Source organism: Streptomyces specialis (assembly GCF_001493375.1).
Lineage (GTDB): Bacteria > Actinomycetota > Actinomycetes > Streptomycetales > Streptomycetaceae > Streptomyces > Streptomyces specialis.
In genome coordinates this window covers 230,711-286,873 of sequence record NZ_LN929838.1, presented here as the reverse complement: position 1 = coordinate 286,873, position 56,163 = coordinate 230,711, and the positions used below count along the sequence as shown (strand labels likewise).

At 74.0% G+C, this 56,163-nt stretch carries 48 protein-coding genes, 1 pseudogene and 1 riboswitch (1 of these 50 running past the window's edge); of the genes and pseudogenes, 21 read left to right on the top strand and 28 right to left on the bottom strand.

Annotation, left to right across the window (positions count from 1 at the left end; translation table 11 throughout):
• Nucleotides 1-304: 304 nt before the first annotated feature.
• A complete protein-coding gene (locus BN2279_RS09150) occupies nucleotides 305-1,282 on the bottom strand; it encodes a GlxA family transcriptional regulator (protein ID WP_059008206.1) in 978 nt (325 codons plus the stop codon).
• Nucleotides 1,283-1,352: 70 nt separating this feature from the next.
• Between BN2279_RS09150 and BN2279_RS09145 the strand changes: the two genes are divergently transcribed.
• Nucleotides 1,353-1,685, top strand: a complete 333-nt coding sequence (locus tag BN2279_RS09145; protein WP_059008205.1) for a cupin domain-containing protein — start codon at nucleotides 1,353-1,355, stop codon at nucleotides 1,683-1,685.
• 33 nt (nucleotides 1,686-1,718) lie between these two features.
• Here the strand turns inward: BN2279_RS09145 and BN2279_RS09140 are convergent, their stop codons facing one another.
• The 3 genes from BN2279_RS09140 to BN2279_RS09130 form a co-directional block, all read right to left on the bottom strand.
• On the bottom strand, nucleotides 1,719-2,372 hold the full coding sequence (locus tag BN2279_RS09140; RefSeq protein ID WP_059008204.1) for a maleylpyruvate isomerase N-terminal domain-containing protein: 654 nt from the start codon (nucleotides 2,370-2,372) through the stop codon (nucleotides 1,719-1,721).
• Nucleotides 2,373-2,444: 72 nt separating this feature from the next.
• Nucleotides 2,445-3,047, bottom strand: coding sequence for a GNAT family N-acetyltransferase (locus BN2279_RS09135; protein WP_079032004.1), 603 nt, complete (start codon nucleotides 3,045-3,047; stop codon nucleotides 2,445-2,447).
• 86 nt (nucleotides 3,048-3,133) lie between these two features.
• On the bottom strand, nucleotides 3,134-3,544 hold the full coding sequence (locus BN2279_RS09130; protein WP_059008203.1) for a Fur family transcriptional regulator: 411 nt from the start codon (nucleotides 3,542-3,544) through the stop codon (nucleotides 3,134-3,136).
• A 472-nt stretch (nucleotides 3,545-4,016) separates the two neighbouring features.
• Between BN2279_RS09130 and katG the strand changes: the two genes are divergently transcribed.
• The gene (gene katG / locus BN2279_RS09125) at nucleotides 4,017-6,248 is read left to right on the top strand and encodes a catalase/peroxidase HPI (RefSeq protein WP_059008202.1); all 2,232 of its coding nucleotides are present in this window, start codon (nucleotides 4,017-4,019) and stop codon (nucleotides 6,246-6,248) included.
• Between the two features lie 58 nt (nucleotides 6,249-6,306).
• Here the strand turns inward: katG and BN2279_RS09120 are convergent, their stop codons facing one another.
• From BN2279_RS09120 to BN2279_RS27545, 4 genes are all read right to left on the bottom strand, one after another.
• A complete protein-coding gene (locus BN2279_RS09120) occupies nucleotides 6,307-6,663 on the bottom strand; it encodes a hypothetical protein (protein ID WP_059008201.1) in 357 nt (118 codons plus the stop codon).
• 173 nt (nucleotides 6,664-6,836) lie between these two features.
• Nucleotides 6,837-8,705: a WD40 repeat domain-containing serine/threonine protein kinase gene (locus tag BN2279_RS09115; protein ID WP_159037165.1), complete on the bottom strand. Its 1,869-nt coding sequence runs from the start codon at nucleotides 8,703-8,705 to the stop codon at nucleotides 6,837-6,839.
• 233 nt (nucleotides 8,706-8,938) lie between these two features.
• A complete protein-coding gene (locus BN2279_RS09110; protein WP_059008199.1) occupies nucleotides 8,939-11,236 on the bottom strand; it encodes an FdhF/YdeP family oxidoreductase in 2,298 nt (765 codons plus the stop codon).
• 188 nt (nucleotides 11,237-11,424) lie between these two features.
• Nucleotides 11,425-12,297, bottom strand: a complete 873-nt coding sequence (locus tag BN2279_RS27545) for a lamin tail domain-containing protein (protein ID WP_079032003.1) — start codon at nucleotides 12,295-12,297, stop codon at nucleotides 11,425-11,427.
• A gap of 250 nt (nucleotides 12,298-12,547) precedes the next feature.
• On the opposite strand from BN2279_RS27545, the gene BN2279_RS09100 reads away from it, so the two are divergent.
• From BN2279_RS09100 to BN2279_RS09085, 4 genes are all read left to right on the top strand, one after another.
• Entirely contained in the window at nucleotides 12,548-13,144 is a 597-nt protein-coding gene (locus BN2279_RS09100; protein WP_059008198.1) for a TOPRIM nucleotidyl transferase/hydrolase domain-containing protein, read from the top strand.
• Between the two features lie 132 nt (nucleotides 13,145-13,276).
• Nucleotides 13,277-13,699: an iron chaperone gene (locus BN2279_RS09095; protein ID WP_059008197.1), complete on the top strand. Its 423-nt coding sequence runs from the start codon at nucleotides 13,277-13,279 to the stop codon at nucleotides 13,697-13,699.
• Between the two features lie 15 nt (nucleotides 13,700-13,714).
• Entirely contained in the window at nucleotides 13,715-14,056 is a 342-nt protein-coding gene (locus BN2279_RS09090; RefSeq protein ID WP_059008196.1) for an STAS domain-containing protein, read from the top strand.
• 285 nt (nucleotides 14,057-14,341) lie between these two features.
• Nucleotides 14,342-15,736, top strand: a complete 1,395-nt coding sequence (locus BN2279_RS09085; protein ID WP_059008195.1) for a DUF7507 domain-containing protein — start codon at nucleotides 14,342-14,344, stop codon at nucleotides 15,734-15,736.
• Nucleotides 15,737-15,784: 48 nt separating this feature from the next.
• Here the strand turns inward: BN2279_RS09085 and BN2279_RS09080 are convergent, their stop codons facing one another.
• Complete coding sequence (locus BN2279_RS09080) at nucleotides 15,785-16,666, bottom strand: poly(ethylene terephthalate) hydrolase family protein (protein WP_159037164.1); 882 nt, start codon at nucleotides 16,664-16,666, stop codon at nucleotides 15,785-15,787.
• Between the two features lie 344 nt (nucleotides 16,667-17,010).
• The gene (locus BN2279_RS29260) at nucleotides 17,011-19,182 is read right to left on the bottom strand and encodes a protein kinase domain-containing protein (protein ID WP_159037163.1); all 2,172 of its coding nucleotides are present in this window, start codon (nucleotides 19,180-19,182) and stop codon (nucleotides 17,011-17,013) included.
• A gap of 286 nt (nucleotides 19,183-19,468) precedes the next feature.
• Between BN2279_RS29260 and BN2279_RS09070 the strand changes: the two genes are divergently transcribed.
• Complete coding sequence (locus tag BN2279_RS09070) at nucleotides 19,469-20,056, top strand: short chain dehydrogenase (protein ID WP_059008270.1); 588 nt, start codon at nucleotides 19,469-19,471, stop codon at nucleotides 20,054-20,056.
• A 27-nt stretch (nucleotides 20,057-20,083) separates the two neighbouring features.
• On the opposite strand, the gene BN2279_RS09065 is transcribed toward BN2279_RS09070, so the two are convergent.
• From BN2279_RS09065 to BN2279_RS09035, 7 genes are all read right to left on the bottom strand, one after another.
• Nucleotides 20,084-22,162, bottom strand: coding sequence for an acetoacetate--CoA ligase (locus BN2279_RS09065; RefSeq protein WP_079032002.1), 2,079 nt, complete (start codon nucleotides 22,160-22,162; stop codon nucleotides 20,084-20,086).
• Nucleotides 22,163-22,277: 115 nt separating this feature from the next.
• Nucleotides 22,278-23,429 (bottom strand): thiolase family protein, encoded by a 1,152-nt coding sequence (locus BN2279_RS09060; RefSeq protein WP_059008193.1) that lies wholly within the window; start codon nucleotides 23,427-23,429, stop codon nucleotides 22,278-22,280.
• A gap of 56 nt (nucleotides 23,430-23,485) precedes the next feature.
• Nucleotides 23,486-24,652 (bottom strand): alpha/beta hydrolase family protein, encoded by a 1,167-nt coding sequence (locus tag BN2279_RS09055; RefSeq protein WP_059008192.1) that lies wholly within the window; start codon nucleotides 24,650-24,652, stop codon nucleotides 23,486-23,488.
• Between the two features lie 42 nt (nucleotides 24,653-24,694).
• Entirely contained in the window at nucleotides 24,695-25,663 is a 969-nt protein-coding gene (locus BN2279_RS09050; RefSeq protein WP_059008191.1) for a cyclase family protein, read from the bottom strand.
• 35 nt (nucleotides 25,664-25,698) lie between these two features.
• Nucleotides 25,699-26,817, bottom strand: a complete 1,119-nt coding sequence (locus BN2279_RS09045; protein ID WP_059008190.1) for an FAD-dependent monooxygenase — start codon at nucleotides 26,815-26,817, stop codon at nucleotides 25,699-25,701.
• A 25-nt stretch (nucleotides 26,818-26,842) separates the two neighbouring features.
• Nucleotides 26,843-27,769, bottom strand: a complete 927-nt coding sequence (locus BN2279_RS09040; protein WP_059008189.1) for a VOC family protein — start codon at nucleotides 27,767-27,769, stop codon at nucleotides 26,843-26,845.
• 214 nt (nucleotides 27,770-27,983) lie between these two features.
• Nucleotides 27,984-28,898 carry a LysR family transcriptional regulator gene (locus BN2279_RS09035; protein WP_059008188.1) on the bottom strand — a complete coding sequence of 305 codons (915 nt, stop codon included), beginning with the start codon at nucleotides 28,896-28,898 and terminating at the stop codon, nucleotides 27,984-27,986.
• 341 nt (nucleotides 28,899-29,239) lie between these two features.
• On the opposite strand from BN2279_RS09035, the gene BN2279_RS09030 reads away from it, so the two are divergent.
• Nucleotides 29,240-31,255 carry a SpoIIE family protein phosphatase gene (locus BN2279_RS09030; RefSeq protein ID WP_059008187.1) on the top strand — a complete coding sequence of 672 codons (2,016 nt, stop codon included), beginning with the start codon at nucleotides 29,240-29,242 and terminating at the stop codon, nucleotides 31,253-31,255.
• 74 nt (nucleotides 31,256-31,329) lie between these two features.
• Here BN2279_RS09030 and BN2279_RS09025 read toward each other — a convergent pair whose 3' ends face one another.
• Nucleotides 31,330-32,064, bottom strand: coding sequence for a hypothetical protein (locus BN2279_RS09025; RefSeq protein WP_159037161.1), 735 nt, complete (start codon nucleotides 32,062-32,064; stop codon nucleotides 31,330-31,332).
• A 768-nt stretch (nucleotides 32,065-32,832) separates the two neighbouring features.
• Here BN2279_RS09025 and BN2279_RS09020 point away from each other — a divergent pair.
• The 3 genes from BN2279_RS09020 to BN2279_RS09010 are packed head-to-tail and all read left to right on the top strand — an operon-like array spanning nucleotide 32,833 to nucleotide 35,752.
• The gene (locus tag BN2279_RS09020; RefSeq protein WP_079032001.1) at nucleotides 32,833-33,915 is read left to right on the top strand and encodes a FecCD family ABC transporter permease; all 1,083 of its coding nucleotides are present in this window, start codon (nucleotides 32,833-32,835) and stop codon (nucleotides 33,913-33,915) included.
• Nucleotides 33,912-34,733: an ABC transporter ATP-binding protein gene (locus BN2279_RS09015; protein ID WP_059008185.1), complete on the top strand. Its 822-nt coding sequence runs from the start codon at nucleotides 33,912-33,914 to the stop codon at nucleotides 34,731-34,733. Before BN2279_RS09020 ends, BN2279_RS09015 begins: the two co-directional genes overlap by 4 nt.
• Nucleotides 34,730-35,752 (top strand): ABC transporter substrate-binding protein, encoded by a 1,023-nt coding sequence (locus tag BN2279_RS09010; protein ID WP_079032000.1) that lies wholly within the window; start codon nucleotides 34,730-34,732, stop codon nucleotides 35,750-35,752. The genes BN2279_RS09015 and BN2279_RS09010 overlap by 4 nt, the downstream gene beginning before the upstream one ends.
• Before the next feature lie 131 nt (nucleotides 35,753-35,883).
• Here BN2279_RS09010 and BN2279_RS09005 read toward each other — a convergent pair.
• The 8 genes and pseudogenes from BN2279_RS09005 to amiA form a co-directional block, all read right to left on the bottom strand.
• Nucleotides 35,884-37,576 (bottom strand): annotated as a pseudogene (locus BN2279_RS09005) (ABC transporter ATP-binding protein).
• Nucleotides 37,573-39,312 (bottom strand): ABC transporter ATP-binding protein/permease, encoded by a 1,740-nt coding sequence (locus tag BN2279_RS09000; protein WP_059008184.1) that lies wholly within the window; start codon nucleotides 39,310-39,312, stop codon nucleotides 37,573-37,575. The pseudogene BN2279_RS09005 and the gene BN2279_RS09000 overlap by 4 nt, the downstream one beginning before the upstream one ends.
• Nucleotides 39,309-39,461 carry a hypothetical protein gene (locus tag BN2279_RS31450; RefSeq protein WP_407702209.1) on the bottom strand — a complete coding sequence of 51 codons (153 nt, stop codon included), beginning with the start codon at nucleotides 39,459-39,461 and terminating at the stop codon, nucleotides 39,309-39,311. Before BN2279_RS31450 ends, BN2279_RS09000 begins: the two co-directional genes overlap by 4 nt.
• A 511-nt stretch (nucleotides 39,462-39,972) precedes the next feature.
• A complete protein-coding gene (locus BN2279_RS08990; protein ID WP_407702208.1) occupies nucleotides 39,973-40,491 on the bottom strand; it encodes a nitroreductase family protein in 519 nt (172 codons plus the stop codon).
• Between the two features lie 10 nt (nucleotides 40,492-40,501).
• Nucleotides 40,502-41,881 carry a YcaO-like family protein gene (locus tag BN2279_RS08985; protein WP_059008183.1) on the bottom strand — a complete coding sequence of 460 codons (1,380 nt, stop codon included), beginning with the start codon at nucleotides 41,879-41,881 and terminating at the stop codon, nucleotides 40,502-40,504.
• Nucleotides 41,878-43,359: a CocE/NonD family hydrolase gene (locus tag BN2279_RS08980; RefSeq protein ID WP_059008182.1), complete on the bottom strand. Its 1,482-nt coding sequence runs from the start codon at nucleotides 43,357-43,359 to the stop codon at nucleotides 41,878-41,880. Before BN2279_RS08980 ends, BN2279_RS08985 begins: the two co-directional genes overlap by 4 nt.
• A complete protein-coding gene (locus BN2279_RS08975) occupies nucleotides 43,356-44,177 on the bottom strand; it encodes a hypothetical protein (protein WP_059008181.1) in 822 nt (273 codons plus the stop codon). The genes BN2279_RS08980 and BN2279_RS08975 overlap by 4 nt, the downstream gene beginning before the upstream one ends.
• Before the next feature lie 90 nt (nucleotides 44,178-44,267).
• Nucleotides 44,268-44,384, bottom strand: a complete 117-nt coding sequence (gene amiA, locus BN2279_RS30985) for a streptamidine family RiPP (protein WP_267887119.1) — start codon at nucleotides 44,382-44,384, stop codon at nucleotides 44,268-44,270.
• A gap of 198 nt (nucleotides 44,385-44,582) precedes the next feature.
• On the opposite strand from amiA, the gene BN2279_RS08970 reads away from it, so the two are divergent.
• Together BN2279_RS08970 and BN2279_RS08965 are read left to right on the top strand one after the other, a co-directional pair.
• The gene (locus tag BN2279_RS08970) at nucleotides 44,583-45,782 is read left to right on the top strand and encodes a hypothetical protein (RefSeq protein ID WP_059008180.1); all 1,200 of its coding nucleotides are present in this window, start codon (nucleotides 44,583-44,585) and stop codon (nucleotides 45,780-45,782) included.
• Between the two features lie 117 nt (nucleotides 45,783-45,899).
• The gene (locus tag BN2279_RS08965) at nucleotides 45,900-47,288 is read left to right on the top strand and encodes a DUF2252 domain-containing protein (RefSeq protein ID WP_079031999.1); all 1,389 of its coding nucleotides are present in this window, start codon (nucleotides 45,900-45,902) and stop codon (nucleotides 47,286-47,288) included.
• Nucleotides 47,289-47,292: 4 nt separating this feature from the next.
• On the opposite strand, the gene BN2279_RS08960 is transcribed toward BN2279_RS08965, so the two are convergent.
• On the bottom strand, nucleotides 47,293-47,682 hold the full coding sequence (locus BN2279_RS08960) for an ArsR/SmtB family transcription factor (protein WP_059008267.1): 390 nt from the start codon (nucleotides 47,680-47,682) through the stop codon (nucleotides 47,293-47,295).
• A gap of 94 nt (nucleotides 47,683-47,776) precedes the next feature.
• Between BN2279_RS08960 and BN2279_RS08955 the strand changes: the two genes are divergently transcribed.
• The 7 genes from BN2279_RS08955 to BN2279_RS08925 all read left to right on the top strand — a co-directional run bounded on the left by BN2279_RS08955 (nucleotide 47,777) and on the right by BN2279_RS08925 (nucleotide 53,736).
• Nucleotides 47,777-49,801 carry a heavy metal translocating P-type ATPase gene (locus tag BN2279_RS08955; protein ID WP_059008178.1) on the top strand — a complete coding sequence of 675 codons (2,025 nt, stop codon included), beginning with the start codon at nucleotides 47,777-47,779 and terminating at the stop codon, nucleotides 49,799-49,801.
• 57 nt (nucleotides 49,802-49,858) lie between these two features.
• Nucleotides 49,859-50,176, top strand: a complete 318-nt coding sequence (locus tag BN2279_RS08950) for a hypothetical protein (RefSeq protein ID WP_059008177.1) — start codon at nucleotides 49,859-49,861, stop codon at nucleotides 50,174-50,176.
• A gap of 178 nt (nucleotides 50,177-50,354) precedes the next feature.
• Nucleotides 50,355-50,547, top strand: a riboswitch (cobalamin riboswitch).
• Between the two features lie 30 nt (nucleotides 50,548-50,577).
• Entirely contained in the window at nucleotides 50,578-51,264 is a 687-nt protein-coding gene (locus tag BN2279_RS08945) for an energy-coupling factor ABC transporter permease (RefSeq protein ID WP_059008176.1), read from the top strand.
• Nucleotides 51,261-51,593, top strand: coding sequence for an energy-coupling factor ABC transporter substrate-binding protein (locus tag BN2279_RS08940; RefSeq protein ID WP_059008175.1), 333 nt, complete (start codon nucleotides 51,261-51,263; stop codon nucleotides 51,591-51,593). The genes BN2279_RS08945 and BN2279_RS08940 overlap by 4 nt, the downstream gene beginning before the upstream one ends.
• Before the next feature lie 10 nt (nucleotides 51,594-51,603).
• A complete protein-coding gene (gene cbiQ, locus BN2279_RS08935) occupies nucleotides 51,604-52,353 on the top strand; it encodes a cobalt ECF transporter T component CbiQ (protein WP_059008174.1) in 750 nt (249 codons plus the stop codon).
• Nucleotides 52,350-53,195 (top strand): energy-coupling factor ABC transporter ATP-binding protein, encoded by an 846-nt coding sequence (locus BN2279_RS08930; protein ID WP_059008173.1) that lies wholly within the window; start codon nucleotides 52,350-52,352, stop codon nucleotides 53,193-53,195. Before cbiQ ends, BN2279_RS08930 begins: the two co-directional genes overlap by 4 nt.
• Before the next feature lie 106 nt (nucleotides 53,196-53,301).
• Complete coding sequence (locus BN2279_RS08925; RefSeq protein WP_324612830.1) at nucleotides 53,302-53,736, top strand: VOC family protein; 435 nt, start codon at nucleotides 53,302-53,304, stop codon at nucleotides 53,734-53,736.
• A gap of 28 nt (nucleotides 53,737-53,764) precedes the next feature.
• Here BN2279_RS08925 and BN2279_RS08920 read toward each other — a convergent pair whose 3' ends face one another.
• Nucleotides 53,765-55,426, bottom strand: a complete 1,662-nt coding sequence (locus tag BN2279_RS08920) for a serine/threonine-protein kinase (protein WP_059008172.1) — start codon at nucleotides 55,424-55,426, stop codon at nucleotides 53,765-53,767.
• Nucleotides 55,427-55,585: 159 nt separating this feature from the next.
• Between BN2279_RS08920 and BN2279_RS08915 the strand changes: the two genes are divergently transcribed.
• Nucleotides 55,586-56,163, top strand: the 5' portion of a protein-coding gene (locus BN2279_RS08915; protein WP_199827677.1) for a TIGR03086 family metal-binding protein. Its footprint extends 19 nt past the window's final position; the window shows 578 of its 597 coding nt (coding positions 1-578); the start codon lies at nucleotides 55,586-55,588; its stop codon lies beyond the right edge, outside the window.

Here is a 56,163-nt window from a genome sequence, read left to right as displayed (position 1 = left end):
CGTGTGTGGGTCGGTGGTGTCCCCGACCGGACAGGCCCGAGCAGTGGCAGACGTGCCACGCCCCCGAGCCGACGGGCTCGGTGCTCGCGCCCCGGTCCGCCCCTTTCGGGGTGCCGCGTCGCGCGGTGAGGACATCACCATGGCTCCGCCCGTCCGTCCTTCTTCGTTCTCCGGGCGGGCGGAGCTTCCCGGGCCTCGCTCGCCCGTGGCCCGGATCAGGCTGGCCCGCCGCCCGACGAGGAGGACCCGGAAGACCACCGGTGACCGCCGGGGCCGTCCGTCGTGCCGTCAGGCCGTCACGCGGTCAGCTCGCCGGCACGCCGGAGGGCGGCCGGCGCGGGTCGGCGCGGAAGGTCCGGCGGTAGGCGCCGGGGGTCGTGCCCAGGGCGCGATGGAAGCGCCTGCGGAGGTTGGTGGCGGAGGAGAGACCGACGCGGCGGGCGATCGCGTCCAGGGGAAGGTCGGAGGATTCCAGCAGCGCGCGGGCCGCGTCGATACGCCGGCTGAGCAGCCACTGCCCCGGGCTGACACCGAGTTGCTCGGCGAACCGGCGGGCGAGCGTGCGGACCGAGACACCGGCGTGCGCGGCCAGGTCCTCGACCGTGAGCGGTTCGAGCAGCCGCCCGGTCACCCACTCCAGCAGCGGCGCGAGCGAACCGTCGATCTGGGCGGGGCGCGGCGGCGCCGAGTACTGCAACTGCCCGCCCTCCCGGTGCGGCGGCATGACCATGCTGCGGGCGACGTGCGCGGCGTAGCCGGCGCCCTGGTCGGCACGCACCAGGTGCAGGCACAGGTCGATGCCGGCCCCGCAGCCGGCGCTGGTGGCCACGTCGCCGTGGTCCACGTACAGCACGTCGGGATCGACCCGCACGGCCGGGAACCGGGCGGCCAGCTCGGCCGCCCGCGCCCAGTGCGTGGTCGCCCGCCGTCCGTCCAGCAACCCGGCGTGCGCCAGCGCGAAGACGCCGGAGCAGATGCTGACCACCCGCGCTCCACGGTCGTGCGCGCGGCGCAGGGCCCGGACGACGGCGGGGGAGGGGGCCACCTCGGCGGGCAGCCACCCCGGGACGACCACGGTGTCCGCCCGGTCGAGCGCGTCCAGCCCGTCCGCGACGACCATGTCGTACCCCGCCCGCGTCGCCACCGGCCCGGGGTGTTCCGTGCACACGCCGAACTCGTACCGCTTCGGGAGTCCCCGTCGCTCGGTCCCGAACACCTCCGCCGCACAGCTCAGTTCGAACGTCGACTGCGGCGGGCGGACGAGTGCCACCACACGATGCATGGCAGAAAAGTACCGGAGAATGTCATTCCTGACACTCGGCGGGACGACGGCGACCGGACAGGCTGGAGCCATGACGACAGACCAGAACTCATCCGGCTACGCCTGGTCCGCCGTGCGGGACGCCCCGGTGCGCGAGTTGTTCCCCGGGATACGGCTGCGCTCGCTGTGGAAAGGGGAGAACGGCGCGACGGCCCACGTGCTGGAGATGGACCCGAACACGTGCTGGCAGGGCGTCGACGTCCACGAACCGGGCCCCGAGGAGGTCTTCGTGATCTCCGGCACTTTCAACGACGGCGACCGCGACTACCCGGCCGGCTCGTTCCTCCACGCCCCCGCGGGGTCGTCGCACGTCCCGCAGACGACCACGGGGTGCACCCTGTTCCTCTTCTACCCCGAGGGCTGAGCACTCCGGCCGGGGAGACCGGTCGTGGCGTGGTCAGCCGAGTACGAACGGGATTCTCGCCGCCAGCTCGCCCAGCGCGGCCTTCTCGGTGTCCGTCGGGGCGCGGCGGCCGGTTCCGATCAGCAGCGCGTCCTCGTCCGGGAACGACGCCGGGAACGGGGCCCCGGCGATCTTCTCCAGCGACGCGCGGGCGGCGGCGAGGGTCTCGGCGGGCGGCCCGGCGGCCGAGGGCAGGTGCGCGACGAGGTCGAGGTGGTGCAGCGTCCACTCCATGACATACGCGGACAGGTAGTCCCCGGCGGTCAGCACCATGTCCTGGGTGGCGACGCGGACCTTCCGGTCGGCGAGTCCGGCGGCGCGCCCGGCGGCGGAACCGACGTCGTCGAAGTGGAACTTCAGCCACCTCGGCTCGCCGTACGCGGCGGCCAGCCGGGGGATCAGGGCGTCCAGCGGGTCCTCGCCGGTCGGCGGCTCGACCAGCTTCCAGTAGGTGACCGAGTCCGCGGTCGGTTCCGCGTCGGTGGGCGTGACCAGCGTGATGAGGACGTCCTGGGCGTCGATGATCAGGTGGCACACCAGATCCCGCACGAGCCAGCCGGTACAGCCGGACGGCCGTTCCCAGTCCTGCTCGGTGAGTTCGCCGACCGCCGTGCGCAACGCCGTCCAGGAGCGCGAGAAAAGATCCACCGCGGCACCGTAATCCCGTACCGGAACGGCCGACAACCGGATTCCGGCGGCCGGCCCCCCGCGCCCGGCCGGTCAGCGGGGGAGGGGGATCTCGTAGTGCAGCGTCGCGAACCCGGGCCCGTGCTCGCCGGTGGTGCGGGCGTCGAAGACCTGCTTGGCCATGCTGTCCCAGAACGGCTGCGCGCCGGGGATGTTGACGTTGGTGTGCAGGTAGACGGTGGCGTACCCGGCCTGGTCGGCGAAGCCGGTGGCCAGCTCCACCATGGCGCGGGCGAGGCCGTGACGGCGGTGCTCGGGGCGGACGTAGACGCGCAGGAGCTGGGCGGTGGAGCCGGAGGGGTAGCGCTCCACGATCCAGCGCGGGTGCGGGGGATGGACGGGGCCGCGCGAGTGCAGGGCGGCGGTGGCGACCACGCTGTCGTCCCGGACCGCGACCATCAGCAGGTGCCGGGGGTGGACGAGGTAGGTGCCGTGCAGGTCGACGACGTCGTGGTGCCACTCGGGCCGGTAGCCGTAGCCGAACTCCCGGTAGAAGGTGTCCAGCATGACGCCGCGCGCCCCGTCCAGGTCACCGGCCTCGGCGGGCCGGACGGTGTAGGGGCCGATCGCGCGCCGGAGGGCCGCCTCGGGCTCGCGGGTCGTGCGGGAGGCGGGGGACGGGTGGGATTCGCGCATGCCGCCAGGCTAAATGAAAACGACTGTCGATTCCAAACGCCGGGGCGCGGCGGGAGCCGGCTCGTCGGCGGGCCCGCCGGGTCCGGTCAGGCGCAGGAGGGGCACAGGCCGCGGTAGGTGACCTCGACCGCGGACACCGTGAAGCCGAACCGCTCCTCCGGCGGCAGGTCGGCGAGCGGGTCGCCGGCCGGGTGGACGTCGCGGACGGTGCCGCAGGCGGAGCACACCAGGTGCTGGTGCGGGCGGTGCGCGTTGGGGTCGTAGCGCTTGGCGCGGCCGTCGGTGGCCACCTCGATGACCTCGCCGAGGGACACCAGCTCGCCAAGGGTGTTGTAGACCGTCGCCCGGGATATCTCGGGCAGCAGCCGCGCCGCCCGGGCGTGCACCTCGTCGGCCGTGAGGTGCACGTGGTCGCCGTTGAGGACCTCCGCGACGACACGCCGCTGGGAGGTCATCCGCCAGCCACGCCCTCGCAGCCGCTCCACCAGGTCACTCATATCGGTTCACCTATTCAGATTCGGTGGGACAACTCCAGGTTAACCAGTGGATGTCCGGGTCCGGGGGGCAGGGGTTGGTGCGCTTCTTGACCTGAACTCTGTCTAACGTAGGATCTGTTCCGGCGCCAGCCAAGGGGCAGGGAAGACTCCAGCACGGCAGGAGACAGAGCGTGACGGGACCACCGCCGAGCAGTCCGCGGTGCCGGCCCGCCGGGGGACGGCCGCCCGCGTCCCGCCGCGCGCGAGCGTCCGCGGGGAGGACCGTCCTCGACGTCGAGGCGATCACCTCCGGGGCGCGCTGTCGAAAGCACCATGTCCTCCCCTGAGTCGTCCGTGACATCCCGCACCCGACCACCGCGCGGGGCGCGTTCCCGGCGCCGGACCGGCCGGCGACCTCCGGGGCCCCGCCCCCGACCGTTCCACCGCCCGCAGCTCCCGGGTGCCGTCATCCGCCCGGGCCGGAAGGATTCCCATGTCTGAGAACCATGATGCAATCGTCGTAGACGCGAAGACGGAAGACGGAGGCGGCTGCCCGGTCGCCCACGGGCGCGCCGCGCATCCGACGCAGGGCGGCGGAAACCGCCAGTGGTGGCCGGAGCGGCTCAACGTCCGGATCCTCGCCAAGAACCCCGCCGTGGGCAACCCCCTGGGCGAGGACTTCGACTACGCCGCGGCGTTCGAGTCCCTCGATCTCCCGGCCGTGAAGCGGGACATCGCCGAGGTGCTCACGACCTCGCAGGACTGGTGGCCGGCCGACTTCGGCCACTACGGCCCGTTCATGGTCCGGATGGCCTGGCACAGCGCGGGCACCTACCGGATAAGCGACGGCCGCGGCGGCGCCGGCGCGGGCCAGCAGCGCTTCGCCCCCCTCAACAGCTGGCCGGACAACGGCAACCTCGACAAGGCCCGCCGCCTGCTGTGGCCGGTCAAGAAGAAGTACGGCCAGAGCCTGTCCTGGGCCGACCTGATGATCCTCGCCGGCAACGTCGCCCTGGAGTCGATGGGCTTCCAGACCTTCGGCTTCGGCGGCGGCCGTGAGGACGTCTGGGAGGCCGAGGAGGACGTGTACTGGGGCCCCGAGACCACCTGGCTCGGCGACGAGCGCTACACCGGCGACCGCGAGCTGGAAAACCCCCTCGGCGCCGTCCAGATGGGCCTCATCTACGTCAACCCGGAGGGCCCGAACGGCAACCCGGACCCGCTGGCCGCCGCCCGCGACATCCGTGAGACGTTCCGCCGGATGGCGATGAACGACGAGGAGACGGTCGCCCTCATCGCGGGCGGCCACACCTTCGGCAAGACCCATGGCGCGGGCCCCGCGGACCACGTCGGCCCCGACCCCGAGGCCGCGCCGCTGGAGGAGCAGGGCCTGGGCTGGCGGAACACGTTCGGCACCGGCAAGGGCGGCGACACCATCACCAGCGGTCTGGAGGGCATCTGGACCGCTACCCCCGTGACGTGGGACAACAGCTTCTTCGAGACCCTGTTCGGCTACGAGTGGGAGCTGTTCAAGAGCCCCGCCGGCGCCCACCAGTGGCGGCCGAAGGGCGGCGCCGGGGCGGGCACCGTCCCCGACGCCCACGACCCGGCGAAGAGCCACGCCCCGACGATGCTCACGACCGACCTCTCGCTCCGGTTCGACCCGGTCTACGAGCAGATCTCGCGGCGCTTCCTGGAGAACCCCGACCAGTTCGCGGACGCCTTCGCCCGCGCCTGGTTCAAGCTGACCCACCGCGACATGGGCCCGGTCGTGCGCTACCTCGGCCCGGAGGTCCCGGCCGAGACGCTGCTGTGGCAGGACCCGCTGCCCCCGGTCACGCACGAGCTGATCGACGCCGAGGACGTCGCCACCCTCAAGAGCCGCGTCCTCGCCTCGGACCTGTCGGTGTCGGACCTCGTGTTCACCGCGTGGGCGTCCGCCTCCTCCTTCCGGGGCAGTGACAAGCGCGGTGGCGCGAACGGCGCCCGCATCCGCCTGGAGCCGCAGCGCGGCTGGGAGGTCAACGACCCCGACCGGCTCGCGACGGTGCTGCGCGCCCTGGAGGGCATCCAGGAGTCGTTCAACGCCGCGCAGACCGGCGGCAAGCGGGTCTCGCTCGCCGACCTGATCGTGCTCGCCGGTGTCGCCGCCGTCGAGCGGGCGGCCCAGGACGCCGGCTTCGCCGTCGAGGTGCCGTTCACCCCCGGCCGGGTGGACGCCTCGCAGGAGCAGACGGACGTGGAGTCGTTCGCCGCGCTCGAACCGACCGCCGACGGGTTCCGCAACTACCTCGGGAAGGGCAACCGGCTGCCGGCCGAGTACCTGCTGCTCGACCGGGCGAACCTGCTGAACCTGAGCGCCCCCGAGATGACGGTCCTCGTCGGTGGCCTGCGCGTCCTGGGCGCGAACGCCCAGCAGTCGCCGCTCGGCGTCCTCACCACCACGCCCGGGGTGCTGACCAACGACTTCTTCGTCAACCTGCTCGACCTGGGCACCACGTGGACGGCGACGTCCGGCGACGCCAACACGTTCGAGGCGCGTGACGCCGCCACGGGCGAGGTCAGGTGGACCGGCACCCGCGCCGACCTCGTCTTCGGGTCGAACTCCGAGCTGCGCGCGCTCGCCGAGGTCTACGCGAGCGACGACGCGAAGGAGAAGTTCGTGCGCGACTTCGTCGCGGCGTGGGACAAGGTCATGAACCTCGACCGGTTCGACCGCGCCTGAGCCCACCCGTCCGGGCCGGCCCCCAGCGGGCCGGCCCGGACGTTCCGCCCGGTGCCGGTCAGGGGGCGGTGCAGATCACCGTGGCCCGCAGGGACTCGGGCGTGGAGCCCTCGTTCCTGCCGATGACGATCCAGTCGAAGCCGTCCGCCGTGGAGTCGGTGACGTGGATGTCGAAGGCGGTGGTCCGGAAGCCGCCTCCGGTGGGCTGGGTCCCGCCCGGGCATGCCACCGTGGCGGTGCCGATGCCGCCGGGCGCCAGTTCGATGTAGTCGCCGGAGAGCTGGACGTGCTCCGCAAGCGGTGCCGCGCCGTCGCCCGGGGACGGCTCGCCGGTGCTCTCCTGGGCTGTCGCGTGGGCGATGCCGACCGTGAGGATCGCGACGGTCGCCAAGGCGGTGATCCGGTTGCGTTGCATCTCAACCTCCGTATGTGGCCGATGCGTTGACGGCCCACCGGGGTGTGGGGACCGCCCGCCCGAAGCGTAGGGAGAGCGGGGAGGCGTCCGCAGGGCATACCGGCCGGGCGCGTGAAGCGCGGACTCCGCTCACCGCACCGGGCGAGCGCCGTCCCGGGGGCGGGGCGGCCGGGTCAGTCGTGGAGTTCCCACACCTGGACGGTGGCGTCGGCGGCGGAGGCGGCCAGGAGAGTGCCGTCCGGGCTGAACGCCACCGAGGTGACCGCCGCGGGGTGGTCGATCCGCAGCAGTTCGTCGCCGGTCGTGGCCGACAGGACCCGCGCCGTGCCGTCCGATCCGGCGGTGGCCAGCAGGTCGCCGCGCGGACCGTACGCCAGGCCCAGCACTCCCCGGAGCGTGTCCAGCCGCAGGAGCCGGTCCCCGGTCCGCGCGTTCCAGACGTGGACCCGTCCGCCGGCGCGCGGCGAGGAGAGGCGCACGGTCGCCAGGGTGGACCCGTCCGGGCCGAAGCGCAGCTCCGGGATCGTGACGGCCCGCGAGATCCTGATCCGCAGGATCTGCGAGGGGTGGTCGCCGGCCACGTCGAAGACGCGGACCTTGCCGCCGTCGCCGATCGCCAGCAGCGTCCCGTCCGGGCTGAACGCGGGGGCGCCGCGCCAGGCGCCCCGGGGCTGGTCGGACCGGCGGATCGTCTCGTCGCGGGGGTACCCGGTCCCGGGATCGCGCAGCCGGACGACGCGGTCGGCGTCCGCCGTGGCCAGCAGCCTGCCGTCCGGGCTGAACACGGGCGCGCCCACCGTCGCCCGCTGGGCGACGCGCCGCAGCTCCCGGCCGTCGGCGATGTCGAAGATCCGCAGGGTCCTGTCCCGGCCGGCCACCGCCAGATGCTGCCCATCGGGGTGGAAGGCCGCCGTGGCCTGGTCGGCGACCGCGCTGTCCGGCGGCCCGACCAACTGCTCCCGGCCCGTCAGGTCCGTGACGCGCAGCGGGCCGTCGTCGCCGGTGAGGAGCAGTTGCCCGCCGCCGGGGGCGAAGGCGACCGTGACGGGCCTGCCGACGGGGAACGTCCGCAGATGCCGGGCGCCCGGTGTCTTCGGCGCCCCGCCGGGCGGGAACGAGGACGGCAGCCGGGTCCTGGTGTCCGCGTCCGGGTCGGTGCCGTCGCCCGGCCGGGCCGGGCCGCCCAGCAGGGTCGGGGTGTAGCCGGGCGCGAGCGGGGCCGGGGGGCGCCGTTCCAGCCGCCGCAGCTCCTCGGCGACGGCCGCCGCGGACCCGTACCGCGCCCCGGGGTCCTTCCGCAGCAGCCGCAGCACCACCACGTCCCACCCGGCCGGCACGCCGGCGGCGACGGAGCTGGGCGCGGGCGGTGTCTCGGTCAGGTGCGCCGTGAGATAGCCGACCGCCTCGGGGGCGGTGAACGGCAGGCGGCCGGTGATCATCTGGTAGAGCACACAGCCCAGCGCGTAGAGGTCGCTGGCCTGCTCCGCCCGTCCCCGCGCCTGCTCGGGCGCCATGTACTGCGGGGTGCCGACCATGAACCCGGTCCGGGTGAGCCGGTCGTCGGTGACGGACGAGTCCGCCGCCCGCGCGATGCCGAAGTCGAGCACCTTCACCGTGCGCCCCGGACCGGAGCCGGCGATGAGGATGTTGGCGGGTTTGATGTCCCGGTGCAGGATGCCCCCGGCGTGCGCCTCGGCGAGCGCGTCGCAGATCTGGGCGCCCCAGCGGGCCGCGTCCGGCGGCGCGACGGTGCCCTCGCGGAGCATGGCGTCCAGGCCCTGGCCGCGCAGCAGTTCCATCACGAGGAACGGGATGGCGCCCTCCGTCCCCTCGGCCTCGCCGAGGTCGTGGACGGTGATGATGTTGGGGTGCTGGAGGCGGGCCGTGACCCGCGCCTCCCGCAGGAAACGGGCCCGGGCCTCGTCGCCGCCGCTGCCCCCGCCGGCGAGCACCGAGATGAGCTTGCCCGCGACACCGCGCCCGAGCCGCTCGTCATGGGCCTGCCACACCTGCCCCATGCCGCCCTCACCGAGCTGCCGCACCAGCCGGTGATGATGTTGGGGTGCTGGAGGCGGGCCGTGATCCGCGCCTCCCGCAGGAAACGGGCCCTGTCTCTTGTACACATCCGACGCCGCCGACTGAGAGGGAAGTGGTTATGACGCGGGGCGCCGGCACCGCCGCATCTCAATGCGCTGCAGCGACCGCCAAGACCCTGTCTGTCCCCTCCGGCTCAGGGCGCAGTCTTGTAGAACGCCCACCGGGGCCCCGGCCCGCCCTACGCGGGCGGGCGGCTCGCCGGTTCCAGGCGGACGATGACGCTCTTGGAGGTGGGGGTGTTGCTGATGTCGGCGACGCTGTCCAGCGGGACCAGGACATTCGTCTCCGGGTAGTACGCGGCGGCCGAGCCGCGCGCGGTGGGATACCCCACGACCCGGAACGCCGGGGCCCGGCGCTCGACGCCGTCGGACCACACGCCGACGAGGTCGACCAGGGCGCCGTCCGCCACGCCCAGTTCGGCGAGGTCGGACGGGTTGACCAGCACCACGCGACGGCCTCCCTCGATACCCCGGTACCGGTCGTTCATGGTGTAGGGGACGGTGTTCCACTGATCGTGCGACCGCAGCGTCTGCAACACCAGGTGGCCCGCCGGGGCCCGGAGCGCGGTGAAGTCGTTGGCCGTGAAGACGGCCTTGCCGCTCGGCGTGCGGAACACCCCGCGGTTGACCGGGTTGGGCAGCCGGAATCCGCCGGGCCGCCGCACCCGGACGTTGAAGTCCTCGAACCCGGCGACGACCCGGGCGACGCGGTCGCGGACGGTGTCGTAGTCCGCCTCGAAGTCCTCCCACGGGATGTCCGGGCGCGTGCCCAGCACCTTGCGGGCCAGGCGGCTGATGATCGACACCTCGCTGAGCAGGTGTCCGGAGGCCGGGTCCAGGCGGCCCCGCGTGGTGTGCACCTCGCTCATGGAGTCCTCGACCGTCATGAACTGCTCGCCGCTCGCCTGGACATCGCGGTCGCTGCGGCCGAGCGTCGGCAGGATCAGGGCGACGCGCCCGCACACGGTGTGGGACCGGTTGAGCTTGGTCGAGATGTGCGCGGTCAGCCGGCAGCCGCGCAGGGCGCGCTCGGTGGCGTCGCTGTCGGGACTGGCCCGGACGAAGTTGCCCGCGACACCGACGAAGACCTTGGCGCGGCCGTCGCGCATGGCGCGGATGGCGTTCACCGAGTCCAGCCCGGGCGCGGCCGGCGGGGTGAACCCGAACTCCCGCTCCAGCGCGTCCAGGAACGGCTTCGGCATCCGTTCCGCGATGCCCATGGTGCGGTCGCCCTGCACGTTGCTGTGCCCGCGGACCGGGCACACGCCCGCCCCCGGGCGGCCGATGTTCCCGCGCAGCAGGAGGAAGTTGACGATCTCCCGGATGGTGGGGACGCCGTGCTTGTGCTGGGTGAGCCCCATCGCCCAGCAGACGACGACGCCGCGGCTGCCGAGGACGCGGGCGTGCACGCGCTCGATCTCGTCGCGGCTCAGGCCCGTGGCGCGCAGCACCTCGGGCCAGGTGACGCGCCGGATGTGGTCGGCGAAGGCGTCGAAGCCGGTGGTGCGGGCCCGGATGAAGTCCCGGTCCAGGACGGTGCCCGGCGCGCGGTCCTCGGCCTCCAGGAGGAGCAGGTTCAGCGCCTGGAACAGCGCCAGGTCGCCGCCGGGGCGGATCTGGAGGAACTGGTCGGCGAGGTCGGTGCCCCGGCCGATCACACCGCGCGCCTTCTGGGGATTCTTGAACCGCAGGAGCCCGGCCTCCGGCAGCGGATTGACCGCCACGATCTGCCCGCCACGGCGCTTGGTCTCCTCCAGCGCGGCCAGCATCCGCGGGTGGTTGGTGCCCGGGTTCTGTCCGACGACGAAGACGAGGTCGGCGTCGTGGATGTCGTCCAGACTCACACTGCCCTTGCCGATGCCCAGCGTCTCGTTCAGTGCCGCGCCGCTGGACTCGTGGCACATGTTGGAGCAGTCCGGGAGGTTGTTGGTGCCGAAGGCCCGCGCGAACAACTGGAGCAGGAACGCGGGCTCGTTGGCCAGCCGGCCGGACGTGTAGAACAGCGCCTCGTCGGGGTGGTCCAGGGCGCGCAGCTCGCGGGCGAGCAGGTCCAGCGCGTCGTCCCAGCCGATCGGCTCATAGTGGTCCGCGCCGTCGCGCAGGACCATCGGCTCGGTCAGCCGGCCCTGCTGGTTGAGCCAGCGGTCCGACTTGCCGCTCAGTTCGGCGACCGAGTACCGCTGGAAGAACCCGGCGGTCACCCGGCGGGTGGTGGCCTCGTCGCTGATGTGCTTGGCGCCGTTCTCGCAGTACTCGTTGAGGTGGCGCTTGCCCGCCGCGGGCTCCGGCCACGCGCATCCCGGGCAGTCGATGCCGCCGGTCTGGTTGACGTTCAGCAACGTCAGGGCGGTGCGCTTCGGCGACGTCTGCTCCAGGGCGTACTTCAGGGCGTGCGCGCCCGCCGGCACCCCCGCGGCCCCCGTCCTGGGGGCCGAGACGGTCAGTCCGTCCTCGTCTGGTTCCTCGATCTCGCGCACCGAACGCCACCCCCTTTCCGGTCCTGGCCGCGTACGAGCCTCTTCCGGACACGGCGGCGGCCCTCACAGCACTCTCCTCCGTCGCGCGCGGCACCGTCAAAGCGGGGGTGCCGGTGCGTGCCGGGCGGGCGGGAGTCACCTCCCGCCCGGGACGGGAGGTGACCAGGGTGACGGGCGGCGCGCCGGGGCTAGTCGCCGGGGGCGGTCGGGTCGTGGTCGCCGTAGGCGAGGACCGCCACCGCGTTGCCGTTGGTGTCCCGCAGGCGCGCGGTGTCGCCCTCGTTGTTCCAGATCGGGCGCCCGATGCCGAAGGAATGGCCGCCGTCCTCGGGGCGGACCTCGTTGGTGTGGACCCGGATCCGGCGGCCGGGCTCCAGCGTCGTGGCGGACGGGAAGGTGAACTCCTGACCGGCGTCGTCGGCACTCAGCGTCCAGCCGGAGATGTCGGCCGTCTCGGCGCCCCGGTTCAGGATCTCGACGAACTCGTCGGACTGCCCGGTCGCCGCGCTGCCGAGCGCCTGCACACGCGAGATGTGGAGGATCGGCTTGACGGGGACGGGGGTGAGCAGGGCGTAGATGTCCGCGCTGTTGGACTGGCCCTCGGGGCTGACGAACTGGTAGACGTGCTTGTGGTTCTGCCAGAAACCGGTGATCAGCACGTTGTACGCGGCGCCGTCGATCGTGACGACCTCCTGCCGGGGGTGGACCACGGGCAGATCGACCAGATCCTCCGGATTCGGTCCCTGGTTGGGCGTCTCGTTGTGGTGGAACTTCAGGACGAAGTCGATCTCGTGCCCGTCCTGGAAGGCCACGTTGACCGCGAGACGCACGTCGAACTGGTCCTGCGGTAAGGGCGGGATCGGGAAGTTGTGGTGCGTGAAGGTGCCCAGCACGAATTCGGTGCCGTCGACTCTCACGGGGACGGGGCCACCCTTGAAGGCGTAGCCGCTTTTCACGTTGTCGGCGACGGCGCCCCATTTGATCTGATCGTCGTGCACGGTGAACTGCGAGGCGTTCACCTTGGGAATCACCCAGGTGCCGGTGGTGGTCACGGTTTCCATGGCAGGCGTTCCTTTCTGTGGGTTCTCGAAGGAGCTACCTATCGGACTGATGTCGCATTCGGAAATACACCTGCGTTCACTCGTACGAGCGAGACCGGGCCGCTGAAACGCGAAAAGGAGTCGCATGCGGTGTCCGCCGACCAGGGCATTGGCCGTCCCTGGCGCGAAACGGCCGTCCGGGCCCGTCCGGCGCCGGGCCGCCGCCGGATACCCCCTACCGTCGTGGCCGCCGGGGGCCCAGACTCGTCGCATGGCTGACATGGGGGCGTTCCGGGAGGCGGTCGTCGCGTGGGCGGCCGGCGGCCCCGGTGCTCCGGCGCGGGAGCTGGCCGCGCGGCTGCCCGTCCGGACGGTCGTCCTGCTCGAAGGGCCGAGCGACGCGGCGGCGGTCGGCGCGCTGGCCGCCGGGCGCGGCCGGGACCTGGCGGCCGAAGGAGTCTGCGTCCTGCCGATGGGCGGCGCGATGAGCGTCGGCCGCTTCGCCCGCCTCCTGGGATCGCCCGGCCTGGGACTGCGCCTGACGGGGCTGTGCGACGAAGCGGAGCGCCCGTACTACGCCCGCGCGCTGGACGCGTTCCACGTCTGCGCGGCGGATCTGGAGGACGAGCTGATCCGCGCGCTGGGCGTGACGCGGGTGGAGGACCTCGTCCGCGCGGAGGGCGACCTGCGCGCCCTGCGGACCTTCGCGCACCAGCCCGCCCAGCGGGACCGCACCGAGCAGCAGCGGTTGCGGCGTTTCCTCGGCACGAAGAAGGGGCGCAAGATCCACTACGGCCGCGTCCTGGTCGAGGCCCTCGCCCCGGACCGCGTGCCGGCTCCCCTCGACGCCCTGCTCGCCGGCCTCTGACCGCCGACCGGCCTGCCGGACGCGCCGGGGCCGGTGGCGAGAGCGGTCAGTTTCGGAGAAGCCATGTCCGCCCGCAAGCCTCTAACCTGGGGTTCTGTCCCGCTGAGGGGCGCCGCACGGAAGGAGACCGCGATGAGCGACACGGAGTTCACGGCCGAGGAGAAGGCCGCGATGAAGGAGCGTGCCCGGGAGGTCAAGTCGGCTCGCCGAGGCTCCAAGACGGACCCCGAGGCGGACGTGCTGGCCAAGATCGCCGAGATGGAGCCGGGCGACCGCGCCCTGGGCGAACGGATCCACGCCCTCGTCAGAGCCGCCGCGCCGGGGCTCACGCCGAAGCTCTGGTACGGGATGCCCGCGTACGCGAAGGACGGCAAGGTCCTCTGCTTCTTCCAGTGCTCCGCCAAGTTCAAGGCCCGCTACTCCACGCTCGGCTTCAGTGACCAGGCGAACCTCGACGAGGGCGCGATGTGGGCCACCTCCTACGCGCTGACCGGCGACCTGACGGCCGACGACAAGGCGCGGCTCACCGAACTGGTGCGGCGGGCGGCGCGCTGACCCGCACGCCGCCGGATCTCCGGCGTTCCCGGGTCCGGGCGCGACCAGAGCTGTCGGCGTGGAGCGGCCGTCGGACTGGCCGGGGACCTGGACCGTCACACCGCGCCCGAGGTCCGTCCCGCGCTGCCCGGACTCGGCCTGCGTCCGGGCCGGCAGCTCGTGCTCGACCTGGGCGGCCTCGCCTTCCGCGACTCCAGCGGCATCAGCGTGCTGATCGCCGCCCGCGACCACGCCCTGGCGGCCGGCGCGGGGATCGCGCCGGCCCCGGTCCCCGACCACGTCCCCCGGCGTGACGGCGTCGGACTGGCCGGAAAGTGCGTCGACTCGCCGCCGGACGCGCTTCACTCGTGTGGGTGACGCGTCTCGTCGGGCCCGGTAGGCGTTTCGGTCATTCGGCCGGGGCGTGGCCGCCGGTCCCGGGGACGTGAGGACGTGGCCCGCGCTCCGCGTGGAGGACACGCCGTTCACCCACCTGCGCGCGGACCGGGTAAACCCGCCCGGCGGGATTGGCCGGGACGGCTCCCCGGCCCCTTCCCGCGCCACGCCCCATGCGTTGTGCTTCCCGTGCCACCAGCGCCGCGCCGACCTCCGCGCCTCCGGCCGGCGGGGCGACCGGGCAGAGCCGAGCCGAAGGGGAAGTCAGTGACCATACCCATCCCGATCCGCGTAGCGCTGGCCAACGGCAGCTTCGAGGAACCCGTCGTCACCAACTACGAGATCCTGCCGGACGCCTCACAGCCGCAGGCGCCGAAAAGGGTCCCCGGCTGGCTCACCACGGCGACCGATCACAAGATCGAGCTGTGGCGCTCCGGCTTCCAGGGCGTGCCCTCGGCGGACGGCGCCCAGTTCGCCGAGCTCAACGCCAACCAGGTCGCCACGCTCTACCAGGACCTGCCGACCACCCCGGGCACGGTCCTGTACTGGCGGCTGCACCACCGTGGCCGCAGCGGCGACGACACCATGGCGCTGGACATCGGCGCCCCGGGCGCGGTGGTCGAGCAGCGGCGGTTCACCGACGGCAACACCGCCTGGGGCCACTACACCGGCACCTACACCGTGCCGGACGGCCAGACGACGACCCGGTTCGCCTTCCGGTCGGTGTCGGCCGCCGGCGGGAACCAGAGCGTCGGGAACTTCCTGGACGGCGTGTTCTTCGGCACCGCCCCGCTCGTGGTGCTCACCAAGTCCGCCATCCCCGTCGGCCCCCTGGAGATCGGCGACGTCATCACCTATCGCGTCACCGCGCGGAACGAGGGCGGTGGCGCGGCCGAAGCCCTCACGCTGACCGATGACATCCCGGCCGGCACCACCTACCTGCCCGGCTCCCTGCGCGTCGTCGAGGGCCCCGGCACCGGCGCCAGGAGCGACCAGGAGGGAGACGACCAGGCGTACTTCGACGCCCAGGAGAACCGCGTGGTCTTCCACCTGGGCGACGGCGCCACCGCCGAACAGCCGGGCGGCCTGCCCAACACCGAGACGCTGCCCGCCGGGACCACGGTGGAGTACCGGGTCACCATCGACGAGGCCGCCGCGGGCGGACTGATCACCAACACCGCCACCGCCACCTACGAGAACCACCTCGGACCCACCCCCGAGCCGCTGACCGCCACGTCCGGCGAGGCCGTCACGGAGGTCCTGCCGGCCGCCGACCTGAGCGTGGTGAAAGCGGCCGACGCCACCACCGTCACCGTCGGCCAGACCGTGACGTACCGCCTCACCGTCCGCAACGCCGGCCCGGACCAGGCCACCGGCGTCACCGTCACCGACCCGCTCCCCGCCACCCTCGCCTTCCTGTCCGCCACCGGCTCCACCGGCCTCTACGACCCGGACACCGGCGTGTGGAGCATCGGCACCCTCGCCAACGGCGCCACCGCCACCCTCACCCTGCGGGCCAAGGCGACCGCGGCCGGTTCCGTCACCAACACCGCCACCGTGCGCGGCGAGGAGAAGGACCCGCGTCCCGCGGACAACACCGACGCCGTCACCGTCTGCGTGACGCGCGCCCCCTCCTGCTGCGACCGCCCCCGCTGCGACTGACCCACGGGCACCCGCGCCCGGCACCCCGGGCCGGGCGCGGGCGGTGCTCTACCAGGCGGCGAACGTGTCGCGTGCCGCGTCGTTGCGCCGGACGTCGAGGTACTCGGGGTGGGCCGTCAGCGGGAAGGCGCCGCCGAAGACGCTGCGCGCCGGGGCGTCGGCCGTGAGAGTGGCCAGGAACCAGGCGGTGGTGAGGGCGCGGAACCGTCCACCGTCCGGCGTGAAGACCGGCGCGAAGTGGCCCGCGTCCCGCAGCGACGCGTAGACCGCGGGCACCCGCGCCTCCTCGTAGAAGGGGAGCACCGCGCCGGGCGGGACGATCCCGTCCGTCTCCCCGGAGAGCAGCAGCACCGGGGAGTGCAGGGCCTTCGCGGACGCCAACGGCCCCGGCTGGATGGGCAGGACGGAGGTGACGCGCGGGTCCAGGGCCGCGTTGAGCGCTCCGGCGCCGCCCTGGGAGTGCCCGGTGGCGCAGACGTGGGCCAGGTCCACCGTGCCGTGGAAGGCGCTGCCGGCGCGGTCGTTCTCGGCCGTGAGGTCGTCCAGGCCGGCGAGCATGTCGGTGCCGTCGTTGGCGAAGGCGGTGTTGGCCGCGGCGACGATGAGCCCGTGGCTCGCCCAGTGCTTGAGCAGCTCCCGGTAGACCCAGGGAGCGCCGTAGGTCCCGTTCCCCCACAGGAGCACCGGGAACGTCGCGCCCGGGGCGGGCCGTTCCGGGTAGTAATACGTCGTCACCGCCGTCACCTTGGTGGCCACCCGGTAGGGTCCGCCGGGGTTCCAGGCGGCGGTCGGGTCGGCGGCGGGCCGAGGCTGGGCCGGGCTCGTCGTTCCCATGGCGCCCTGGGCGATCGCGGCCGTCACGGCTGTCGCGGCGACTCCGGCGGCGCCTGCCCTCAGCAGGTGGCGGCGGTTCATGCTGTGCTGTCCCATGGGCGGTTCTCCTTGTCGTTGCCGCGCGGTGGCGGACCCCGGGCCGTCCGTCCGGGATCGTCGGCGCGGTGCTCGGTCGCGGGCGGCCCCGGCGACGGCGGCCCGGCCCGGGGCGAGGGGCCACGCGGCGGCCGGAGCCGTGTCCGGGGCCACCGCGCGTCCCGCTGTGTCACGCGCCCCACATGCTGTCAGCGCGGCGGTCCGCCGCCGTTTGGTCATCTGGCCGAATCGGACGCGATCACCTTGGGACGGATGACAAAGCGCGGCCCCCGCAGCGGAGTTGGGCCGGGCGCCCCGGCCGCCTCACGCGACGGCGCGGGTGCCGGTCCCGCTCGCCGGAGCGGTCACCCGGGGAGGGCCCAGAGCGTTCCGCCGTTGTCGAGGACGACGATCAGGTCGTCGCCGGCCGCGGCGTCGCTGACCGAGTCGCTGTCGAACTGGCCCGTCCAGACGCGGCGTCCGTTCTCCGCGCCCAGGATCCGCAGGGTGGTCCAGCGCTGGAACAGCCGCTCGTCCGCGGTCCGGTAGAGCAGGGCGTACGCGCCGGTGGTCCGCACCATCTGCGTGTTCTTCGCGTCGTCGCGCCAGCGTTCCGTGCCGTCGTCGGCGGCCAGGCACACCGTTCCGTCCCGGGTGGGCAGCAGGAAGCCGCCCGGCACGCTCGTCACCGGGCCGTCCTGGCCGTCCGGGGGGTAGGCGCCGCCGAAGGTCCACTTCCGCTCGCCGGTGCGCGCGTCCAGGGCGGTGGGCCGGTCGCGGTCCCCGGCGGGCAGCGGCATGAAGACGGTGCTGCCCGACACCAGCGACTCGACGGGCGGGAGCGCCCCGGCGGAGGGCTCCGGTTCGTCCTGCCGGAACGGACTGCGCCACAGCACGTCGCCCGCGCCGGCCTCGCGGAGCACCAGATCGACGGCGGCCGTCTCGCCCGCCTCGAAGCACAGGAAGCCCTCGTCGAGAACGTGCGCCCGGTCGGCCTTCGGGAACAGGTCGGAGCGGACCCACCGCTCCTCGCCCGTCTCACCGAGCACCGCCCGCCCCTCGGGGAGCAGCACCAGATCACCGGCCGGCACGAACCCGTCGTACGGGGACACGTCGATCCCCCACAGGCTGCTGCCCGTGCGCGGGTCGATGCCGAGCACATGCCGCTCCTCGCTCGTGATGAGCGGGCCACCGGGCCGGTACACGTCCAGTCCGGTGGTGCCGTCCTCGATCGGCCGCCGCCACAGGCGCTCGCCGCCGGCGGCGTCGAAGCCGTACAGCATGTCGCTGACCCCGTCGGGGTTCCGCGCCGCGGCGAGCACGATGCCGTCGGCCACCGCGAGGCGCGTCCCCCCGGCCCAGGGCGCGTCGAGAGCGGCCTGCCACAAGGGCTCGCCACTGGCCAGGTCGACGGCGTGGAGCACGGCGGAGCCGGCGCCCGCGGCCACATGGCAGCGCCCGTCGGCCAGGACGATGTCGGGACCGTTGGTGTTCAGCAGGTCGACGTCGCCGATGGTCCGCGACCAGGCGACCGGGCCCTTCCCGGGGTCACCGGTCAGATACAGCGCCGCCGAGCCGCCGGCCACCGCCAGCGCGGCGACGCCCGCGCCGCCCAGCAGCAGTTGGCGTCGCCCGAGGCCCGCCCGCCGGGCCGGCCCGGCGGGCGCGTCGGCGGTCGGCGCCCGCGAGAGGTCGTCGGACGCCGGGGCCGCCACGGTCGGGGTGTAGCGTCGCGCCGCGGGTGCGGCAGGGGCCGGGCCGCCGAGGTGGCGCAGCTCGTCGGCGAGCGCGGTGGCCGAGTCGTGCCGCAGGCTGGGGTCCTTGGCCAGCAGCCGGAGGACCAGGCGGTCCCACGCGGCCGGGACGCCGGGCACGACACCGCTCGGTGCCGGGGGAGGGTCGTGCAGGTGGGCCGTGAGGTACCCGATGGTGTCCGGGGCGGTGAACGGCGGTCGCCCGGTGAGCAGTTCGAACAGGACGCAGCCCAGCGCGTACAGGTCGCTGCGCTGCTCCGGGTGGCCGCGCGCCTGCTCGGGCGCCATGTACGCGGCCGTGCCCACCACGAACCCGGTGTGGGTCAGCCGGTCCCCGGTGGCCGAGGGGTCGGCGGCGCGGGCGATCCCGAAGTCGAGGACCTTGACGTGGCCCGTCGCCGTGAGGAACACGTTCGCGGGCTTGATGTCGCGGTGCAGGATGCCGGCGGCGTGCGCCTCGGCGAGGGCGTCGCAGACCTGCGCGCCCCACCGGACGGCGTCCGCGCCGCCGACGGGCCCGCGCCGGACGACGGCGTCGAGCCCCTGGCCCCGGAGCAGTTCCATCACCAGGAACGGCGTGGTGCCCTCGTCGGTGGCGGCCTCGCCGAGGTCGTGCACGGTCACGATGTTCGGGTGCTGGAGGGCGGCGGTGATCCGCGCCTCCCGCAGGAAACGGGCCCGCGCCTCGTCGGCCCGGCTGCCGCCGCCCGCCAGCACCGAGATCACCTTGACCGCGACCGGCCGCCGCAGACCCTCGTCACGCGCCTCCCACACCTCCCCCATCCCGCCCCCGTATACTAATCAGAAGCTGCCGCCGCAGACTCGCGGGTGAGCGGGGGGCACCGCGCTCCCACTTTCGTGGTCAAGGTCAGGGGTGAATAAGAGCCCCCATCCCGCCCTGCCCGAGCGGGCGCACCAGCCGGTAACGGTCGGCGAGTATGCGGTCTTCCACGGTCCAAGTCCCCCCGCCCGCGCGCGGATACGGTCAGCAGGCCGCATCGTAGCCCCGCGCCCCCGGCGGCGTGACCGCACGCGCGGGCGCTGTGCCACCGCTGACATGATCGGCGCCATGAAGGTACTCGTCGTCGGAGCGACAGGAACGATCGGCGGCGCCGTGGCCGCCGCGCTCGAAGAGGCGTCCCACCGGATCGTCCGGGCCTCACGGAGGGGGCCGGTGACGGTGGACCTCGACGACCCGGCCACGCTGGAGACGCTCTTCACCGAGGTCACCGGCCTCGACGCGGTGGTCTGCTGCGCCGCCGGCGGCCCGCTGGTGGACCTGGGGTCGGCCGCGTACGCGGAGATCGCGGCCGGAGTCCGCGGCAAGCTCCTGGGACAGGTCGCGCTGGTCCAGCAGGCCGTACGCCACCTCCGGGACGGCGGCTCCGTCACGCTGACCGGCGGGACCTTCGCCGCTCCGCTGGCCGGAGGATCGCTCGGGGCCCTCATCAACAGCGGCCTGGAAGGGTTCGTCCGCAACGCGGCGAGCGAGCTGCCGCGGGGCCTGCGCGTCAATCTCGTCAGCCCCGGCTGGGTCAAGGAGACCCTGGAGGCCATGGGCGCCGACGCGGCGGCCGGCACGCCCGTCTCCGAGGTGGCCCGCGCGTACGTGGAGGCCGTGGAGGGAACGGCGCGGGGCCGGACCCTCCGTCCCTGACCACCGGACGGGACGGCGCGCCACCGGCTACCGGGCGGGCGGCCGGTCGTCCTGGACGTCGCGGGTGCCGTGCGCCGCGGCCCGCCGCGGCCCGGTGCGCGGGCCCCGCGCCGCGCCCGCGCGGCGGTACCGCTCGAACGCGCGCAGCGCGGCGGGGTCGTCGACGGAGCCCGGGTTGACCGCCCGCTCCAGGGGGATGCCGCTGAGGATGCGCTTGACCGGCACCTCGATCCGCTTGCCGGTCAGCGTGTGCGGCAGGGACGGCACCGCGATGATCTCGTCCGGGACGTGGCGCGGTGACAGTTCGCCGCGCAGGGCGGACGCGATGGCGGCGCGGAGGTCGTCGTCCAGGGCGGCGCCGTCGGCGAGGACGACGAAGAGCGGCATCCAGTAGCCGCCGTCCGGCTCTTCGAGGCCGATGACGAGGGATTCGGTGATCTGCGGCAGGCGTTCCACGACCTCGTAGATGTCGGAGGAGCCCATCCGGACGCCGTTGCGGTTGAGGGTGGAGTCGGAGCGGCCGTGGATGACGACGGTGCCGCGCGAGGTGAGGGTGATCCAGTCCCCGTGGCGCCAGACGCCGGGGAACATGGCGAAGTAGCTGTCGTGGTGGCGGTGGCCGTCGGGGTCGTTCCAGAAGCCGGTCGGCATGGACGGGATCGGCTTGGTGACGACCAGTTCGCCGACCTCGTCCACCAGCGGCTCGCCGAACGGGTCCCACGCCTCGACGGCGGCGCCCAGGCTCGGGCCCGGGATCTCGCCCAGGTGGACCGGCAGCGTCGGGGCCCCTCCGACGAAGGCGCTGCACAGGTCGGTGCCGCCGCTCATGGAGGCGAGCCGGACCCGGGCGCCGATCTCGTCGTGGATCCACCGGAACCCGTCGGGCGGCAGCGGGGAGCCGGTGACGCCGATCGTCCGCAGCCGGCGCAGGTCCAGGTCGCGGCCCGGGCGGACGCCGGCCTTGCGGCAGGCCATGACGTAGGCGGCGGAGGTGCCGAAGACGGTGGTGCCGGTGCCGGCGGCGACGCGCCACTGGGCGTCGGGCTCCGGATGGGCGGGGCCGCCGTCGTAGGTGACGACGCTCGCGCCCACCAGCAGGCCGGCCAGCAGGAAGTTCCACATCATCCAGCCGGTGGACGTGTACCAGAAGAACCGGTCCCCGGGCCCGAGGTCGAGGTGGAGTCCGGCCTGCTTGAGATGCTCCACGGTGATGCCGCCGTGACTGTGGACGATCGCCTTGGGCAGGCCGGTGGTGCCCGACGAGTACAGCACCCACAGCGGGTGGTCGAACGGCACCCGCTCGAAGACCGGCTCGGCGGGCGACGCCGTGAGGGTCCCCCACTCCAGCGCGCCGTCGGGCGCCGGGGTGCCGAGCAGCGGGATGTGCACCGTGTGGCGGACCGACGGCAGGTTCGCGCGCAGGTCGGCGACGACGCCGGTCCGGTCGCGTTCCTTGCCGCCGAAGCGGCAGCCGTCCACGGCGAACAGGACGGCGGGCTCGATCTGCTGGAAGCGGTCGAGCACGCCGCGCGCGCCGAAGTCCGGTGAGCAGCTCGTCCAGATCGCGCCGACCGCCGAGGTCGCCAGCAGCGCGACGGCCGCCTGGGGGACGTTGGGCAGGTAGGCGGCCACCCGGTCGCCCGGGCCGACGCCGAGGCGGCGCAGTTCGGCGGCGAGCGCGCCGACCTGGCCGCGGAGTTCGGACCAGGTGATGACGCGGGGCTCGGGGCCGGTCTCGTCCACGTGGAGGATCGCGGGGGCGTCGGCGTGGTGCGGGTCCTCGCCGTGGCGCAGCGCGTGCTCGGCGTAGTTGAGGGTCGCGCCGGGGAACCAGCGCGCGCCGGGCATCGACGCGTCCGCGAGGACGGCGGTGGGCGGGGTGGCGAAGCGTACGCCGAACCAGTCGGTGACGGCCCGCCAGAAGTCGTCGAGGTGGTCGACGGACCAGCGGTGGAGCCGGGCGTAGGCGGCCTCGGGCCGCGGTCCCGTGCTTCCGGGCGCTCCGTGGCGCCGGGCGGCGAACTCCTGGAAGGCGGTGAGCCGGCACGCGGCGGCGTCGGCCGGGTCGGGTGTCCACAGGAGGGTGGGCTGCTCTTCGCTGCTCATGGGAGTGCGGGCCTCCGGTTCAGACGCGTCCGCGCGTCATGGGCGGGTGGTGGGTCGTGGTCCTGCTGCGACGGGTGTCGGGTGTCCGGTGCCGGCCGCCTGAGCGACGCTCGTGTCAGAGCAGTTCGAGGATCGTGGCGTTGGCCGTGCCGCCGCCTTCGCACATGGTCTGGAGCCCGAACCGGATGCCGTGGTCGCGCATGTGATGGACCAGCGTGGTCATGAGGCGGGCTCCGGAAGCGCCCAGCGGGTGCCCCAGGGCCATGGCCCCGCCGTTCGGGTTGAGCCGTTCCTCCGGGGCGCCGGTCTCCTTCAGCCAGGCCAGGGTCACCGCGGCGAAAGCCTCGTTGACCTCGAAGGCGCCGATGTCGCCGACGCGGAGCCGGGCGCGGCCCAGGGCCTTGGCGGTGGCGGGGATGGGGCCCGTGAGCATGCTCACCGGGTCGCATCCGGCGAGGACCGCGGTGTGGATCCTGGCCATCGGCCGCCACCCCTGCGAGCGGGCGAACTCGCCGGTGGTGACGAGGACCGCGGCGGCGCCGTCGGAGATCTGGGAGGCGTTGCCGGCGGTGATGGAGCCGTCCGCCGCGAAGGCGGGCCTGAGCGCGCCGAGGGCCTCAAGGGTGCTGGTGCGGCGGACGCCTTCGTCCATGGGGAAGAGGCTGCCGTCGGGGAGGACGACGGGCACGATCTGTTCCTCGAAACGCCCGGAGTCGAGGGCCGCCGCCGCCTTGGTGTGCGAGTGGAGCGCGTGACGGTCCATGTCCTGGCGGGTGATGCGGTAGTCGTCGGCGATCATCTGCGCGCCCAGGCCCTGGTGGAAGTCGTCCACGCCGTAGCGGGCGAGCGCGGAGCCGTAGGGGCGGCCGAACTCGCCGCCGGCGAAGGGGGAGCCCATGGGGACGCGGCTCATGGTCTCCACACCGCCGGCGACGGCCACGTCGTACTGCCCGGAGATCACGCCGGCCGCCGCGAAGTGCACGGCCTGCTGGGAGGATCCGCACTGGCGGTCCACGGTGACGCCGGGAACCGCCTCGGGCCATCCGGCGGCCAGGACCGCGTAGCGGCCGATGTTGGCGGTCTGCTCGCCGATCTGGGAGACGCAGCCCCAGATGACGTCGTCGACCAGCACGGGGTCGATCTCCGTGCGCTCGGCCAGGGCCCGCAGGACCTGGGCGGACAGGTCCACGGGGTGCAGGCCGGACAGGGCTCCGCCGCGTTTCCCGATGGGCGTGCGGACGGCATCGACGATGACCGCGTCGCGCATGGACGTTCCTTTCGTGGTGGGGGGATCCGGTGGGCGGACCGGGCGCCGCCGGGCGTTCATTCCCCGGCGCCGGTGAGTTCCGCCACCGTCTCCGCGATCCAGTCGCAGATGTGGTCGCGGACGACGGTGATGTTGTCGATGCTGCAGTGCTCGACGCCGCCCTCGCGTTCGGTGAAGATCCTCAGCTCGCGCTTGGGACTGTTCACCAGGTCGTCGTAGAGGGCGTGGGCGTAGCGGACCGGGATCTGCCGGTCGTTCTCCCCGTGCACGACGAGGAACGGGACGGCGATCCGGTCGGCGACGCCGCGCAGCGTGATGGCGGGGGCGAGGTCGAGGAACTCGTCCAGGTTCGCGCAGCCCCACACCCACTGGACGTGCTCCCAGTAGTGCGGCACCGGCCGGTCGCCCTCGTTCCTGAGCCGCTGTGCCTGCACCTCGCCCCAGTCGTAGTTCGACCCCCAGGCGACGCCGAAGCGGATGCGGGGCTCGAAGGCGGTGGCCCTGGGGCCGTAGTAGCCGCCGAGGGACCACGCGAGCATGCCCACCATCGTCTCGTCGGTGTCCGGCCGGGCGGTGAGGTAGTCGACGCAGGCCGCCGCCCACCGTTCGGTGTCCGGGGTGGCCGTCAGGCCGCGCAGGCGCAGCGCCTCTCCGGCGCCCGGCGTGTCGACGATGAGGGTGGCGATGCCGCGGCGGCGCAGTTCCTCCGCCGTTCCGGTGCCGTAGATCTGCTCCTTGGTGCTGTCCAGGCCGTTGAAGAACAGCACGCAGGGCACCGGCCCGGGGGTGTCGGGGCGGACCAGGATGCCCGGCAGGGCGGTGTCGCCGTAGGGGATCTCGACGCGCTCGGCGGGCTGGGCGGTGAGGTCGAGGTAGCGGGCGAAGCAGTCCAGCGCCTTGCGGTAGGCGGCCTCGCGGGGCTCGAAGGAGCGGGCCTGCATCCGTTCGGCGGTCTGGTAGTACACGGCCGCCCGGTGGTACTTGTGTCCCGCGCTGCGCCGGCGGTGGTGCTTCTCGTCCTCCTGGGCGAGGGCGACGAGGGTGTCCGCCACGGCGCACCAGGAGCGGAAGAACGCCCCGGTGGTCTCCTCCTCGCCGCCGTCGGCCGGCAGGCCGAGGAGGGGGCGGCAGGCGCGGTCGACCTCGCCGATCTGGCCGCCGACGGCGAGGGCGAGTCCGACGGAGAGGTTCCACACGTACCGGTCGGGGAACGGTTCGAACATGGTGGGGGCCTGCCCTTTCGTTGCTCGGTGAGCGCCGGGGCGCTACTTGATCGCCAGGGCGCTGACGGGCGCGCCGGAGGCGCCGGTCAGCGGCAGCGGTGAGGCGACGAACATGAACTCGTACACGCCGTCCTCGGCGCAGTCCGCGGCCAGCGCGTCCAGGTCGAACATCTCCCCGAAGGCGATGCCGCCGTGGACCAGGGAGACGATGTGCAGGGGCTGGAAGTAGGAGATCTCGTTGGGGCGGACCTCCACTCCCCAGGTGTCGGTGGCCACGGCCGCGATGTCGTTCCGGCGCAGCCAGGGGGCCATGTGGAGCGACAGGCCGGGCGCGGGGCCCCCGGCGTAGTCGCCCCACCGGTCCCGGCGGACGGCCATGAAGCCGGTCCGTACGAGCAGGGCGTCGCCCGGCCGCGCGGTGAGGCCGTGGGCGGTGAGGAAGTCCTCGACGTCGTCGGGGGTGATGGCCTCGCCGGGCGGCAGGGAGTCCTTGCCGCGGTGGGCGGGGACGTCGATCAGGATGCCGCGCATCACGACGCGGCCGGTGTAGTTCTCGATCCCGTTCGTCTCGGCGCCCCGGGTGGTGACCTGGTCGGCGGAGCGGCCGTTCCACATCCTGCCGTTCCAGAAGATGTGGGAGAGCGCGTCCCACTGGGTGCCGCACTGGGTGGGCATCACCAGCACGTCGTCGGAGAATCCCAGGCCCTTGGCGGGGCCGAAGCCGCCCGGCAGCGGGTCCTGGGCGCCCGTGGTGTGGTCGGTGCCGGTCGCGGTCAGGTAGAGCCGGGGGTTGTCGCGGAACCCGCCGGGCTGGGGGCCGCGCTGGTCGTAGGGGAGGGTGAGCGAGATGCTCCTGCCCTGCCGCACGAGCCGCGCGGCGTGGCGGACCTGGTCGGGGCCGACCAGGTTGAGCGCGCCGATCTGGTCGTCGGCGCCCCAGCGGTTCCAGTTGGAGCAGATGTCTATGTAGTGGTGCAGCAGGGACGTGTCGTCGTCCTGGGGTGCCCCCATCGTGGTGCCTTCCATCGGAACGGGCCGGCGAGCCGTCAGAACGGGCCGGCGAGCTTCTCGAACGCCTCGGCGATCACCCGCTGGTGGTCGGCGCCGGGCGTGCCGGGGTGGGTCTGCCAGTGGCTGAGGAGGTTGCCGGTGTCGACGACGAACGCGCAGCGCGGGTGGCGGCGTTCGCCGTAGGCGCTCAGGGCCTCGCCGAGCACGGGGGTGGCGGCCAGGGACTCGCCGAGCACGATCGCGTCCTCCAGGCACATGGCCGCGCCGGCGCCCAGGTGCGGGGTCGGGCAGTGGGCGGCGTCCCCCATGAGGACGACCCGGCCGCGGTGCCAGGGGGCCGGGACCAGCAAGGTCTCGAAGGTGGTGTAGTTGATCTGCTCCGGAGCCTTGATGTCGTCGCGGATGCGCGCGGCGATGCCGCCGAAGGGCGCGACGCGCCCCCGGGCCAGCTCCACCAGCTCCGCGCGGCCCGGGCGGTAGCCCTTCTCGACCGGGAACGTGATGTACATGTACATGCTGTCGGCCGCGGTCGGCGTGAACCCGATGAAGACGTCCCCGACGGTGTGGAACTGGACCTCGGCCGTCACCTCGGCCGGTCGTGGCAGCACCACGCGCAGGATGCCCTGCCCCAGGAAATCGGGCTTCACGGGGCCGAAGACCATGTCACGGACGGTGGACCGGAACCCGTCCGCGCCGACCACCAGGTCGTAGGCGCCGGTCTCGCCGGTGGTGAAGCCGACGGTCACCCGGTCCGCGTCCTGCTCGAAACGGACCGGGGCGGTCGCGGTGCGCACCGTGGTGCCTTCCGCCGCCGCCCGGTTCAGCAGGACGCGGTGCAGGACGGGGCGCATCATGCCCAGCAGGCCGGGCTGGTCGCAGCCCACCGGGGAGGGCAGGGGGAAGCGGCTGTCCAGGGTGCCGTCGGCCGCGTACGTCTCGAAGTCGGTGACGCCGAAGCCGTTGGCGACGCACTCCTCGTACACCCCGAGCCGGTCGAGGGCGCGCAGCGCCGCGCCGATCAGGGTGATGCCGCTGCCGAGGGCCTCGACCCGGTCCTGGCGCTCGACCAGATCGACCTCGACGCCCTGGCGGGAGAGCAGCAGGGCCGTGGCCAGTCCGCCGATGCCGCCGCCGACGATCAGAGCTCTTGTCATCTCGGTACTCCGTTTCCGGCTCGGGCTAGATCGGGGACGGGGTCCACAGACCCTGGTCGGGGGTGTTGAGCATCGCCGGGACCATCGCCTCGAAGGGGCCCGCGGTGCCCCACTGGTCCGCCTCCTCGGGGGCCGTGGAGAAGGTGCGCGGCTGCCAGTCCTCGTCCTCGATGCGCTGGAGTTCGGTGGTGTATTCCACGACGTTGCCCACCGGATCGGTGAAGTAGGAGAACGTGTTGTCGCCGGCGCCGTGCCGGCCGGGACCCCACACGGGCGGTTTTCCCTGGCGGATCATCCGGCCGGTTCCGCGCATGAATTCGTCGATTCCGCGCATTTCGAAGGACACATGGTTGAGCGAGGTGTGCGGGCCCTGGCCGATGGCGAGAATGTGGTGGTCCTCCCGGACGCGCAGGAAGCACATCTTGTCCTCCAGCCAGTCGGACAGGCGGAATCCCAGGTGCTGTTCGTAGAAGCGTTTGGTGGCCCGGACCTCGGGTGAATTGATCACGACGTGGCTGAGCTTCTGCGGAATCGACTCGGTCGGTTCGAGCGCGCGGGCCCGCCGCTGCGCGACATCGCTGGAGACCTCGATGAGACGGCCGTCCGGGTCGAAGAACCGGAAGCCGTAGCCGCCGCCGGGCGTGTCCAGGCGGTCCGGCTCGGTCACCAGGCGCACGCCCGCCGCGCCCAGCCGCTGGGCCAGGGCGTCGACGGCGGCGGCGTCCTGCGCGGCGAAGGCGATCAGGTCGACGCGCTTGTCGCCGTCCTCGCGCACCCGCACGATGTACTGCTCGGGGTGCGCGGGGGTGCCGAAGAAGACGACGCCCGCGTCCTTCTCCACCACTTCGAGGCCCCAGGCGGACCGGTAGAACTCGACCGTTTCCCGGAAATCGGGAACGGCGAGCGCCACATGGCGGACATGGGTGAGCGGCGACTTCGTTGTCTGTGTCATGGGGCCCCACTTCGATTCGCTGTCCATGAATCGGCAGAAAGAACGGGTGCGTGCACGCGGTGCTCGCCGGGCACGCGGAGAAAAGGAGCGGGTCGTCTCCTGTTTCCCTCGCGGTCCCTTTCGGCTGGTAGGACGGTAACGGCATCGACGCGTCACCCGTTAGCGACGACTGTCGATGGCGGACATCAACGGCGTCGATGTCCCGGGAACGCGCTCACATCGCCTCGGCGGCGCGCAGGATCCGCTCCCGCAGCCACCGGTGACCGGGGTCGGCGTCCGCGCTCGGAGACCAGAACATCGCCTCGCTCATCGGCCTGAGCGGGAACGGCGGGTCGAGCAGGCGGATGCCGGCCCGGTCGGCGAAGTAGCGGCCGAGCCGCTCGTGGACCAGGGCCATGAGCCGTGATCCGGGCAGCATGAGCGGCTGGACGACGAAGCTCTGGGTGCGGATCTCGGCCGGGCGGTCGATGCCCAGCTCGCGGAACCGCACCTCACTGATCGTCGTCAGGGACATCCCGTCGTAGGACACGTACGGCAGGGCGCGGAACTGTTCTTCGGTCATGTGGTCCCCGACGTCCGGGTGGTCGCGGTCGACGGCGCACACCAGGCGGTCGGTGAACAGCCTCTTCGACCGGGCCGTGAACCCCGCGGGGGCGAGTTCCTCGGGATAGAGCAGGAGGTCGAACTGGGAACGGTGGAACTGCTCGGGGAAGCCCGCGGTGATCGGCCGGACCGTGAAGCGCAGGCCGGGTGCCTCCTCTTCCAGTTCGGCCAGCAGGCCGCCGAGCAGGAGCAGCAGGACGTAGTCGCTCGCCATGAGGGTGAACGTGCGGTCGTCGGTCCTGGGGTCGAAGGCGCGGATGGAGCGCATGGTCGACTCGACGGTGTCCAGCGCCTCCTTGATCGGCCCGGCGAGCCGGAGGGCCCGGGTGGTCGGGACGAGGCCGCCGCCTTCCCGGACCAGCAGCGGATCGTCGAAGAACCTGCGCAGCCGGGAGAGGGAGGCGCTCATGGCCGGCTGCCCCACGGACATGCGCTCGGCCGCCCTGGTGACGCTCCGCTCGGTGATCAGCGCGTCGAAGGACAGCAGGAGATTGAGGTCGAGCCGGCGCAGTTGCTCGCGGTCCATTCACGCCCACTTCCGTCCATGGCGGAGCCCGCCCTTCCGGAACCCGCGGCCCGTCCGGATCCGCTCCGCGCGCGCGGCCGGGCCTGGTCCCGCCGGGGCGTCCGTGGTCACGAACGCACTGTAACGAGCCGGGAACTCCGCCGGGAACGGTCGGGACCCCTACCGTCGTGCATGGCGGGTATCACCGCGGTCGATGGGCCCGGCCGGACCCCGGCGCGAGCGGACAGCCGGACGCCGGACGTCGCGCGGGCGCGACCGACTGTGGCTAGGGTGACGGAACCGGGCGCGGTCGCGTCCCGGCCGTGTGCCCTCCGAGTCCGCAGAAGTCGCAGGTGAAGGTGATGGACGGCATCGACGACGTCGCGGCGGAGCGGGCCGTCTCGCGGGCGCTGCGGGCCACCCCGGACGCCGTCATCGTGCTCGGCGCCGGGGACGGGCGGGTGCGGTACGCCAACCCGGCGGCCCGGCGCCTGGCGGGACCGGACCCCGTTCCGCTGACCGGACGCGTCCTGTGGGAGGCGTTGCCCCGGCTGCGCGAGGCCGGTCTGCCGGCGCGGTGCGCGTCGGTCGCCGCCGTCCGGGAGCCGGCCACCTTCGAGCTGGACCGGCGGGTCCTGCCGCCGGGACACCGGGTCAGGCTGGTCCCGGTGGACGACTGCGTCACGCTCTACCTGGCGCCGCTGTCCGCGGACCAGCGCGCCGAGCGGGACGCGTCGGAGCGGGCGCGGCTGATCGGTGCCCTGACCGGCGCTCTGGCCCAGGCGCTGAGCAGCCAGGACGTGGCGCACGCGGCGGCCGAGCACGTCCTGCCGGCGTTCGGGGCCAGCGGCCTGGTGCTGGAGGACGTGACCGGGGGACAGGGGCCCGAACTCGTCGGCATCGTGGGCTATCCGCCGGACTTCCCCCGCCGCATGGCGGAGGCCGACAGGAGGCAGCGGCTCGCCGTGCTCGGCGGTGAGGAGCCGAAGTTCATCGGCTCCCGGGCGGAGATGGACCGGCTCAGCGGCGGCCTGGACCTGTCCAGGACCGGGGGCAAGCACTCCTGGGCCGTCCTGCCGCTGAACGCCTCCGGCCGCTTCGTCGGCACCTGCGTGATCTCCTACGACCGGCCCCGGACGTTCTCGGACGAGGAACGGGGCCTGCTGACCACGCTCAACGGCCTCATCGCGCAAGCCCTGGAACGGGCCAGGCTCTACGACACCGAGCACGAACGCGCCCAGCGTTTCCAGCGGGACCTGCTGCCACGCGTCCTGCCCGCCCTGCCCGCGCTCACCGCCGCCGCCCGCTACCGGCCGGCGGGCGAGCGTTCCGAGGCGGGCGGCGACTGGTACGACACCCTGCCGCTGTCCTCCGGCCGGGTGGCGCTCGTCATCGGCGACGTCCTCGGGCACGGGCAGCGCGCGGCCATGGTGATGGGCCGGCTGCGCACCGCCGTCACCACCCTCACCACCCTCGACCCGACCCCCGAGGAAGTGCTGGCCCGCCTGAACGACATCGTCACCGGCCTGGACGACGAGGTGTACGCCACCTGCCTGTACGCCGTCTACGACCCCGTCACCGGCTGCTGCGCCCTGGCCAGCGCCGGTCACCCGCCCCCCGCGGTGCTCCCGCCGGACGGCGCGGTCCGCTTCCCCGTCGTCGTCCCGGGGCCACCCCTGGGCGTGACCCAGCAGCCCTACCGGCCGACCGAGCTGACGCTGCCCGAGGGGACGCTGCTGGCGCTGTGGACCGACGGCCTGACCCGCGCCCACCGCGCGGAACGCGACGCGGGACGGGGCCGCCTGGCCACCGCGCTGAACGAGGCGGCCCTCTCCCCGGCCCCGCCCGCGGTGGGGTGCCGGGACGACCGGGCCCCGGAGGCCGCCTGGCTGGAGCGGCTCTGCGACGCGGTCACCGCCGCGCTGCTCCCGGCGGGCAGGGAGCAGGAGGACGACGCGGCTCTGCTGGCGCTGCGCACCCACCTCCTGCCCGCGGCGGACGTCGCCAGCTGGGACCTGCCCGACGACCCGACCGCCGCCCGTCTCGCCCGGCACCACATCCGCGAACAGTTGGCCGCGTGGGACCTGGAGGATCTGGTGGCGAGCGCCGAACTGGTCGTCAGCGAACTGATGGGCAACGTCATCCGCCACGCCACCGGGCCCGCCCAGCTCCGCCTGCTGCGCACCGACATCCTCACGTGCGAGGTCTCCGACGCCAGCGAGGCCACCCCCCGCGTACGCCACGCCTCCCTCCTCGGCGAGAACGGGCGCGGCCTCCAGCTCGTCGGCGCCAGCACCTCCCGGTGGGGCGCGCGCTACGTCCGCCACGGGAAGACCATCTGGGCGGAGTTCCCCCTCCCGCGGGCGCCACGGCGCTGACGCCGGGACGGGAAGCTGATGCCGTGCGCGCATGGTGGTGCCCCGTCCGGGCGTGGTGCTCCCGTCCCCGTGGGTCAGATCTCGATCTCCAGATCGACGTACCCGCGCACTTTGAGCTTCTTCGCTGCCGGTGGGAGAGGCTCGATATTCCTCGTGAGCGGTCTGATCTCATACTTGCCGTTCACCTTTTTCCACTGGTCCGCATTGTAGGGCGTGACCGTGGCGAAAGCGCCGGCGAGTGTCTCCTTGAACACAGTGATGATGGTGTGTGCTCGCGCCTGGGTGGGTGCGCTGATGTAGTCCCTCATGTTGAGGTCTGTCGACCTGAGTTTGTCGTACCTCTCCACGCTGATGATCGCTTCGCACGCCTTCGGCTCGATGTCTCCCTTCCCAGGAGGGTTGCTGCGCAATGCGTCCGGCGGACCGACGAAGAGGTTGCCCGGCAGCCAGCAGTAGATCTCCTGGAAGTCGTCCCAGGCGGAACCCGTGCCCGGTGGGTCACCGCTGGGATCGTGCTGATAGGTGGGAAGTTTGTCGAGCAGGGCCCCGAGGTCTCTCCGCTGTAGATCGCTGAACTTTGTGCCGTAGCAGTCGAGATTCTTTTTGATGGCTTCGGTCAGAGGGGTGATCTCCGCGTTGTAGTGGGACTGGAGAATCAAAGTGTTCCAGAATTCCCCCAGGCGCGGATAGGGAATGACGTGGTGGCGTGAGGCTTCCTGATCGCCGACTTTCGGCACCGCGCAGTAGGGTGCGCTCGGACGGGAATTCGAGCCGACGTTCATCGTGAGCTTCTTCTTTTCCGGTGGCATATCGAGCTCCTCGCTCCCTGGGGTCGCGCTCACTTCGCCGGCGTGACGAGGAGGCCGCTTTCCGTCGCCCGGGACCGCCTCGCCCTCCGCCCGAGCGGCCATGGCGAAGCGAATCGGGCTTATCGGGCATGCGTGGGTATCGTGACAAGGCCCGGTGGTGCCCGCAACGCGTGCGGCGCTGAACCGGCCGTGCCGCGACCCCACGCCATCGGCTCGTCCGTCCGAGGCCGGGCGGCCTGCCTCTCGTCCGGGATGCGCGCGGGTTCGCCGGCCGGAAGCGGAATGATCCGCCGGTGGCGTCGAGGACGGTGCGTCAGTGGTGGTGGCCGTGCCGGCCGAGCGTCTCCACGGGGCTCGTGCCGGGGCGGGTCTGCGGCACCGGGCGGCTGGTCGGGCAGGCTCGACGACCCGTTGACCGGCTCGTTGCCGCGGTTCGGTGTCGGGGACCTGGCTCTTATAAACATCTCCGAGCCCAAGAGAAAGGCAGGAAAAACGGAAGCCGGCCTCTGCTTGAAAAAAAAAAGAAACAAACGTACCGCAATGCGTCTGGCCGGTGCGGGAGTTCGGGGCGCGGAGGGGGCGTCGAGGCGGTGGTGGGCGAGCGGATGGCGTGAGGCGGCACCCGGCGGCGGTCGGGTGGTACGGCCCCGGGCGGCCCGGTGATCGTCTTCACATCGGTGCGCGACCGTTGCCCGCTGTCCCCGAAGTGGATACGGTTACGACAACCGTTTTCACATGGGTGTTGGGGGAGGCGTGCCGTTGTCCGCCATGAGAGAGGCCGCGAGACAGCGGGTGCGACGCCGGTCCGCCGGGGCGTTGATCGGCGCGCACCTCGCTCTCGTGTTCGCCATCCTGACCGTCCTCGTCGTCTCCGGCGCCACCGGCCCGGCCGATGTCGGGACGGTCGACGCCGTGCGCATCATCGTCGGCCACCTCGTTCCCGACGCGCCCTGGATGAGCGACGGTTCGATCACCCGCCTCCAGGACCAGGCCGTGTGGCAGTTCCGGTTGCCGCGCACGCTGCTGGCCGGCCTGGCCGGGGCCGGGCTGGCGCTGGCCGGGGCGCTGATGCAGGCGGCGGTGCGCAACCCGCTGGCCGAGCCGTACGTGCTGGGGGTCTCCGCCGGGGCGGGCGTCGGCGCCGTCGCCGTGATCACGCTGGGCTCGGCCGCGGTGGGCGGACTCCCGCTCAGCGGCGCCGCGTTCCTCGGCGCGCTCGGCGCGACCGCCGCCGTCTACCTGCTGGCCCGGCAGCACGGCGTGCTCGCGCCGACGCGCATGATCCTCGCCGGAGTCGCCCTCGGCTCCCTGCTCAGCGCGGTGACGAGCTACCTGACGCTGACCACCGAGGCGCAGAACGTCTTCAGCGTGCTGTTCTTCCTGCTAGGCAGCGTCCCCGCGGCCACCATGGACCAGCTCGCCGTCCCCGCCGCCGCGCTCGCCGCCGTCACGCTCTACGCCCTGGCGAACGCCCGCGCGCTGAACGCCCTGCTGGTCGGTGACGAGAACGCCACGGCACTGGGCGTCAACGTCAACCGCATGCGCGGACAGTTGGTGATCGCCGCCTCCCTGCTGACCGGGGCGGTGGTGGCGGTCAGCGGTGGCATCGGCTTCGTCGGGCTGGTCGTCCCGCACGCCGCCCGCATTTTCGTCGGAGCCGACCACCGCCGGATGCTGCCCGTCACCATCCTGGGCGGCGCGCTGTTCCTGATGGCCGCCGACGTGCTCGCCCGGACCGTCGCCGAGCCCACCGAGATCCCGATCGGCATCGTCACCGCCGTGGTCGGTGCCCCCTGCTTCCTGTGGCTGATACGCCAGGGACGCGCGGCCAGGGCGGGGATGCTGCGATGAGGGTGGATTTCTCGGACGTCGTCGTCGCGCTGGGCGGCACCCGCGTCGTGCACGGAGCGACGTTCGGCGTGGAACCGGGCCAGGTCGCCGGACTCGTCGGCCCCAACGGAAGCGGCAAGTCGACGCTGCTGCGCAGCCTCTACCGCGTCACCAGGCCCGCGAGCGGCACGGTCGGCGTCGGCGGGCAGGACGTGTGGGAGCTGCCGCCGCGGACCGTGGCGCGGCAGGTCGCCGTCATGACGCAGGAGACCACCGCCGATTTCGACCTCGACGTGCTCGACGTCGTCCTCCTCGGGCGCCTGCCCCACCACCGGGGCTTCGGGGGCGACTCGCCGCACGACCTCGCGCTCGCCGACCGCGCCCTCGCCCGCGTCGGCGCCGCCGCGCTGGCGGGACGGCCGTTCGCCGGGCTGTCGGGCGGCGAGAAGCAGCGGGTGCTGCTGGCGCGCGCCCTCGTGCAGGAGAGCCAGGTGCTGGTGCTGGACGAGCCGACCAACCACCTGGACATCTCCTTCCAGCTCGAACTCATGCGCATCATCGGCGAGCTGGGACTGACCACACTCGCGGCCCTGCACGACCTGAACCTGGCGGCGGCCCACTGCGACGTCGTCGCCGTCATGAAGGAGGGGCGGGTCATCACGCACGGCCCGCCGGACGAGGTGCTGACGCCCGAGCTGATCGGCGACGTCTTCGGCGTACGGGCCCACCGCCTCAGCCATCCGGAGACCGGGCGGCCCCTGATCGCCTTCTCCTCCTTCCCCTCACCCCCGTCACCCGACCCGGCGCCCGAGCGCCCAGCCAAGGAGCATGCGCGATGACCCGTCCCTCCCCCTCCCGGTTCGCCGTCACCGGAACGGCGCTGGCCTGTCTGGGCCTGCTCACCGCGACCGCCTGCGGCTCGGGCGTCTCCGAGCCCGAGGAGGACGGCGAGGGCACCGGCGGTCAGCAGCGGACCGTTCTCAGCAACTGCGGCCGGGAGGTCGTCCTGCCCGGCACGCCGGAGGCGATCGTGGGCCTGAGCCCCTCGCCGACGGAGCTGCTGCTGCGCCTCGGCCTGGGCGACCGGATGGTGGGCCGGGCGCAGACCGCCACCGCGCCGCTGCCCGAGGAGCTGCGGGACGAGGCCCAGGACATACCGGTGCTCAGCGAGGACGCCCCGCCCACGCGGGAGGTGCTGCTGGAGGCCGGACCCGACTTCGTCTTCGCGCCCGCCGCCTACGAGTTCACCGCCGAGCAGGGTTTCGCCAGCATCGAGCAGCTCGACGAGGCGGGCGTGGCCGCCTACATCGCCACCGGCGGCTGCGCGGACCGCCGTATGACCGGCACGGTCGAGGACCTGTTCACCGACCTGGACGCCCTGGGCGGCGCCCTGGGCGCCGAGGAAGCCGCCGCCGGACTCGCCGAGGAGGCCCGGGCCACGCTGGACGACGTCGCCGAACGCGTCGCGGACCAGGAGCCCGTGACGGTCGCCCAGGTCTATGTCGAGGGCTCCACGCTCTCCGCGATCGGCGCCGGCATCGAGTACGACATCATCGACCGGGCCGGCGGCGAGAACGTCTTCGGCCCCGACGACGCGGCGTTCGCCGAGTTCTTCGCCGCGCAGATCAACCCCGAGACGCTCGCCGAACGCGACCCGCAGGCCCTCGTCTTCGCCGTCAACAGCCCCGAGCACGAGCAGGCCACCCGCGACTACCTGACGAGCACCTTCCCCGACCTCGACGCCGTGCGCCACGACCGCCTCATCGCGATCTCCGCCTCCGACGCCTACCCCGGCGCGCTCGGCAATGTCGACGCGGTCGCGGACATCGCCGCCGGCCTGTACCCCGAGGCGTTCTGACCACCGTCCGAACGCCGCGCCCCCACCTCGACGGCCGCCCGGCCCGCGCCGGGCGGCCGTCGCCGTTCCCCGTCGCCCGTTCCCCGTGGCCCGTTCCCCGTGGCCCGTTCCCCGTGGCCGGTTCCGGCCGGTCAGCGGGAGGGGACGGCCAGGACGCGGTTCAGCGCGCTGTCGGGGCGGGCGGTGAGCTGCTCCCAGGTGCCTTCCTCCGCGATGCGTCCGCCTTCCAGGACGGCGATGCGGTCCGCCCGGCGGATGGTCGCGGGGCGGTGGGCGATGACGATCGTGGTGCGGTCCTTCTCGCCGAGCACGGCGGCGAGTTCTTCGTCGCCGGCGTTGTCCAGGTGGGCGGTGGTCTCGTCCAGGACGAGGACCCGGGGCTCCGTGAGCAGGGCGCGGGCGAGGGCGATCCGGGCGCGCTGGCCGCCGGAGACGGTGGCGCCGCGCTCGCCGACGAGGGTGTCCATGGGGGCGATCGCGTCGACACCGCACCGCCGCGCCGTCTCGGCCAGGAGGCGCGCGTCCGCGTCCGGCGCGCCGAGGCGCAGGTTCTCGGCGAGCGTTCCGTGGAAGAGGGGCGTGTGCTGGCCCACCACGGCGACGGCACCCCGCAGCTCGGCGTCGGAGAGGTCGCGCAGATCGACGGGCTCACCGACGTCGGGCACCAGATGGACGGCTCCGGAGGACGGGTCCCAGAACCGCGCCAGCAGGTGGGCGCAGGTCGACTTGCCCGCCCCCGAGGCCCCGACCAGGGCGAGGGTCCGCCCCGCCGGAACGGTCAGCTCGACGCCGTCCAGCACCGGCCGGCCCCCGTAGTCGAAGCTCACCCGGGGGGGCTTCCAGGGCCGCGTGGACCCGGGCGGCGGCGGCCCGCAGACCCACCGCCTGGCTCAGCGCCCTGGCCGACTCGGCGACCGGGCCCAGCACCGACAGGGCCAGCGCCATCGCCGCGGGCGCCCACGCGCCGTGCAACCGCCCGGAGGCCACGGACTGCGCGGCGGCGGCCACCACGCCGAGGACCGCGAGCACGATGAGGAGGTCGCGGACGGCGGCCGTCATGGCCTCCCAGGTGGCCTCGGACCGCTGGGCCTCGCCCACCCTGCGGCCCTGTTCGGCGAGCCGGCCGCGCCGCTCGGTCAGCCCGCCGAAGGCGAGCAGTTCGCGCAGCCCGTCGACGGTCTCCACGGTGTCGGCCGACAGCTTCGCGGCGGCGGCCCGGGTACGGGCGCCGCGCGCCGCGCGTCCGCGCGCGTCGGCGAAGGGCGCCGCGACGAGCAGCGCGGCCACCGGCAGCACCGCCGCCGGCAGCCACGGCTCCACCGAGGCCAGGACCGCGGTGGCGCCGGTGAGGACGACGCCGGACGCGAGGAGCTGGGCCGTGGTGTGGGCGTAGAAGAACTCCAGGGCCTCCACGTCGGCCATCGCGGTGGCGGCCAGGTCCCCGCTGCGCCGGCCGGCCACCCGGGCGGGCGCGCTGCGGGCGAGCCCGTCGAAGATCCGCACCCGCAGCTCGGCCAGGACGCGGTAGGCCAGGTCGTGCGAGAGGTCCATCTCCCGCCAGGTCATCAGGGCGCGGACCAGGACGAGGACGACGAGCGCGGCGACGGTACCGGCCGAGGGGGCGCGGTCCTCGATGACGGCGGTTCCGACCGTGTGCGCGGCGAGCGTCAGCAACGCGACCAGCGAGCCCTGTTCGACGAGGGCGGCGGCACAGGTGCGGATCACCATGGCCCGGTGCCCGGCGAGCGCGGGCAGCAGGGCGCGCAGCGAGCCGCGCGGCGGCGGGGACGCGTCGGTCGTGCCGGTGGCGTGGGTACCGCTCATGCGGCGAGCCCTCCTTCGTGGGCGTGGCCCGCCCTGACCAGCTCCGCGTAGACGCCTCCGGCCGCGACGAGGGCGGCGTGGTCGCCGACGGCGTCCACCCGTCCGCCGTTCAGCACCACGATCCGGTCGGCCCCCCGCACGGCGCTCAGCCGGTGGGCGACCACGAGGACGGTGCGGCGTCCGGCGGCGGCCAGCAGTTCGCGGACGATGTCCGCCTCGCGGCGTTCGTCGACCGAGCTGGTGGCCTCGTCGAGGACGAGCACCGGGGCGTCGGCCAGCAGGGCTCGCGCGAGGGCGAGCCGCTGCCGCTGGCCACCGGACAGGGTGGCGCCGCGTTCACCGAGCACGGTGGCGTAGCCGTCCGGGAGGGCGGCGATCTCGTCGTGGACACCGGCGGCGCGGGCCGCGCGGACCAGATCGTCGTCCGTGGCAGTGGGCCGGGCCAGGCGCAGGTTGTCGGCGATGGTCGCCTGGAAGAGGTGGGTCTCCTGGGAGACGACGGCGATGCCCTGGCGCAGCGAATCGAGCGTGTACGCGGCCACGTCGCGGCCGTCGACGGTGATCCGGCCCCGCCGGGGATCGCGATGGCGCAGGAGCAGGGCGATCAGCGTGGACTTGCCGGCGCCCGAAGGGCCCACGATCGCGGTGGTGCGCCCCGCCTCGGCGGTGAAGGTGACGCCGCGCAGGGCCGGGTCCTTCGCGCCGTCGTAGCCGAACTCCACGTTCTCGAAGCACAGCCGGGGCGGCTCGGGCCAGTGCGCGCGGGCCGTTCCGGTGTCGGGGACGGCGGGTTCCGCGGTGCGCAGCGCCGCGAGCCCGTCCGCGGCCGACACGCCCAGGTACCCGGCGTGCCACTCGCGGGACAGGTCGCGCACGGGACGGAAGCACTCGGAGGCCAGCAGCAGCACCAGATAGGTGCCCGTCGCCGACGTCGATCCGGTGACGGCCGACCAGCAGGCCAGCAGCGCGGCGGCCACGGTGCCGCCCTGGATGGCCAGGTCGGTCAGTCCGGTGTCGACCAGGGAGACGCGCAGTTTGGCGACGGTGGCCCGGTGCAGCGCGGCCGAACGTTCTTCCAGCCGCTCCCGGGTGCGCCCGACGGCGCCCGCGGCCCGCAGCGCGGGCATGCCCTGGAGGGCCTCCAGGTAGTCGGCGCCCAGCCCCTCGTAGGTGTCCCAGTGCTCCTTGCCGCGCCGGGCGAGGAGCCGGTCCCAGGCGCGCGGCCCGGCCAGGGCGAGCAGCAGGGCGGGTACGAGCCCGGCGAGGGCGGCGGGCTCGACGGCCGCCAGGGCGGCGAGCAGCAGGGGCGGCACGCAGAGGGTGATCAGCAACTGCGGCAGGTAGCGCGAGACGTAGGCGTCGACGCCCTCGACCCCGTCCACGAGGGTGGTACGGACGGCCCCGGCCCGCGCGGTGGTGAGGTACGCCGGTCCGAGCCGCCCGAGGTGGGCGAGGAGGTCGTCCCTCAGGAGCACCCTGACCCGCGCCCCGGCGCGGGTGGCCGTGCGCCGCTGCCGGTGGCCGAGCGCGGCCCGTGCGGCGACGACGCCGAGCACGGCCCCGATGAGCGGCGGCAGGTGGTCCGTATCGCCCCGGGCCACGCCGGCGAGGGCGTGGGCCAGCAGCACGGCCTGCGCGAGATGGGTGAGAGTGACGGCTCCCTGGAGCAGGGTGGCCGTGAGCAGGAGCCGCCGTGCGTGCCGTGCGGCGCGACGCAGCTCGGGATGGACGATCACGAGGTTTCCTCTTCGGAATGGGTGGTGCCGAGTGCCAGGCCGTGGACGATCCAGTCCCTGCCGGGCGTGCCGCCGAGCGCGGCGCCCAGGTCGGCCCGCTGCCAGGCGCCGATGGGGCGGCGGGCCAGCCCCCGTCGCCCGGCGGCCACATGGGCCAGTCCGGCGGCGAACCCGGCGCGCAGGTGGACGCGGCGGATCAGCGGCGCGTCGGCGTCCGCCGGGCAGCCGTGGCCGAGCAGGACGGCGCCCGCGTCCGCGATCCACGCCTGGCCCGCCGCCCAGGCGGCGAGCGTCGGCCGGGCCCCGCCGGAGGCGAGCCGCCGCAGGGTGCCGTCGGGCGCGAGTTCGACGAGTCCGGGTCGCGGCGCGCCGACGGCCGCGCACCACGCGAGTGCGCCGTCGCTCGCCCCGGCGGCGGTGGCGAGGACCGCCCGCAGGGCGTCGTGGGGCGGCGCGCCCCGCAGCGGTGGCCGGGCACTGCGGCGGGTCAGCAGCTCCCCGGGCGTGGGCGCCTCCGGGGCCCTCGTCTGTATGATCGTAAATGTAGCTCAGTATGTCTGTCTAGTCTCATTTGAAAGTTAAAGGCTTAACCATCGAACGGCATTTGAATCTGACGGGCTGGAACATATAATATGAAAATGGTCTTCTTCGTGGCGCGGTTCAGTGGTTAAAAAGAGACAGGACGAGGCCGGGCGCGAGCGGGTCCGCGCCCAGCGCGCGGGCCGCGAGCCACAGCGCCGCGGCGGCGTGCCCGGTGTCCAGCAGCATCAGCGGCCAGGCACGGTGGCCGTAATGGGAGACCGTGCGGCGCGGGGTGACGGACAGTTCGACGGTCGCCCCGGGCGGCGCGTCGCCGGGTCCGGGGCCGAGGTAGTGCACGCGGTGGCGGAGCGGGTCGTAGCCGTAGCGTCCGGGTGGCAGCGGGCAGCCGGTGCCCACGACGAGCCGGGCGTCCACCGGGTGCAGCGCGCCCGCGGACGGGGTGGGCCGCAGCCGTCCGGCGCGGTCCGAGGCCGCCAGCGACAGGCGCAGCAGCGCCGGCAGGTCCAGCTCCCCGGGGCCGGCCCGCGGCAGCGGGCGCGGCGGTCCCGGCCACGCGCGGACGGCGGGTCCGGCGGGCGTGTCCGGGCCGGGCTCCTCGGGGGAACGGGCGCGGGCGAGAGCGGTGACGAGATCCACGGGCGGGCCCTCACATGTGGGGCGGAGGAGCCAGCGTGAAGTCCTCCGGCGCGCTCGGCGCGGTCGTGCGCCAGCCACGGGCGACGGCGGCGTCGGCGAGGCGCGGGCAGCCGAAGTAGCCGAACGCGGCCGGGGCGTTGGGCAGCAGGCCGGAGACGAGGACCCGGGCGACGCGCAGCGGTGTCTCGGCCACGTCCTCGGTGGTGAGGTCGAACGTCATGACGCGGTGGCCGCCGTCGCGCAGCGCGCGGTCCAGCCGGTCCCGGCTGCCGGGCTCGACCGCCTCGATGGGGACGACCCCGTGTGCGGGCTCGGTGAACCGCCGGGCCTCGGCCGCCATCCGCTCGTCCAGCCACACCTGGACGTGCGCGCCCAGGTCCCGCACCCGCTCGAAGTGTTCGCCGCACGCGTCGAGGTAGCGGCGGTCCTCGCGGTGGTCGAGGTAGAGGCCACGGGCGAGCAGCCCGGCCTCGACGGCCTGGAACACCCATCCGTCGGGGTCGGTGAGCCCCTGGGTGAAGACCCAGGTGTGGACGGCCTCCAGCACGGCCTTGCGGGCGGCCTCGGCCGGGTCGTACTTGCAGGCGAACCCGGCGGCGTGGATGCCGAGCCGGGGGTCGTGGACCAGCGCGGCCATGCAGGAGGCGAACTCCGAGGGCATCTCGACGAGCCAGAGGTCGAGCCCGCATCCGGCGAGGTCGTCGGCGAGGCCGGGCACGCTGGCCGGGTCGATGCCGCGGGCCGGACCGTCGAGGTGCCACCACAGTTCCAGCGCGTCGCGTTCGACGATCTCCAGCAGGCCGCGCTCGACCGCGTCGTCGAACCCCTGCCCGGTGGCGATCCCCGCGTAGTTGAGGTGGTGGGTGCGGGGGAGGGAACGCAGCTCGCCCTGGCGCCAGTTGAGGTGGGTGAGCGCGACGGGCGCCCAGACCTCGGCCGTTTCCCCGCCGGGCAGCCGTTCCTCCCCGCGCGTCCACAGGGACGGTGTGTCGGGGGGGAGGGGTCGGTAGGGGAACCGTTCGCGGGCGTACTGCCAGGGAGCGTAGGACGGCAGCTCGTCCGGCCCGTACAACCGCAGTCCCTTCGCGGCCAGTTCGGCGGCGGTGGCGCGCAGCGGCGCGTCCGGGTGGCCGGGCGGCGGGACGCGGTTGCCGCAGTACCGTTCGATGCCCTCGGCTATGGCGGCCGTCCTGGCGCCCTCGGGGTCGCCGAAGGTGGTGCCGAGCGACACCCGGTCCGCCGGCCACAGGCCGAGCCTGCGGGCGTCGGCGATCTCGGCGGTGAGCGCGGTGTAGCGGGGCGGCGCGCCCGCGGGGTGTTCGACGGGCTTGACCTTGCGGACGATGCCGCAGACGGGATCGACGAGGGCTTCCAGCGGCAGCGCCGTCATCGCGGGATCTCCTGTTCGGGGTCGGTGGGTTCGGGGCGGGACCGGAGCGCGGGCAGGCTCAGCGCCACGTGCCCGGGGTCGACCTCGCGCCGGGAGGCGAGCAGGCGGGTGGCCGTGACCGGGTCGTCCCCGGTGTGGGGGTTGCGGGCGTGGGCCGGGAAGTGGTGCCCGGCGATCTCCAGGCGGAGCCGGGTGCCCTCGGGCAGCCGCCGCGCGAGGCGGCCGAGCGGCACGGTGAACTCGGCGGCCCGCCCGGGAGGATCGGCGCGCCGGACGACGCCGACGGCCAGCCGCTCGGCCGTGCCCTCCGGGGTGACCGCGACGAGCCGGGCGAACCAGTCCGCGCCCGGCGTTCCGGCGGTGGCCCGCAGCCGCACCGAGGCGGGGCCGACGACGTCCAGCGGGCGCGGCAGCGGCGCGGTGACCAGGACGCAGCGGGCGGGCGTGCCCCCGGCTGGGACGGTCAACGTCCCCGACAGCACCGGGTTCTCGGGATCGGCGGTGAACGAAGTCCCGCGCAGCGGCCGCAGCCCGGGGCTGTAGGGCGCGCCCTCCGTGCCGGCGGGCAGCCACAGGGGGCTGCCGCCCAGCGCGACCGCGCCCCGCTTCCCCGGCCGCAGCTCCCCGGCGAGGGCGAGGCGGGCCCAGTGCGCGTAGAGGTCGCCGAGCCGCGGCCGGTGCGCCGGACCGGCGTCGGGTCCGGGCTCGGCGACGAGGCCGTGGCCCCAGGGGCCCATCAGCAGCCGCGCCGAGGGCCCGCCCCACCGGTGCCACAACGCGACGGTGTCCTCGGCGAAATGGTCGTGATGCCCGCCCACCGCGAGCAGCGGCATCCCGGCCCGCCGCGCCCGTTCACCGAACCGGCCGCGCTCGCGGTGCCGCCACACGCCCGGCCAGGAGGGCAGGCTCCGGCCGAGCCTGGCGGGGAGGTCCGCCACCGGCAGGGGGGCGAGCAACCCGGGGGCGGCGGCCAGGGCCTTGCCCAGGGCCGCCTCGGCGGAGTCCCGCCGGTCCCCGGGCGCGGCCCACCACCCGGCGCGGGCCGACAGCCGTTCCACGCCCGATGGTTCGCGGGCCGTCTCGGCGGTGTCCAGCGCGGGCACGGCGGCGATGACGGCGTCGGGGCGGGCGTCCTCGGGGGCCTCCAGCGCGAGGGCGAGGGCGCAGTGCCCGGCGTAGGAGGCGCCCGCCGCCACCAGCCGCCCGTCGCTCCAGGGCTGGCGGCGCAGCCAGCGGGCGGTGGCCGCGCCGTCGTCGGTTTCGTGCGCGTACGGCCGCCACTCGCCCGCCGAGGCGTGCCGCCCCCGCACGTCCTGCGCCACCGAGGCGAACCCGCGCCGGGCCCATCCGCGCAGTTCCGCGCGGTGGTTGCGCCTGTCGTAGGGCGTGCGGACGAGGACGGCCGGGAACGGACCGTCGCCGTCCGGGAGTTCGACGTCCGTGGCAAGGCCCTCGACGGCCACGGTGAGGGGTGTCATCCGGCCTTCCCGGGCATCGGGGCGACGTCGGGGACGGGCAGGACGGGGTGTTCGGTGACGGTCAGCGTGCGCAGGTCGATCCGGCGGAGGCGGCGCCGGGCGGGGATCGGGCCGGTGTCGGGAACGCCGGTGGCCCACCGGGTGAGGTCGTCGCACAGCAGGGCGGCGAGCAGCCCGGCCGCCGGGGCGGTGAGGCGGACGGGGGCACCGGCCGCGCGGGGGCCGTTCCAGTAGGCGGACAGCTCGCGGTGCGCGGGCGTGGCGGCGAGCCGGCGGGCGCGGACGTGGGACGAGGTGACGTCGCCGCGTGTGGCCGCGAGGGGCTCCACGTACGCCTGCCAGCCCTCGCGGTGGCAGCGCAGCCAGGCGATGCCGCGTTCGGGCAGCCGGTCGGCGGTGTCCCACAGCCCTTCGGGCACGGGCCCGTCGAGGCACCACACGACGGCGGCGGGCTGTCCTTCGGCCGCCGCGCCGGGCTCCGCGTGCCGCGGCTCGGCTCCCTCGACCCGCAGGTACGCGGCCAGCGGCCTGGTCAGCGCGGGGTCGCCCACGAGCCGGATGTCCCGCCGCCCGGCGGGCCATTGAGGACGCGGCGGCTCCTCCGCCAGGTACCCGGCGCCTTCGAAGGCGTGGACGAGCCGGTCGAGCCCGGTGTCCGGCGCGTTTGCCGCCGTGCCGGAGAGCCGGGCCAGCAGCGCGTCCGGGTCCGCGTCGCCGGTCCGCACGCTGAGGAACTCCCCGTCGGCCGTACGGACGACCAGGCCCCGCCCGGGCACGGCGACGACCTCCACACCGGGTGCGAGCTGGCTGCGGGACACGGCGTTCTCCTGTCGGCGAGGGATGGCGATGAGTGCGTGGGCCCGCCCAGCGGTCGGCGGGCGGGCCCACGGTCGGGAACTAGCCCCTGGTCACTCCTCGGTGTCGTCGTCGAAGGGGTTCTCGACGAGCGCGTTGGAGTGGGAGGCCGAGTCGTGGGCCAGCTGACCCGGGTCGGCGATCGGCTGGAAGATCTGCTCGTTGTCCATGAACTCTCCTTCATCGCAAGGGAGGTACGGCGTTCGAGTGAGCGCCCGCAGGAGAGACCTTAATGAAGATGATTATCTTTTCATAGTGTTGGGCGGGGGTGATCCACGTAACATGCGCCCGGCTCCTCGACGGCCCGCCGTGCCGCGCATAGTTGGTCATCGTTTTCACCACGTTCCGGTTCCGCGATGGAGGCACTGATGACCGCCGGCCCCCTGCTGCTCGTCTCCGACCATGTGGCGGGAGCCGGCCGTGTGCTGTCCGTGCCGGACGGCCCCGGGACGGGCCGCCTCACCGGCCGTCACCTCTCCGAGCACGCCGGGTTCCTGGCCCTCCCCGGCGGGAGGATCGCCTGCGTCGACGACCGCCGGGGCGAGCTGCTGGTGCTCGCCCCGTTCGCCGGCGAGCTGGTGGAGGCCGCGATTCCGGTCGCGGTGCCGGCCGAGCACCTCGCCGCCGACCCGTCCGGCCGGTGGGTGGCCGTCACTACGGGCCTGGGCAGGAACGACGAGCCGTGGTCGGACCTGCTGACGGTCGTCGACCTCACCACGGGAGACGCGGCCCGGACGCGCACGCGCGTGGGCGAGCCGGGGGTGACCGTCCTGGGCGGGGGAGACCCCCTCGTCGTCCTGCGGCACCGGGAGCCCGGCGCGCTGGCCGTCCACCGGCACGCCGACCTGCTCGGCACGCCGCCCGGCTGCCCGCCGGTCACGCCCCACGCGTCCCTCCCGCTCCCCGACGACGGGCACGGGGACGCCCACGACCCCGCGTCCGGCCGCCTGTTCGCGGCCACCGGCGAAGGGGTTTACGTGGCGCGCCGGGACGGCGACGCGCTCGTCGCGGAGCCGGTGATCCCGTGGGGCGCGCCCGCCCGGGGCTGGTACCTGCGGCTCGACACCCGGCGCCGGGCGCTGTGGTCGACGCTGCGGGGCGGCCCCTCGGACCCGCTGCGGTGGCCGTCGTGGACGAACCAGGCGTGGCGCCACGACCTGGAGACCGGCCGTACGACCCTGACGGACCTCGGCCCGGGGCTCGTCTTCCGGCTGGCCCTCGCCCGGGACCACACCGCGTTCACCCGGATCCACCCGGACGGTGACGAACTGATCCTGCTGGCCGCCGACGACGGGACCGCCCACCGCGTCCCCCTCCCCGCCATGGACGGCGCCCCGCGCCGGGGCGGCACCCCCTGGGAGGGCGTCCAGCGCCGCGCGGTGGCGGCCTCGCCGGCGGCGGACTGGGTCGCCGTCCCGCCCGGCGGCCCCGGCGAGGTCCACCTCTTCGACGCCCGCACCGGCGGCGAGGCGGCCCGGATCGAGCTGGACACGCCCTTGCGGCACGGCGGCCACGTGCTGCTGCGCACGCGCGACGACGGCGCCGAGGGCGACCCCGTCGGCCGCTGACCCCGGCACACCGGCCTGTTCCCAACGAGCCCCGGGCGGAACGGCGGCAGCGGAGGATACGGTTCTGCCGATCGCCGCCCCGGACGCGGGCGGGACCCGTCGGGAGAAGGGCGCGGCATGGAGCGGATACCGGACGTGGAGGGCTTCGCCCCCCGGTGGAGCCCCGGCTCGCCGAAGAAGGATGGAAAGGCGCTGCGGGCCTCCGTGCCCCGGTCCGCCCACGCCGACTTCACGGAGCCTCCCGGCCGGCCGGACCCGGTGACGGCCGTCGAGGAGTCCAACGCCGTCCGTCTGCCCCACCTGACGCCGATCCGGGTGGGACGGATGGCCGCCGGACCGTTCGCCTTCCTGCGCGGCTCCGCCGGGCTGATGGCCCACGACCTGGCCCACGGCACCCCGGCCACGGGCCTGACCGCCCAGCTCTGCGGCGACGCCCACGCCGCGAACTTCGGGCTCTACGGCGACGCCAGGAGCCGCCTGGTCATCGACCTGAACGACTTCGACGAGACCGCGCCCGGCCCCTGGGAATGGGACCTCAAACGGCTGGCCACCTCGCTGGTGCTGGCCGGTCGCGAGGCGGGAGCCGACGAGGACACCTGCCGCACCGCCGCCCGCGACGCCGCCGGCTCGGACCGCAGAACGATGCGGCTGCTGGCGAAGATGCCCGCCGCCGAGGCGTGGAACGCCGTCGCGGACGAGGAACTGGTCTCGCACGCCGACGCCCACGACCTCGCGGGCACGCTGGCCCGCGTCGCGGACAAGGCCCGGCGCAACACCAGCGCCCGCTTCGCCGCCAAGTCGACCGAACGGCTCGCGGACGGCGGACTGCGCTTCACCGACGCCCCGCCCGTCCTGCGGCGCGGCCCCGACGCCGAGGCGGCCACGGTCGCCGCCTCGCTGGCCGGCTACCTGCGCACGCTCCCCGAGGACCGGCGGCCTTTGCTGGGCCGGGACTCCGTCCACGACGTGGCCTTCCGGATCGTGGGCACCGGCAGCGTGGGGACCCGCTCGTACGTGGTGCTGCTGGTGGACCACCGAGGCGAGCCGCTGGTGCTCCAGGTGAAGGAGGCGCGGCCCTCCGTGCTGCTCCCGCACCTGGCGCGGGCCGGTTTCCCGGTGCCCCCGGTGGAGCACGAGGGGCGCCGCGTGGTGCTCGGCCAGCAGCGCATGCAGGTCGTCTCGGACGTCCTGCTCGGCTGGACGACGGTCGACGGACGGCCGTTCCAGGTGCGGCAGTTCCGCAACCGGAAGGGCAGCGTCGACCCGGCGGCACTGGCCCCCGGCCAGCTCGACGACTACGCGCGGATGACCGGCGCGCTGATGGCCCGCGCCCACTCGCACAGCGCCGACCCGCGCGGCATCGCCGGATACTGCGGGCGCGGCGAGGAGCTGGACGAGGCGGTGGCGCGTTTCGCCGTGGCCTACGCGGAGCGCACGGAGGCCGACCACGCCGCCCTGGTGCGGGCGGTGCGCGAGGGCCGGATCGCGGCGGAGACCGGGGTGTGACCGCCTACCGCCGGGCGGCGGTCGGGGCCGCCTCGGCGGCGGGGGCGTCGCGCAGCCCCAGACGCAGATGCTCGACGTGGAAGAGAGCCTGCTCCAGCAGCTCCGCGACATGGTTGTCGTGAAGGGCGTAGACGATCGAGCGGCCGTGGCGCTCGCCGGTGACGAGCCCGAGGTTGCGCAGCAGGCGGAGCTGGTGGGAGCAGGCGGACGCCTCCATGCCCACCGCCTCGGCGAGGTCACCGACCGCGCAGGGGCCCTCCTGGAGGCGGGCGAGGATGTACAGGCGCGACGGGGTGGCCAGGGCCTGGAGGGTGGCGGCGACGTCGGTGGCCCCCACCGCGTCCAGGCGCTCGCGCGCGGTGGCGTGGTGCGTGCCGTCGGCTCCATGACCCATGGCGTCCATCCTACCGACGACACTTGAAGAACTGTTCAGGTGTTCCTGTATGGTGGGGGTGTCGCGTCCCCGTGCCCGTGAAGGGTTGTCCGCCATGCCTTCTGGCCTGATCCAGCGGCCCGAACACCCGGCTCCGGCCGCCCCGGACACGGCGCCGGGCCGCCGTACCCGGGTGCTCGCCCTGCCCGAGGCGCGCTGGGCCGCCGCGGCGCTGGCGCTGTTCCTGATCGCGCTGCCGCTCCAGCGGACCGGCGCCCCCATGTGGGCCTGGGGCCCCCTCTACGCCGCCGCCTACGTCACCGGCGGCTGGGAGCCCGCCCTGGCCGGACTGGCGGCGCTGCGCGAGAAGACCCTGGACGTGGACCTGCTGATGATCGTCGCCGCGCTCGGCGCGGCGTCGATCGGGCAGGTGATGGACGGCGCGCTGCTGATCGTCATCTTCGCCACCTCCGGCGCCCTGGAGGCGCTGGCGACCGCCCGCACCCAGGACGCGGTCCGCGCGCTGCTCGACCTCGCCCCCACCACCGCGACCCGCCTGGCCGGTGACGGAAGCGAGGAGAACGTCGCGACCGGGGACCTGCTGGTCGGGGACGTCATCCTCGTCCGCCCCGGCGAACGGGTCGGCGCGGACGGCCGCGTGCTGGACGGGAGCAGCGAGGTCGACCAGGCCACCATCACCGGCGAACCGCTGCCGGTGGCCAAGGGGCCGGGCGACGAGGTGTTCGCCGGCACGCTCAACGGCACCGGCGCCCTGCGGGTCGAGGTCCAACGGGACGCCTCCGACTCGGTGATCGCCCGGATCGTCGCGATGGTCGAGGAGGCCTCCGGGACCAAGGCGCCCACCCAACTGTTCATCGAGAAGGTCGAACAGCGCTACAGCCTGGGCATGGTCGTCGCGACCCTCGCCGTCTTCGCCGTCCCCCTCGCGTTCGGCGCGGAGCTGACCGGCTCGCTGCTGCGGGCGATGACCTTCATGATCGTGGCCTCGCCGTGCGCGGTGGTCCTCGCGACGATGCCGCCCCTGCTCTCCGCGATCGCCAACGCCGGACGTCACGGCGTGCTGGTGAAGTCCGCCGTCGCCATGGAACGCCTCGGACAGGTCGACGCGGTCGCCCTCGACAAGACCGGCACCCTCACCGAGGGCACCCCCCGCGTCACCGACATCAGCCCCCTGCCCGGCTCCGGCCTGAGCGAGGACACGCTGCTGGCACTCGCCGCCGCCGCCGAGCACCCCAGCGAACACCCCCTGGCCCGCGCCGTCGTCGACGCCGCCCGCACCCGGCGCCTGGCCGTCCCCGCCGCCCGGGACTTCGCCTCCACGCCCGGCGTCGGCGTCACCGCCACCGTCGACGGGCACACGATCGCGGTCGGCACCCCAGCCCGCCTCCTCGACCACGGCGACACCACGGTCCCGGCGCGCGCCGGGGAGGTCGTGGCCGGGCTGGAGAACGGCGGACGCACCGCCGTCCTGGTCCTGCGCGACGGCGTTCCGGCCGGGGTGCTGGGCATCGCCGACCGGCTGCGCCCGGACGCCGCCGCCACGGTCGCCGCCCTGACCGCCCTGACCGGCAGTTCGCCGATGCTGCTGACCGGCGACAACCCGCGCGCCGCCGCCCGGCTGGCCGCCGACGTCGGCATCCCCGGCGACGACGTCCACGCCGGCCTCCTGCCCCAGGACAAGGTCGAGGCCGTACGCCGCCTGGAGACTCGCGGGCACAAGGTGCTGGTCATCGGTGACGGCGTCAACGACGCCCCCGCCCTGGCCGCCGCCCACACCGGCATCGCCCTGGGCCGCGCCGGCTCCGACCTCGCCCTGGAGACCGCCGACGCCGTCATCGTCCGCGACGAACTCGCCGCCGTCCCCACCGTGGTGAACCTCTCCCGGGCCGCACGCCGCCTGGTGGTCCAGAACCTCGTGATCGCCGGGACGTTCATCTCCGCCCTGGTCGTCTGGGACCTCGCCGGACACCTCCCGCTGCCGCTCGGCGTCCTCGGCCACGAGGGCTCCACCGTCATCGTCGGCCTCAACGGCCTGCGCCTGCTGCGCCGCGCGGCATGGGACCGCGCCGCCCGGGACGCGCGCCGAGCCGGGGGAACCCCCAGGCCGCCCCTGGAGTAGTCCGGCGTGCGGACGCGGGGGAGCGGGCGGAGGGTGAGGGGAGGCGGAGGTGGTGTCGTGGACCGGACCGGGCGGTACGCGGGAGTGTGCGGGCATACGCATCTGTTCCGGGGCGCCCGGGTGCGGGTGAAAGGGGTGACGGACCCGGGGAGTTACGTCGCGGCGCCCGCGCCGATGGGGCTGCTGGTGCGCTTCTCGGACGGAACGACGGCCGACGCCGAAGTCGTGGTCTCGGCCGACGGGGCCGCCGCGCTCGGGGTCGCGGCCCACACCACCCGCGCGGGGACGCGGATCCCGGAACGGGTCTGGACGGTGCGGGAGTTCACGGCGGACGACGGCGACGTCGAGGCGGTGGTGGGGGAGCGGATGCGGTGAGGCCGACGCCCGCGCCGGAGGGGTGAACCCCTGGGCCGGGCCCGGCAGTTCGCCCCCTCGCGGTGCCCGCACCAGGGGCGCCGCGCGCCGCACCCTCCGGCGGACGGCGCCCCTCCCGTTCCTCGGGGCGCCGGTCTCGGAAACCGGGACGCGCCTTGCCGTGGACCCCGGGTGCCAGTACTGTCCGCAGAGCCTTGGTGTTCGGGAAGCCGGTGGAAGACCGGTGCGGCCCTCGCCACTGTGATCGGGAAGTCCGGCTCCACTCCTCCGGGAAGCCACTGGATCCCCGCGGATGCCCGCGGGTCCGGGAAGGCGGAGTCCGGGCGGCACGACCCGTCAGCCAGGAGACCGGCCAGGGCTGCGTTGTCCATCCACGAGGTGCTGGAGAGGTCTGCCCTGTCATGCATATAGCCGAGGGCTATCTGCCCCCTGTCCACGCGGTCGCCTGGAGCGCCGCCGCCGCCCCCTTCATCGTCCACGGCGTCCGCGTCCTGACCCGTGAGGTGAGACGCAATCCGGAGGCGCCCCTGCTCCTCGGTGCCTCCGGAGCCTTCACCTTCGTACTGTCCGCCCTGAAAATCCCCTCGGTCACGGGCAGTTGCTCCCACCCCACCGGAACCGGGCTGGGCGCGATCCTCTTCAGACCACCGGTGATGGCCGTCCTCGGCACCATCACCCTCCTCTTCCAGGCCCTGTTGCTCGCGCACGGCGGGCTGACCACACTCGGCGCCAACGCCTTCTCCATGGCGATCCTCGGGCCCTGGGCCGGCTACGGCGCCTACCGCCTCGGCCTGCGGGCCGGAGCGCCGCTGATGGTCGCGGTCTTCTGCGGCGCGTTCGTCGCGGACCTGAGCACATACTGCGTCACCACCGTCCAACTCGCGCTCGCCTTCCCCGACCCCAGCAGCGGATTCACCGGCGCGCTGGCCAAGTTCGGCGGCATCTTCGCCGTCACCCAGATCCCGTTGGCGATCAGCGAAGGTCTGCTGACCGTGCTCGTGCTGCGCCTGCTCATCCAGTCCAGCCCGGGCGACCTCGCCCGCCTCGGCGTGCCGTTCCGCGGCCGGGACAAGGCGGTGGCCCGGTGAGCCGCGGGACCAGGATCAACGCGCTGCTGCTGGCCGCGGTACTGCTGCTGGCCGTGCTGCCCCTCGCCCTCGGGCTGGGCGACGACGAGGAGGAGCCGTTCACCGGCTCGGACGCGCAGGCCGAGGTGGCCATCGCGGAGAACGATCCCGACTACGACGCGTGGTTCAGCCCCCTCTACGAACCGCCGTCCGGCGAGATCGAGTCGGCGCTGTTCGCCGCCCAGGCGGCCCTGGGCGCGGGTGTCCTCGCCTACTACTTCGGCCTGCGGCGCGGACGCCGCCAGGGCGAGGCCCACGCCTCCTCCGCCGCCGGCGGTGAACGCCCCTAGCGGGCCGAGGATGCTGCCCATCGACACGGCGGCGCACAGCAGTCGCTGGCGCCGCCGCAACCCCCTGGAGAAGGCGGTCCTCGCCTTCGGGCTGACCTCGCTCGCCCTCACCCTGCCGCCCTGGCCGGGCGGGCCGCTGACCGCGGCCGTCGCGCTGGCCGCGCTGCTCGGACCGGCCCGCGTCCCGCCCCGCCGGCTGTGGCGCGCCTACCGCGTTCCGCTGGGCTTCTGCCTCACCGGAGCCGTCCCGCTGCTGTTCACACTGGGCGGGCCCGGTGGGATCGTCGGACCGGCCGAAGGCGGATGGGCTCGCGCCACCGACCTGCTGCTGCGGTCCTCGTCCGCCTCGCTCGGGCTGCTGCTGTTCGCCTTCACCACGCCCATGTCCGACGTGCTGCCCCGGCTCACCCGGGCCGGAATCCCCGCGCCGGTGGTGGACGTGGCGCTGGCCACGTACCGGATGTCCTTCCTCCTGCTCGACTCCCTGGCCCGTATCCGGCAGGCGCAAGCGGCCCGCCTCGGTGACGCGAGCCGCGCCGCCGCCTGGCGCTCCCTGGCGGGCCTCGGCGCCGCCGCGTTCGTCCGGGCCTTCGACCGGGCGGCGCGGCTCCAGTCAGGGCTTGCCGACCGGGGCTACGAAGGGCGCCTGCACGTGCTCGTCCCCGAGACGCCCGTCTCCGTCCGCTTCCTGATCGCGACCGTCGCCTGCCTGGCCACGACCGCGATCCTGACCATCGTCTCCGAAGGCTTCCTGACATGACCCCTGACCCCGTGCTGGAACTGCGCCGGGCGTCCTTCTCCTATCCGGACGGCCCCCAGGTGTTCGACGGGGTGAGCCTGGCCGTTCCGGAGGGCCGGACCACGGCTCTGCTCGGACGCAACGGCGGCGGCAAGTCCACCCTCCTGCGCCTGCTCAACGGGGGCCTGCGCCCCACCGCCGGCGAACTGCGGCTCCTCGGCGACCTCGTGACGTACCACCGGAAGGGCCTGACCCGGCTGCGCGGCGCCGTCCAGCTCGTCACGCAGGACCCCGACGACCAGTTGTTCGCGGCCTCCGTCGAGCAGGACGTCTCGTTCGGACCGCTCAACCTCGGGCTGGCGCCGGACGCGGTCCGCGAGCGGGTGGAGGAGGCTCTCGCCGCGCTCGACATCACCGCCCTGCGCGACCGCCCCACCCACCTCCTCTCCTTCGGCCAGCGGAAACGGGCCGCCATCGCCGGCGCGGTGGCCATGCGCCCCCGCGTCCTGATCCTCGACGAGCCCACCGCGGGCCTGGACCCGCACGGCGAGGAACTCCTCCTGGACATCCTCGCGCGCCTGCGGGCCACCGGAACGACCGTCGTCATGGCGACCCATGACGTCGACCTCGCCTGGCGCTGGGCGGACGACGTCGCGATCCTCACCCCGACCGGGCTCCGCACCGGCGCGGCGTCCGCCCTGCTCGCCGACCGGTCCCTCCTGGACGCCGCCCGGCTGCGCCGCCCCTGGGGCATGGCGGTCACCGACGCCCTGCGCGCCCGCGACCTGCTCCCGCCCCACGCCACCGGCCCCCGCACCGCCGAGGAGCTGGACCACTGGAGCACGACGCACGGGGCCACCTGAGCCGCACCGTCACCGACCACCCGGCCCCCGCGAAATCATGTCGCCCGTGCCCGCCTCGTCCGGTACGGTCGCGGGGTCGTTCTCGCCGTTGGGAGCAGGTTTCGTCATGGCATGTCGGATCAGCGAGCTGGTGCTCGGTTGCCGCGACCCGGAGCTGCTGGCGCGGTTCTGGTGCGAGGTCCTGGACTTCGTCGTCCTCGACCGCGAGGACGACGGCTCGCTGGAGATCGGGCCGCGCGAGGGGTTCGGGGGCCCGCAGCCGACGATCATCCTCAGCCGCAGGGACGAGCCCGAGCCCGGGAAGTCGCGGCTGCACATCGACGTCAACGCCACCGACCGCGACCAGGACGCCGAGCTCGAACGCCTGCTGCGCCTCGGCGCGCGCCCGGCCGACATCGGCCAGACGGGGGAGGCGACGTGGATGCCTCTCCTACACATCCGACGGTGCCGCGGCCGCGGGCAAGCCGTGTCACGACTGGCAGCCAACAACTACAAGCCGCTGTGTATAAGAGACAGCCCCCCCCCACACGCCGCCCGATGACACGTCCCTGATATGGGGCCGGGGCCGGTCAGCCGGTTTGTGCGGCTCCGCGCCAGACGGTGATGTCGACGGTCACGTACGCGCTGGGCGAGTCGTCGGGCGCGTAGTCGACGACGGTCACCAGGCCGATGTCGCCGGTGGCGGTGGTCACGCAGATCTGCGAGCCGGGGGGCGCGGCCTCGCGGTCGATGCTGTCGGTGTAGCGGGACACCGAGCGGCAGGTGTCGAGCGTGCCCTCCTCCCGCGTCTCCAGCAGGACCAGGGTGTTCCCCTCCTCGCCGGTCTGGAGCCGGTAGTCACCGAACAGGCTGTCGTAGTAGAGGCCGAAGTCGCCCTCGTAGCCGGCGCCGAGTTCGGCGTCCTGGGGGGTCGGCGGATCGTCGTAGAGGTGAACGATGTAGCCGCCGGGGATCTGGATGCCCGGGTGGGTGACCGGCTCGGGGTCGGCGGGCGGCTCGGTCGTGGGTTCCTGGTTCTGCGGGTCCTGGCCGTCCTCCCCGGCGGGGTCCTCGGACGTCGTGGGCGCCTGCGAGACGTCGCCGCCCGCCTGGTCGCCGCCGTCCGCGTCGTCGCCGAACCCCAGCAGCCGCCCGACGATGCCCAGCGCGATCAGCACCGCGAACACGGAGGCGGTGACCAGGACAACGGTCCGCCCCCGGCGGCGCGGCTGCTGCCCGGTCGCGGGGTACGCGGGGAACGGCCCCGTCGGATGCGAGGGGTAGGAGCCCGGCGCCGGGCCGAACCCGCCGGGCGCGGGCGGCGGGGCCGCGGGCGGCGGCGAGGGCTGCGTGGCCCCGGCCGTGACCGTGGCGGCCTGGTTGTCGATCTCCGCCGTCACCGCGGGCGGCAGCCAACCACCCTCGTCCGGGGGCACGTTGGGCCCCAGAGGGCGGCACGCCTCGATGACCTCGGCCGGCGAGGGGCGTTCGGCGGGGTCCTTGGCCAGGCAGCGGGCGACCAGCGCGCGCAACTCGTCCGGCACCCCCGACAGGTTCGGCTCCTCGTGAACGATCCGGTACAGCACCGCCGGAGACGACCCGTCACCGAAGGGCGGCATGCCGGCGGTGATGAAGACCGCGATCTGGCCGAGGGCGAAGATGTCCACGGCGGGCGTGAGCGACTGGCCCATCGCCTGCTCCGGTGCCATGAACGCGGGCGTGCCGGCGGTGACGCCGCTGCGGGTCAGCGCGGTGGCGTCGGTGGCCCGGGCGATGCCGAAGTCGATCACCCGCGGGCCGTCCGAGGCCAGCAGGACGTTCGACGGCTTGAGGTCCCGATGGATGACGCCCGCCCCGTGGATCACCTGGAGCGCCTCGGCGATCCCCGCCAGCGTACGGGCCGCCGCCGGTACGGGCAGCGGGCCGTGCTCGCGGATCGCGGCGTGCAGGGAGGGCCCGGCCACGTACGCGGTGGCGAGCCACGGTCGCGGGCCCTCGGTGTCGCTGTCGATGACCGGCGCGGTGTACAGCCCCTGCACCCGCTGGGCGGCCCGTACCTCCTGCTGGAACCGCCGCCGGAAGTCGGGGTCGGAGGCCAGTTCGGAGCGGACCACCTTGATGGCGATCGGACGCCCGCCGGGCGTATGGGACAGATACACCTTGCCCATGCCGCCTTCGCCGAGCCGGTGGGTGAGGCGGTAACCGGCGACGAGGGGCGGGTCTTCGGAGGTCAGCGGCGCAAGCACGCGCATACCTTGTCATGACCGGAAGCGGCGGGACAGCCGCGAAGTGAATCAGTTCGGCAACAGACCGTGGACGCCGCTGACATGGGACACCCTCCGCCCAGCCGCCCTGCCGCACACGCGCTGTGCCGGGGCGTCCGGGAAACGTGTGGCCGGGAAGCGGGGAGCATGGCTAACGTCGCGACCGTGGACATCCGAGAATTGGACCGACGTGCCCTCGCCACCCTGGGAGCGGTGATCGCGCGGGTCGGCCGGGACCAGCTTCGTCTTCCGACGCCGTGCGCCGACTGGACCCTGCACGGCCTGCTCCGTCACCAAGTGAGCGAGAACCTCGGTTTCGCGGCCGCCGCGGCAGGCGTCACCGGTGACCTCCGGGCCTGGGACCAGGGCGATCTGGGCGGTGATCCCCATCAGGCGTACCTCGACTCGGCCGACGCCATGACCCGCGCGTTCACCGAGGACGTCCTGGACCGTTCGCTCCAGATCAGGGAGTTCGGGTTCTTCCCCGGCCGGGTCGCGCTCGGCATGCATGTGCTCGACTGCGTCGTCCACGGCTGGGACGTCGCCCAGACCATCGGTGTCGCCTACGATCCGGACGCCGACCTCGTCCGTTTCTCCCTCAAGGTGGCGGCGTCGATCCCGACCGGAGAGGCGTCCGACGACCGGCCGCGTACCGCGTTCGCCCCGGTGGTCGAGGTCTCCGCGGGCTCCTCCGCCCTGGACCAACTGCTCGGACTCGTGGGCCG

Excerpts from the sequence above, each read along its gene's own strand:
- BN2279_RS29260 (WP_159037163.1), bottom strand. The coding sequence starts at position 19,182 with ATGGGGGAGGTGTGGGAGGCGCGTGACGAGGGTCTGCGGCGGCCGGTC.
- BN2279_RS09040 (WP_059008189.1), bottom strand. The coding sequence starts at position 27,769 with ATGACACAGACAACGAAGTCGCCGCTCACCCATGTCCGCCATGTGGCG.
- BN2279_RS09120 (WP_059008201.1), bottom strand. The coding sequence starts at position 6,663 with ATGCAACGCAACCGGATCACCGCCTTGGCGACCGTCGCGATCCTCACG.
- BN2279_RS08970 (WP_059008180.1), top strand. The coding sequence starts at position 44,583 with ATGACCGCCGGCCCCCTGCTGCTCGTCTCCGACCATGTGGCGGGAGCC.
- BN2279_RS09050 (WP_059008191.1), bottom strand. The coding sequence starts at position 25,663 with ATGGGGGCACCCCAGGACGACGACACGTCCCTGCTGCACCACTACATA.
- BN2279_RS09055 (WP_059008192.1), bottom strand. The coding sequence starts at position 24,652 with ATGTTCGAACCGTTCCCCGACCGGTACGTGTGGAACCTCTCCGTCGGA.
- BN2279_RS09010 (WP_079032000.1), top strand. The coding sequence starts at position 34,730 with ATGACCCGTCCCTCCCCCTCCCGGTTCGCCGTCACCGGAACGGCGCTG.
- BN2279_RS08965 (WP_079031999.1), top strand. The coding sequence starts at position 45,900 with ATGGAGCGGATACCGGACGTGGAGGGCTTCGCCCCCCGGTGGAGCCCC.
- BN2279_RS09060 (WP_059008193.1), bottom strand. The coding sequence starts at position 23,429 with ATGCGCGACGCGGTCATCGTCGATGCCGTCCGCACGCCCATCGGGAAA.
- BN2279_RS09020 (WP_079032001.1), top strand. The coding sequence starts at position 32,833 with ATGAGAGAGGCCGCGAGACAGCGGGTGCGACGCCGGTCCGCCGGGGCG.
- BN2279_RS09145 (WP_059008205.1), top strand. The coding sequence starts at position 1,353 with ATGACGACAGACCAGAACTCATCCGGCTACGCCTGGTCCGCCGTGCGG.
- BN2279_RS09070 (WP_059008270.1), top strand. The coding sequence starts at position 19,469 with ATGAAGGTACTCGTCGTCGGAGCGACAGGAACGATCGGCGGCGCCGTG.
- katG (WP_059008202.1), top strand. The coding sequence starts at position 4,017 with ATGTCTGAGAACCATGATGCAATCGTCGTAGACGCGAAGACGGAAGAC.
- BN2279_RS08930 (WP_059008173.1), top strand. The coding sequence starts at position 52,350 with ATGACCCCTGACCCCGTGCTGGAACTGCGCCGGGCGTCCTTCTCCTAT.
- BN2279_RS09025 (WP_159037161.1), bottom strand. The coding sequence starts at position 32,064 with ATGCCACCGGAAAAGAAGAAGCTCACGATGAACGTCGGCTCGAATTCC.
- BN2279_RS09045 (WP_059008190.1), bottom strand. The coding sequence starts at position 26,817 with ATGACAAGAGCTCTGATCGTCGGCGGCGGCATCGGCGGACTGGCCACG.
- BN2279_RS09130 (WP_059008203.1), bottom strand. The coding sequence starts at position 3,544 with ATGAGTGACCTGGTGGAGCGGCTGCGAGGGCGTGGCTGGCGGATGACC.
- BN2279_RS27545 (WP_079032003.1), bottom strand. The coding sequence starts at position 12,297 with ATGGAAACCGTGACCACCACCGGCACCTGGGTGATTCCCAAGGTGAAC.
- BN2279_RS09135 (WP_079032004.1), bottom strand. The coding sequence starts at position 3,047 with ATGCGCGAATCCCACCCGTCCCCCGCCTCCCGCACGACCCGCGAGCCC.
- BN2279_RS08945 (WP_059008176.1), top strand. The coding sequence starts at position 50,578 with ATGCATATAGCCGAGGGCTATCTGCCCCCTGTCCACGCGGTCGCCTGG.
- BN2279_RS08985 (WP_059008183.1), bottom strand. The coding sequence starts at position 41,881 with ATGACGGCGCTGCCGCTGGAAGCCCTCGTCGATCCCGTCTGCGGCATC.
- BN2279_RS08925 (WP_324612830.1), top strand. The coding sequence starts at position 53,302 with ATGGCATGTCGGATCAGCGAGCTGGTGCTCGGTTGCCGCGACCCGGAG.
- BN2279_RS09100 (WP_059008198.1), top strand. The coding sequence starts at position 12,548 with ATGGCTGACATGGGGGCGTTCCGGGAGGCGGTCGTCGCGTGGGCGGCC.
- amiA (WP_267887119.1), bottom strand. The coding sequence starts at position 44,384 with ATGGACAACGAGCAGATCTTCCAGCCGATCGCCGACCCGGGTCAGCTG.
- BN2279_RS09095 (WP_059008197.1), top strand. The coding sequence starts at position 13,277 with ATGAGCGACACGGAGTTCACGGCCGAGGAGAAGGCCGCGATGAAGGAG.
- BN2279_RS08920 (WP_059008172.1), bottom strand. The coding sequence starts at position 55,426 with ATGCGCGTGCTTGCGCCGCTGACCTCCGAAGACCCGCCCCTCGTCGCC.
- BN2279_RS08955 (WP_059008178.1), top strand. The coding sequence starts at position 47,777 with ATGCCTTCTGGCCTGATCCAGCGGCCCGAACACCCGGCTCCGGCCGCC.
- BN2279_RS08980 (WP_059008182.1), bottom strand. The coding sequence starts at position 43,359 with ATGACACCCCTCACCGTGGCCGTCGAGGGCCTTGCCACGGACGTCGAA.
- BN2279_RS09035 (WP_059008188.1), bottom strand. The coding sequence starts at position 28,898 with ATGGACCGCGAGCAACTGCGCCGGCTCGACCTCAATCTCCTGCTGTCC.
- BN2279_RS09150 (WP_059008206.1), bottom strand. The coding sequence starts at position 1,282 with ATGCATCGTGTGGTGGCACTCGTCCGCCCGCCGCAGTCGACGTTCGAA.
- cbiQ (WP_059008174.1), top strand. The coding sequence starts at position 51,604 with ATGCTGCCCATCGACACGGCGGCGCACAGCAGTCGCTGGCGCCGCCGC.
- BN2279_RS08960 (WP_059008267.1), bottom strand. The coding sequence starts at position 47,682 with ATGGGTCATGGAGCCGACGGCACGCACCACGCCACCGCGCGCGAGCGC.
- BN2279_RS09030 (WP_059008187.1), top strand. The coding sequence starts at position 29,240 with ATGGACGGCATCGACGACGTCGCGGCGGAGCGGGCCGTCTCGCGGGCG.
- BN2279_RS09080 (WP_159037164.1), bottom strand. The coding sequence starts at position 16,666 with ATGGGACAGCACAGCATGAACCGCCGCCACCTGCTGAGGGCAGGCGCC.
- BN2279_RS09015 (WP_059008185.1), top strand. The coding sequence starts at position 33,912 with ATGAGGGTGGATTTCTCGGACGTCGTCGTCGCGCTGGGCGGCACCCGC.
- BN2279_RS09065 (WP_079032002.1), bottom strand. The coding sequence starts at position 22,162 with ATGAGCAGCGAAGAGCAGCCCACCCTCCTGTGGACACCCGACCCGGCC.